This is a genomic window from Vibrio sp. 1151_11 (assembly GCF_029478525.1).
Lineage (GTDB): Bacteria > Pseudomonadota > Gammaproteobacteria > Enterobacterales > Vibrionaceae > Vibrio > Vibrio anguillarum.
Genome location: NZ_SHMN01000004.1, coordinates 115,344 through 173,014, shown reverse-complemented (window position 1 = coordinate 173,014; position 57,671 = coordinate 115,344). Strand labels below are relative to the sequence as shown.

The following is a 57,671-nucleotide window of genomic DNA, read 5'->3' as shown; positions in this document are numbered from 1 at the left end:
CCCTCTGCCACAAATTGGTATGGGCTCAACCATTACCGGCACCGATGTTTACTTACTCGATAAACTCGATGGCTTAACTCAAGAGCTCGGCTTCACCGCTTATACCGAAGGCAACAAGAGCAAGGTTGACGTGTTCTTTATCTGCGCAGCCTTGATGGTGGGTACTGCTGGTCTTCCTCACGTCATTATTCGCTTCTTCACTGTGCCTAAAGTGCGTGATGCGCGTATCTCAGCAGGTTGGGCATTGCTGTTCATCTCTTTGCTATACACCACAGCGCCAGGTGTTGCTGCTTTTGCTCGCGTGAACATGATTGAGACCATTAATGGCCCAGACATGCAAGGCGTGCCCGCAACAGACGCGCCTACTTGGTTTAAGAACTGGGAGAATACTGGCCTTGTAAGCTGGAAAGATAAGAACAATGACGGTCGTATGTTCTACTCTGGCGATGAGCGCAACGAGATGAACATTAACCGTGACATCATCGTATTGGCGTCTCCTGAATTGGCAAAACTGCCAAACTGGGTGGTTGGCTTACTCGCAGCTGGGGGTTTAGCAGCTGCGCTTTCGACAGCTGCAGGTCTTTTATTGGTTATCTCAACGTCAATTTCTCACGACTTATTGAAGAAAGGCTTCAAACCAAACATGACCGATAAACAAGAGCTGTTAGCCGCACGCTTAGCCGCCATCATTGCGATTGTGGGTGCTGGTTACCTAGGCATTAACCCACCGGGTTTTGTGGCTCAGGTGGTAGCGTTTGCCTTCGGCTTGGCAGCCGCCTCCTTCTTCCCGGCCATTATTTTGGGCATTTTCTATAAGAAGATGAATAAAGAAGGCGCTATCGCAGGTATGGTGGCAGGGATTATCTTTACCGCAACCTACATCATCTACTTCAAGTTCATTAACCCGGCAGCCAGCACGCCAGATAACTGGTTGTTTGGTATCAGTCCTGAAGGTATTGGTACGCTAGGTATGTGTTTGAACTTCGTGGTATCGATTGTGGTGAATAAATTTACCGCAGAAGTTCCAACCGAAGTGCAAGAAATGGTGGAATCTATCCGCTTCCCGAAAGGCGCGGGTCAAGCTCACGACCATTAATCTTCACCTGCGAGCGTCATGCTCGATGTTCGCTCCGCAGTGAAGTGTGATAACAACCATAAAGCCGATGCCCACGCATCGGCTTTATGCTGCATGCTTAACTGACTCGATTCAACAGCGCGCGCAGTTTGAGTGGTTTTATCGGTTTGGGAATAAAGCTAAAGCCATTGGATTTAATCGCATCCATCATCTCTTCAGTACGATCAGCACTGATGAGGACCCCTTCAAAGCTATCTCCAAGCCGCAAGCGACACTGCTGCAACACTTCTAAACCAGTGCGACCATTATCTAAGCGGTAATCCGACAAAATAACATCAGGCAACCAATTGTTTTCTAATGCTTTCAGGCTTTGCAGTAAGTCCGCTGCTACTTTGACATCACACCCCCACCTTGCGAGCAGATCGTTCATGCCGACTAAAATATCAGCTTCGTTGTCCACACACAGTACGCGCAGATGATTGAGATCAGATGAGATACCTTGCTCTATCGCCAGGGTCGGAGCCTGTTTGACAGCTTCAGCGCGCGTCAAAGAGAGCGAAAACACGCTGCCTTTTCCATGCCAAGAGCGCATCGAAATTTCATGACCCAGCACATATGCAATGCCTTTTGAAATCGCTAAACCGAGCCCCAAACCTTGGTCAGAACGGACTTGGCTACCACGGTTAAACTCTTCGAAGATTTCTTGCTGCTTATCTTGCTCGATACCAATGCCATTATCCCAAACATCAATCCTGACCTGATCTCGCACTCGGCGTACACCCAGTACCACTTTACCTTTAGGGTTGTAGCGAAACGCGTTAGTGAGAAAGTTTTGTACCACGCGACGTAATAATTTAGGGTCAGACATCACATAGAGCGAGGATGGGATCACTTTAAAATCAATCCCTTGCTGCTTAGCTAAGGCGCTAAATTCAGCGTTAAGATTCGAAAATACATCATTAATAGCAAAGCTATGAGAATGCACATCGAGCTTACCGGACTCTAAACGTGAAATATCCAGCAAATCACCAATCAGATCTTCAGCCGCGCCCAGAGCACTCTCTATATAACCCGCCAACGTTTTCACTTCCGTCTCTTTGGCCACCTCCGAGAGCGAAGAGGCAAACAGGCGCGCAGCGTTCAACGGCTGCATTAAATCGTGGCTGACAGCGGCCAAAAAGCGCGATTTTGATTGCGATTCTTGGTCTGATTTTTGAGTTGCCGCCACCAAACGTTTATTAAGGGTTTCAAGCTCTAGGGTGCGTTGGTGCACGCGCTCTTCCAAGGTTTCATTGGCCTCTTTTAATGCCTGCTCCGCCTCGCGAAAAACGGTGATGTCGCTAAAGCTCATCACAAACCCGCCGCCAGGCATCGGGTTGCCTTGCACTTCAATAACTCGTCCATCAGGGCGAATACGCGCCGAAGTATGTCTGGTTCCTTGCTCAAGGTGATACACCCGCCGCCGCACGTGATCCTCAGGGTCACCAGGGCCACACAATCCGTGTTGCGCATTGTGCCGTATCACATCCGCAATCGGCCGCCCCACTTGAATCAGCCCAGCGGGAAATTCAAACAGTTCGAGATAGCGTTGATTCCACGCCACCAGCCGCAGCTTTTTATCGACCACGGTAATTCCTTGACCAATATGCTCAATGGCCCCTTGCAATAAGCCGCGACTAAAGTCGTACAGTTCGGATGCTTCATCAACAATGGTCGCCACTTCCTCAAGCTGCATGTTGCGTCCTTGCAGCGCGGAAGTGAGCACCAATTTGGCCGAAGAAGCACCAAACACCCCCGCCAGCACTCTTTCTGTATGACGGATTAAGGTAGATGGCGCTTGTTGGTTAGGTAGTAACGTCTCTCTCTGCTGGCTCCAATATTGGCGAAAAGCAGTGCGAACGCGAGTGCGCCCCACAAAACGAGCGGCCAACATTTCAAGCTCAGCCACTGTCACGCGGCTTTGATACAAGCTGAGATTCTCACTCTCAGGCAGCGGCGTACCGACAAAAGAGGCCGATTGTAAACGCTCACTCAAACTCGGACGAGTCACCATAGAGACAACAACGTAGCAGAATGTGTTGAGTGCAACACTGAGCATCATGCCCCAATCTGAGTTTTTCAGCCCCATCTGCACCAACCAATCCGGCGGGGTGATCATCCATAACAGAACGTTAGTTTGTGCATCGCCCGCCAGCATGTCGGTTTGGCTCATTAAGGTTACTAGCCACACAGTAAAACCGACCGCCAATCCAACATAAACGCCTTTACGGTTGCCTTCACGCCAGTACATGCCACCAATCAATGAAGGGGCAAATTGGGTAATCGCCGCAAATGAGAGAAAACCGATCGCCGATAAAGAACCAATCGCATCCAACGCCTGATAAAAACCCCAAGCGCCAAGCAGTAGCAATAGAATCAACCCGCGACGGATGTTGAGCAACAACCCTGATAAATGACGGTAGTTGCGCTGAGTTAAACGCATGCGGCGCAGCAGAAGCGGCATCACCAAATCATTAGAAACCATGATAGCCAATGCGATGGTCGAGACAATCACCATGCCGCTGGCCGCTGATGTGCCACCTAAAAACGCCAGTAACGCTATCTGCTCTGCGCCCACCGACATAGGCACGCTGAGTACATAAGTATCGGCAGGGCTGCCGCTTAACAAACTTTGCCCAACCCATGCAATAGGTAGAACAAATAACCCCATCAAAGTCAGGTAAAGAGGAAATAACCAGCGCGCCGTGTGTAGATCTTGCGCGCGTTCATTTTCTACCACCATGGTATGAAACTGACGCGGTAAGCAGATGATCGCCATCATGGTTAATACGGTGTGGATCAACAGCGTTGGCCAGTTGGGCGCTTGATACGTCTGCTGGGCAATCGCACTTAGATCAACCGTTTCACGGCTTGAAGCCAGATAAATGATGAAACCGCCCACGGTTAAAAAAGCGACCAATTTAACAATCGATTCAAATGCAATCGCCATCATCATGCCGCGGTGGTGCTCGGTGTTATCAATATGCCGTGTACCAAACAGCATAGTAAATAGCGCTAAAGCCGCGACCACAAACCACGAGACGTGATAATTCTGATAACCAAATTGCGTAGCGAGGTTGGGGGCGACAATCTCAAGCCCCATAGTGATGCCGCGCAGTTGCAAGGCGATGTAAGGTAAAATGCCCACCACGGCAATCAAAGTTACGGTTACCGCTAATCCTTGCGATTTTCCGTAGCGAGCAGCAATAAAATCGGCGATGGAGGTAATATGTTCGCGCTTCGCGATCAAAATCAGCCGCGCCAACATACGCCAGCCAAGGGTAAACACTAAAATAGGCGCAATGTAGATAGGCAGAAATGACCAAGGGTTGCTAGCCGCTTGACCGACAGTGCCGTAAAAAGTCCAAGAGGTGCAATAAACCGCGATCGATAAGCTGTAGATCCACGGTCGCCATTTCGCCAGCCATTGGCTTTGCCTATCACCATACCAAGCGACGAGAAACAGCACGCCTAAGTAAGCGAGCGAAACGGGAACGACGATCCATCCTTGCATTTGATATCCTTATCGGTTCAAAAAAGCCTCTTCAAAGAAGAGGCTTCATTTAACTAAGGATAATTTTTAATCTCAATCAGTTAAGGTTAATTCTGTGCTTCAGGCGCTGATTTCATTACCTCAGTACCTGACTCATTGGATGATGTGGGTTCGACTTTAATCAACAGCGCCAAGATGCCCATTGCCGCCATCGCCCAAAATACATTAGCGCCCCAGCGTTCATAACCCCAGCCACTCAAGGTGGTCATCAAAGCAATAAATGCCCCAAGTGGAATGGCATTATACAGCGCTTGCATAGCCACCATTTTGCTTTGCGGTGCGTGCTGAATGTATTGAATCGCCGCTATATGCGCCATCGCAAACGTCACCCCATGTAGCAGTTGAATCGTCCCTAGCGCAAGCAGCGCGGTGGTCGACGCCATTAACGTCCAACGCACCACAACCCCAATCGACGCGACAACAAATAATGTGCGTAGTGACCAGCCTGAAAAAAGGCGTTTGCTGAGCGCAAATACCGCGACTTCAGCGGCAACCCCTAAACTCCATAAATAGCCAATCAGCTCTTCCGAATGCCCCGCCGCTTTCCAGTGAATCGAACTGAAACTGTAATACGCCGCGTGACTGCCCTGTATTAGCGCCGCTAAAATCAAGAATTTTATCACTGGCCACTCACGCAATAACTGCGTCAGTTTAGGTCGGACGGCATGTGCATCACCAACCGTCACGGGCATTGGGTTGGGATTGCGCAAGCTAATCAATAGTGAAACAAACACCCCAGCCAAGGCGGTGTAGAGGATCATGTCAGAACCATAACGTGCCACAAGTACGCCAACCACAGTAGAACCAGCGATAAAAGCCACCGACCCCCATAAGCGAGTGCGACCATAATCGAGCATTTTTAAGCGTGCATAATAGTTAGCCATCGCATCAGATAGCGGCACCACGGGGCCACAGCAAAGGTTAAACAACACAGTAGCTAACGCCATCAGCCAGAAACTGCCGCCCGTAAAGAAGTGAAAACCAATAAATAAAAACGCCGCCAAACTTAACCAACGCAGTGCTGGTAGAAGAAGCTCGGCCTTATGGATACGCGGCGTAATCACCAAATTAGCGACGCAACGCGTAGCAAAGCCCATACCGATTAATACGCCGATATCGGTTGCAGACACACCTTGGGTTTCAAACCACAGCGCCCAAAATGGCAAGTAAACGCCATACGCAAAGAAGAAACCAATAAAGTACTGCGATATCCAACCATATGGAGAGGGGTTAAGCATGATTCATCCTGAACAAAACGAGGGAGAGAAAACCGCCGTATTATGCAGGCAGTTTAAGATTCTAAAAAGGGAAGTTTACTGATAAATCTGTTTCCTTATTCACAACCTTGCGGGTCATATCACTCATTAGACCAAAGTCGTCTGGAGGTAGTGGCGATTTTTGTCACACTTAGATAGGAATTTCTTCTGAGTGACGATCGTTATGCCTGACAAATTCAACATGCAGTCACCGCCCTTTGACCGCTTAACACCGCCGCAGCAACAGCGACTTCGCTCATCCTTGGATGTGGCGTATTTTCGTAGCAACGATCTGCTGCAGGCCAGCGACAGGCCCAGCGTGTATCTACACGTACTGATCAAAGGCGCGGTCGAAGAACGCTCGCCAGATGGCAAAGAGATTTTTGCTCACTACGCCAACGATGACATGTTTGATGTACGCGCACTGTTTGAAGAAAAAGCCAAGCATCAGTACGTGGCGCTGGAAGACACCTTGAGCTATCTGCTGCCGAAAGCCGTCTTTCTCGAACTGTATAATGACAACGGTCAGTTCGCCGCCTACTTCGACAATAACCTCGCCAAACGCCAAGCTCTGCTTGATGTGGCACACCAGCAAAAGAATTTAGCCGAATTTATTTTAACTAAGGTGGATGACTCAATTTACCATCCACCGATGATTTTAAGCCCAGATCAACCGCTCAACCAAGTGACCAAGCAATTACGCGATAACGGAGTTGATGCGGCCTTAGTTCGTCTTGCCGAGCATGATCAACGCTTAATCGAAAACCCCAGCGCGCACCCTTATGCTATCGTCACGCGCACCAATATGCTGCATTCCGTTATGCTCGATAACCACCCGCTCGATACCCCTGTTGGGGAAATTGCTACCTTTCCTGTGCTGCACATCAACGATGGCGATTTTCTGTTTAATGCGATGATTGCCATGACGCGCAACCGCATAAAACGAGTGATGGTGTGTGATGGCCATCAAGCGGTTGGCATGCTGGACATGACACAAATTCTCAGTGCTTTCTCCACTCATTCTCACGTGCTGACGTTAAGTATTGCTCGCGCCAACTGCGTGGAAGAGTTAGCTCTCGCCTCCAACAAACAGCGGCAACTGGTTGAAAGCCTAATCAACAATGGCATTCGCACTCGTTTTATTATGGAGCTGATTTCAGCAGTCAATGAACAGATCATCGAAAAAGCCTTTCATTTGGTTGTGCCACCCGCGCTGCATGATCACTGCTGCTTGATCGTACTCGGCTCCGAAGGCCGTGGAGAGCAGATCCTCAAAACCGACCAAGATAACGCGCTGATCATCAAAGATGGCTTGCAGTGGCATCAAATGGGTGTGGTCATGGACACGCTCACCCACACCTTACAGCAGCTCGGCTATCCGCTTTGTCCGGGCAATGTGATGGTCAATAATCCCAAATGGGTCAAAAGCCAAACTGAGTGGAAAACCACGCTTAGCCAATGGGTAAAAGCGGCCAAACCCGAGCAAGTGATGGACATTGCGATCATGGCCGACGCACACGCCGTCGCGGGCAACAAACACTTATTGGCCCCTATTAAACATCACTTGAGCCATTTAATGGCCGACCAAGAATTGATTTTGATGGAGTTTACTCGCCCCGCGCTGAGCTTTTCTGTACCACTCACGCTGTTTGGCACCGTAAAACACTCCAAATCTGGCTTAGATATTAAACAAGGTGGCATTTTCCCGATTGTGCATGGCATTCGCGCCCTAAGCCTTGAACATCAAGTTCAACAAAACAACACCTTTGAACGCATCGAGGTGCTAGTAGAGCAACGGGTTTTGGAAAAAGAAACCGCCGATAATCTCAGTGAAGCGCTCAAACAGTTCTTTAAATTGCGCTTAGCTCAGCAACTGAGCAATCAACACAGCACCAATAAACTCGATTTAAAACAGCTCGACCGAACCGAGCGTGACCTGCTCAGGCACAGTTTACACGTGGTGAAAAAATTCAAGCAGTGGCTTGGCTATCACTATCAAATTCGCGAATAGTGGAGGCGAACAATTGAATTGGTTTACACGCCATTATTGGTTTCACAAGCTGAAAGACTCGCCTTATCAGCCGTTGTTTGCGACGCCGATGCAAGGGGAATATGTGTCGCTCGATTGCGAAACCACCAGCCTTGACCCGAATCGCGCCGAGTTAGTGACGATTGCCGCCACCAAAATCATCGACAACCGCATTTTAACCAGCCAGCCATTTGAAGTGCGTTTGAGCGCGCCACAATCGCTCGACTCGGGTTCAGTCAAAATCCACAAAATTCGCCATCAAGATCTGGTCGATGGCATCGACGAGCAAGAGGCCATCACTCACCTATTAGACTTTATCGGCAACCGACCTTTAGTGGGCTATCACATTCGTTATGACAAAAAAATCCTCGACCTCGCTTGCCGGCGACATTTAGGCTTTCCACTGCCCAATGCCCTCATCGAAGTAAGTCAAATCTATCATGATCAGTTAGAGAGAATGCTGCCGAACGCGTACATCGACCTCAGCTTAGAGGCGATTTGTCGCCATCTTGACTTGCCGATGCAGGATAAACACGACGCGCTGCAAGATGCCATCGCCGCGGCATTAGTGTTTGTACGCTTGACCAAAGGTGACCTGCCTCCCTTTGTTGCACCTTACTCGCGCTAGCACTTACCCCACACTCATCCTAAAGTCTAATTGTAGAAAATCGCACTCTGACTGACAGTTACCCACATACAGATTTTCCTTTCAGCGCAATTTGATCGCCAATCAACAGGGAAATTGTTCGAATTCACAAGGAGAAAAGCAATGAGTGAAGCCCACGTTTATCCGGTAAAAGAGAACATCAAAGCCAAAACACATGCGGATAATGACACTTACCTAGCGATGTACCAACAATCAGTGACCGACCCAGAAGGCTTCTGGAGTGAACACGGCAAGATTGTGGATTGGATTAAGCCTTTCACTCAAGTGAAACAAACCTCGTTTGATACTGGCCATGTAGATATTCGCTGGTTTGAAGATGGCACATTAAACGTCTCCGCCAACTGCATCGATCGCCACCTTGCCACTCGTGGTGATGAAGTGGCGATTATCTGGGAAGGTGACGATCCGGCTGACGATAAAACCCTCACCTTTAAAGAACTCCATCAACAAGTGTGTCGCTTTTCTAATGTGTTAAAAGATCAAGGAGTTCGCAAAGGAGATGTGGTCTGTCTTTACATGCCAATGGTGCCAGAAGCAGCCGTTGCGATGCTCGCTTGTACTCGAATAGGCGCAGTGCATACTGTGGTGTTTGGTGGCTTTTCACCGGAAGCCCTTTCCGGTCGCATCATTGATTCCGATTCCAAAATAGTCATCACTGCCGACGAAGGTGTACGTGGCGGTCGCGCTGTGCCCTTGAAGAAAAACGTCGATGAAGCCTTGACCCACCCTGAAGTGAAAAACATCAGCAAAGTGATCGTCTTTAAACGCACTGGTGGCCAAATTGACTGGCACGAACATCGCGATGTGTGGTGGCATGAAGCAACCGCAAAAGCTTCCGACCACTGCCCAGCCGAAGCCATGAAAGCCGAAGATCCCCTCTTCATCCTCTACACCTCGGGTTCAACGGGTAAACCCAAAGGTGTGCTGCACACAACCGGTGGCTACCTTGTTTACGCGGCGATGACCTTCAAATATGTGTTTGACTATCAGCCGGGCGAAGTGTTTTGGTGTACCGCCGATGTGGGCTGGATCACTGGCCACACCTACTTGGTTTACGGTCCTTTGGCCAATGGTGCAAAAACCGTTCTGTTTGAAGGGGTTCCCAACTACCCAGACACCAACCGCATGAGTCAAGTTGTGGATAAACACCAAGTCAACATTCTTTACACTGCGCCGACCGCTATTCGCGCCTTGATGGCGAAAGGCAATGAAGCCGTCAAAGAGACGTCACGCACCAGTTTGCGCATTATGGGTTCGGTGGGAGAACCAATTAACCCAGAAGCGTGGGAGTGGTACTACAAAACCATCGGTAACGAAAAATCACCGATTGTCGATACATGGTGGCAAACCGAAACGGGTGGCATTTTAATTACGCCACTGCCGGGCGCGACAGCACTTAAACCGGGTTCGGCCACACGGCCATTTTTTGGCGTGCAACCAGCCTTGGTCGATAACATGGGCAACATCATTGAAGGGGCTGCCGAAGGTAACTTGGTTATTTTAGATTCATGGCCGGGTCAAATGCGCACCGTTTATGGCGATCATGACCGTTTTGAACAAACCTATTTTTCAACCTTCAAAGGTATGTATTTCACCAGTGATGGCGCACGCCGCGATGAGGATGGCTACTACTGGATAACGGGCCGCGTGGATGACGTGTTAAACGTTTCTGGCCACCGCATGGGCACCGCGGAAATTGAATCAGCTTTGGTTGCTTTTGATAAAATTGCAGAAGCGGCAATTGTCGGCGTACCACACGATATTAAAGGCCAAGCGATTTATGCTTATATCACTTTAAATGATGGAGTATACCCAAGCGCTGAGCTGCACAAAGAAGTGAAAGATTGGGTGCGCAAAGAAATTGGCCCAATCGCCACTCCAGATGTACTGCACTGGACCGACTCTTTACCAAAAACACGTTCAGGCAAAATCATGCGCCGTATTTTACGCAAAATTGCGACTGGAGATACCAGCAACCTTGGTGATACTTCTACCCTCGCCGATCCAAGCGTGGTCGATAAGTTGATTGCTGAAAAAGCTGAAATCGCTTAGTTGAAGCCAACAATCCACCTATAGCCAAACGACTTGAAGTTGCAGGTAGGCGGCAAGTGAGTGCCCCCCATGAACATAGATAAGCCATGTGATTGAGGTGAGCAAACGTAGCCAACCCCGCTGCAACTTCTAATAGGAAAGGAATAAAATAGGTTAAGTTATCAAGCCGTCACAACTGTGGCGGCTTTTTCTATTCATCAAATTATTCTCACAATGATTAAATGGTTAATTCTTATTCTGTTAACTCGGTTACAAAATTAAATGGGCAAACTATCTGATAAGACCAGTAAATTGCTGCCATTTGCGCTGAATTAGCTATAATCTGGGGCAATTTCTTAAATACAGGGAATTTTTTACGAAAAATTTACTCTTATATTAAGATTATATGGGAATATTGATATTCTTTTCACGATATAGGGAGATGTCGACACAATGACTGCTAAATCTCGCATTCTGGTCTTAAATGGGCCAAATCTTAACCTGTTAGGGCTACGTGAACCTGCACATTATGGTTCTGACACCTTAGCGCACATTGTCGAGACATTACGCGAACAAGCGCAAAAAGCAGATATTGAGTTAGAACATCTTCAATCGAACCGCGAATATGAGCTGATCGAAGCCATCCATGCCGCTTACGGCAAGGTCGACTTCATCATCATTAATCCCGCCGCATTGACGCACACCAGTGTGGCACTGCGCGATGCGTTATTGGGTGTCGCCATCCCATTTATTGAAGTGCATCTATCCAACGTTCACGCACGTGAACCTTTTCGCCACCACTCCTATCTGTCGGATAAGGCGCAAGGGGTGATTTGCGGGTTAGGTGCACAAGGTTATGAATTTGCTCTTGCAGCTGCCATAAAAGCGCTACAGGCAAAATAACCCACATACGATCAACGACAAACAAACACTCTACGGCCCAACCTTAAGGGCTGACGTATTCACAAGATAAAGAGAAAGAAAAGATGGATATTCGTAAAATCAAGAAGCTTATCGAACTGGTAGAAGAATCTGGCATTTCTGAACTAGAAATCTCTGAAGGTGAAGAATCGGTACGCATCAGTCGTAACACTGCGCCAGTACAGATGGCTCAGATGCATTACGCTGCACCAGCGCCAGCACAACAAGCCGCGCCAGTCGCTGCCCCTGCGCCAACGGCTGAAGCCGCCGCGCCTGTAGCGCCAAAAGGTCACCAAGTACTTTCGCCAATGGTCGGTACTTTCTACCGCTCACCAAGTCCAGATTCAAAATCCTTCATCGAAGTCGGTCAAAGTGTTTCAGTCGGTGACACACTATGCATCGTTGAAGCGATGAAAATGATGAACCAAATCGAAGCCGATAAAGCAGGTACCGTTACGGCAATTCTACTTGAAGACGGCCAGACCGTTGAATTCGACCAACCGCTTGTTGTTATCGAATAATCGAGGTTTGCTTTATGTTAGATAAATTAGTCATCGCGAATCGAGGTGAAATTGCACTTCGTATTCTGCGCGCATGTAAAGAGCTTGGCATCAAAACTGTTGCCGTGCACTCCACTGCCGATCGTGATTTAAAACACGTACTGCTGGCCGACGAAACCATCTGTATTGGCCCAGCACGTGGTATTGACAGCTACTTAAACATTCCACGCATTATTTCTGCAGCAGAAGTAACTGGCGCAGTAGCAATTCACCCCGGTTACGGTTTTCTTTCTGAAAACGCCGACTTTGCTGAACAAGTCGAGCGTTCAGGCTTCATTTTTGTTGGCCCGAAAGCCGATACCATTCGCATGATGGGTGACAAAGTGTCAGCCATCAGCGCAATGAAAAAAGCGGGCGTTCCTTGTGTGCCGGGTTCTGACGGCCCACTGGATGGCGATGAAGTCAAAAACAAAGCTCATGCGAAACGCATTGGCTACCCTGTGATCATCAAAGCTTCTGGCGGCGGCGGCGGTCGTGGTATGCGCGTGGTTCGTAGCGAAAATGAACTGACCCAAGCGATCGCAATGACACGTGCCGAAGCCAAAGCGGCGTTCAACAATGACATGGTTTACATGGAAAAATTCCTAGAAAACCCACGTCACGTTGAAGTACAAATTATTGCGGATGGTCAAGGTGGCGCGATTCACCTTGGTGAACGTGACTGCTCAATGCAGCGTCGTCATCAAAAAGTGGTTGAAGAAGCTCCAGCTCCAGGTATCACTGAAGAGATGCGCAAATACATCGGTGAACGTTGTACTCGTGCTTGTATCGAAATCGGCTACCGTGGTGCTGGTACTTTTGAATTCTTGTACGAAAACGGTGAGTTCTACTTCATTGAAATGAATACTCGTATTCAGGTAGAGCACCCAGTAACAGAAATGGTAACTGGCGTTGACCTTATCAAAGAACAGCTTCGCGTCGCCGCAGGTCAACCACTGTCATTTACCCAAGATGACATCAAGATCCATGGCCATGCAATTGAATGCCGTATCAACGCGGAAGATCCGGTTCGTTTCCTCCCTTCACCGGGCAAAATTGAACGTTTTCATGCGCCGGGCGGTATGGGCGTTCGTTGGGAATCGCACATTTATGCTGGCTACACAGTGCCGCCACATTACGATTCAATGATCGGCAAGCTCATCACTTACGGTGAAAACCGTGACGTGGCGATTGCGCGCATGAAAAATGCGTTAAACGAAATGATCGTCGATGGCATTAAAACCAATATCACTTTGCAGCAATCGATCATGCAAGATGAGAACTTCCAACACGGTGGAGCGAACATCCACTACCTTGAGAAGAAATTGGGTTTACAGCACTAATTTTCGCGTCGCGAGAGACCAAATGCTCACTTCGGTGAGCATTTTTGTTTTCGGCAGCCGAGTCAGTTTCTGCTAAACTCTGCGCCAACTGACGACATAACAGAGCAACTGACATGCCTTGGATTCAAATTAAACTGAACGCAACTAACGCCAATGCCGAGCCAATTGGCGACATGCTGATGGAAGAGACGGGCGCAGTATCCGTCACTTTTCTTGATGCTCACGACACCCCTGTTTTTGAACCGCTTCCGGGCGAAACTCGCCTTTGGGGCGATACCGACGTGCTGGCGCTGTATGATGCCGAAGCCGATAGCGCATGGATCATTGACCAAATTCGCTCAAGCAAGCTGCTGAGTGATGACTTCGCCTACAAAGTTGAACAGCTTGAAGATAAAGACTGGGAACGTGAATGGATGGACAACTTCCACCCGATGAAATTTGGTCAACGTTTGTGGATTTGCCCAAGCTGGCGTGAAATCCCAGAACCTGACGCTGTCAACGTAATGCTCGACCCGGGCCTTGCATTCGGCACAGGGACTCACCCGACGACCGCATTATGTTTAGAGTGGCTCGAAGGGCTCGATCTGACAGGCAAAACCGTCATCGATTTTGGTTGTGGTTCAGGCATCTTAGCCATTGCGGCGATCAAATTGGGCGCAGCCAAAGTCGTCGGGATTGATATCGACCCACAAGCACTGCTTGCTTCCAACGACAACGCAGGACGCAATGGCGTAGCTGACCAACTTGAAGTGTATTTACCACAAGACCAACCTGAAGGCTTAATCGCTGACGTGGTTGTGGCCAACATTTTGGCCGGCCCACTGCGTGACCTGAATGGCGTGATCAAAGGGTTACTTAAACCCAACGGCCAACTTGCGATGTCCGGTGTTTTGGACACTCAAGCCGAAGAAGTTGCCAACCATTATCGTGACGAGCTTCACATTGACCCGATAATTGAGCTCAATGAGTGGTGCCGCATCTCGGGTCGCAAGCAAGGCTAGATAAGACTTTGCGTGCTAATAGACTGTATTTTATACGATTTACTAAAACAAATTGTAAATGCTCAAATATTAGTCTTTTCACGCAGTAAAAAAATGCGTAAAATGCGCGCCCTTGCTGGTACAGAACTGTGATGACGTTTTGAAAATCGGAAACTATCAACTTAAGAACAATCTTATCGTTGCCCCTATGGCAGGAGTGACTGACAGACCATTTCGAGAGTTGTGTCTTCGCTATGGAGCAGGCATGGCCGTCAGTGAAATGATGTCCTCTAATCCTGCTCTATGGAATACGTCAAAGTCGATGCAACGTATGGTACATGAGGGCGAATCGGGCATTCGCTCGGTACAAATTGCGGGAGCCGACCCACAGCTTATGGCCGATGCAGCCCAATTTAGTGTTGAGAACGGTGCTCAGATCATCGACATCAACATGGGTTGCCCAGCAAAAAAGGTGAATAAAAAGCTGGCGGGTTCAGCCTTACTCCAATTTCCGGAGACGATTGAACAGATCTTGAAAGCGGTGGTGAACGCCGTTGATGTCCCCGTGACATTAAAGACCCGTACTGGCTGGGACACAGACAACAAAAACTGTGTCTACATCGCTAAATTAGCCGAAGACTGCGGCATACAAGCTTTAGCCCTGCATGGCAGAACCAAAGCGTGTATGTACAAAGGCGAGGCCGAATACGACAGCATTAAAGCGGTGAAAAACGCCATCTCTATTCCGGTTATTGCTAACGGTGATATCGATAGCCCAGAGAAGGCGAAATACGTGCTGGATTACACCGGCGCTGACGCTTTAATGATTGGACGCCCTGCCCAAGGTCGCCCGTGGATTTTCCAAGAAATCCAACACTATTTGGAAAACGGCACCACGATGTCTGAACTTCCGGCTGCGGAAGTGAAAGATATTATGCTTGGTCATGTACAGGCTCTCCACAGTTTCTATGGTGAGTATTTAGGCCCTCGCATCGCTCGTAAGCATGTGGGTTGGTATCTGAAAGAACATGAGCAAGCGAGTGAGTTTCGCCGTACCTTCAACGCTATTGACGCAGCACCGCTGCAAATTGACGCGCTCGAAGGTTATTTTGATAACGTTGCATCATAATTAAGAGAAGAGCTAGACCGCATATGTTCGAACAAAACCTGACTTCAGAAGCTTTCACAGTAACAACCGTAACTTCACAAGATCAAATCACGCAAAAACCACTACGTGATTCAGTTAAAGCATCTCTTAAAAACTACCTTGCGCAGTTAAACGGCCAAGAAGTGACAGAACTATACGAGTTAGTTCTTGCTGAAGTTGAACAGCCACTACTCGACACCATCATGCAGTACACTCGCGGTAACCAAACTCGCGCAGCAACCATGATGGGCATCAACCGCGGCACTCTTCGTAAGAAGCTAAAAAAATACGGCATGAACTAATCTAGCTACTGCACAAATCTAGCAACTAGATACCATCGCTTTTAAAACCGAGCCTCTGCGCTCGGTTTTTTCATTTTCACCCAACGGATAACTAAAATATCAACGGGCTGCTTTACTTTGCATTAATGCAATAAAGAGATCTGATTGTTTGAGCGGGCTCTCTCTTCTTCTGTTGTCGCATTTACGCGACCGCAACAAACTGGTTACATTGTGCATGTGATGGAAATTTACCGACCGATCCCCAAATCACTTGTCGTGAACAGTGCATACAATGAGTAAGGCTTTATCCCCAAAAAATGGAGTGACTAAGATGAGCTCGGCGACGCAACAATCTAAACACCAAGTCAAATGGGCCTATAATGATAAAACCACTCGGAAGATTGACAAGGAGTGACGTCAATGAGCTTACTGAACTTGCGCCAGACCAAAATTAGAACGCGTTTATACCTGCTGACCACGGTCACCACACTGCTACTGTTGATCCCATTTGTCTCCATGCTCAATAGTTACCAACACGATTTAATGCAATCAAAACAGACAAAAACTCGCCACATCGTCGAAACAGGATACGGCGTATTAAGTTACTTCCACCAATTACAAATCGATGGCACCCTGTCCGAGCAACAAGCACAGACTCAAGCCAAACAAGCCATCGCGAAACTGCGCTACGATGCTGATGATTATTTTTGGATCAACGACCTTCAGCCAAGTATGATCATGCACCCAATGAAGCCCCAATTGGACGGCAAAGATCTCTCCAATGCCGCCGACCCGACCGGAAAAAAACTGTTTGTAGAATTTACTAAAGTCGCTAAACAGCAGGGTGAAGGCTTTGTCGACTATATGTGGCCCAAACCGGGTTCTAGCGTCGATGTGGGTAAAATCTCTTATGTAAAATTATTTAAACCTTGGGGATGGATCCTCGGTTCTGGAGTCTACATCGACGATGTCAATGCGTTGATTTGGCAACGCCTACAATCGATATTGCTCATTCTTAGCCTCGTTATTATTGTGATGCTGATTCTTTCAGTAGTGATAGGAAATAGCATCACTAAACCGTGTGAAGAAACCAAACAGGCACTCGAAGAAATCGCCAAAGGCGACGGTGATTTAACCAAACAGCTCTCGGTGCAAGGTAGTGATGAGCTGTCACACATAGCGCAAGCCTTCAATGAGTTCACAGAGAAGATTCGTCATACCATTACCAATATCACACCGCTCACCGACAATGTTAACCACTCGGCAAATGAGCTTACTCAACTCTCACAACATGCCTCAATCAAAGCCCTAGAGCAGCAGCAATCCGTCGATACAGTCGCATCAGCGATGAACGAACTGCATGCGAGCAATCAAGAAGTGGCTAATGCAGCGAGTAGTGCCGCGAAAGCCGCGCATACGGCCAGCAGCAAAGGCAAAGAAGGCAGCTCGGTGATTGGCAAAGCTTCTGATTTTATGGACTCCCTGTCTGCACTACTGACCACCACTGACACCACCACTAAAAACCTCGCCAAAGAGACACAAGATGTAGGAGCGATACTGGCGGTCATCCAAGGGATAGCTGAACAAACCAACTTATTGGCCCTGAATGCGGCGATTGAAGCAGCACGTGCTGGTGAACAAGGGCGAGGCTTTGCGGTCGTCGCGGATGAAGTACGGGCGCTGGCAACGCGTACTCAAACCAGCACCAACGAGATAGAGCAGATAATCAATAGATTACAGGCTCGCGCAAAAGAGCTGGGAGAATTTATGGCTCAAACGCAGCAACAATCAACCGCCACACAGCAACAAGCCGTTTTAGCGCAGCAAGTGCTCAATGAGATCGACGAGCAAGTAAAACAGATTCTCTCACTCAATGAACATATTGCTGAGGCAAGCGCCCAGCAAACCACCGCTACAGAAGAGATTAATCGCAATCTGACTCATATTGCCGAGCACAGCTCCCAGGCTGCAGCCCAAGCCGATCAAGTGTCGACAGCCAGTCAATATCTCTCAGACAGTGGCCAACAACTGAAACAGAGCATTAGCCATTTTAAAGTGTGAGCAACTCACACCTTATCGGCTGATGAGATCACTCCAATGCCGCTAAAATTGAGCAGTGGCTGGCGTTGTCGTCTATATGACCGCAGCACGCATCGTTGATTTTTTTTAGCGCTTGACGAATCGCCGTTAACTCGGCGATTTTTTGATCAATCACCACCAGCTTAGCGCTGGTGATCGATTTCACTTCCGCACAGCTGTGTTCGGTCGCTTCCAGCTTTATTTCCAGTAACTCTTTGATCTCATCCAAACTGAGCCCTAGCTCTTTGGCTTTGAGAATAAAACTCACCTGCTGCTGATTTTTTTGATTATATAAACGATAACCAGACTCACTGCGCCCCGCCGGTTTTATTAGCGCATTTTTTTCATAAAAACGCAGCGTATCGGTTGAAACTTTACAGCGTTTGGCGAGCTCTCCAATTTGAAACATCTCATTCTCCTTTAACGTTTTTATTACGTTTGATACCCAATATCGCCGTTTTTATAAAAAATTTTGCGATGCCAAACGATTGCGCGAGCTTTTTGATGATTGTTTGGTTAGAATGTGCGCCATCAAATTTCCCATTAACTCCATGATTTGAGGAAGACCGAAGCATGAATAACGCTCGTCCTATTCACCGCGCATTGATCAGCGTATCAGACAAAACCGGCATTGTTGAGTTCGCTCAAGCTCTCGCGAAGCGCGGTGTCGATATTCTTTCTACTGGTGGCACCGCTCGCTTATTAGCAGACCAAGGTATTGCTGTTACAGAAGTTTCTGACTACACCGGTTTTCCTGAGATGATGGACGGTCGCGTAAAAACATTGCACCCGAAAGTACACGGTGGCGTGCTGGGCCGCCGCGGTCAAGATGACGACATCATGCAACAACACGGTATTAAGCCGATTGATATGGTAGTCGTCAACCTTTACCCGTTTGCCGAAACCGTTGCTAAAGCAGGTTGTACCCTAGCTGATGCGGTAGAAAATATCGACATTGGTGGGCCAACTATGGTGCGTTCTGCGGCGAAAAACCACAAAGATGTGACTATAGTGGTGAATGCACATGACTACGACCGTGTCATTGCCGAGATGGATGCGAACGACCATTCGCTAACACTCGAAACACGTTTTGACCTTGCGATTGCCGCTTTTGAACACACCGCCGCTTACGATGGCATGATCGCCAACTACTTCGGCACTATGGTTCCGTCTTACGGAGCCTCTTTACTTGATGAAGAAGGAAAGAAGGCTGATGAAGAGAGCAAATTCCCGCGCACCTTCAACCAACAATTCCTGAAAAAACAAGACATGCGTTACGGTGAGAACAGTCACCAAGCGGCCGCTTTCTACATTGAAGCCAACCCAGAGGAAGCGTCAGTCTCTACTGCACGCCAACTCCAAGGTAAAGCGCTCTCTTACAACAACATCGCCGATACCGACGCCGCTCTTGAGTGTGTGAAAGAGTTCGCTGAGCCAGCGTGTGTGATTGTCAAACACGCCAACCCATGCGGCGTTGCCTTGGGCAGCGATATTCTTCAAGCCTACAACCGCGCTTACCAAACCGACCCAACTTCTGCCTTTGGTGGCATCATCGCTTTTAACCGCGAGCTAGACGCACAAACCGCAGCGGCGATTGTTGAGCGCCAGTTTGTTGAAGTGATCATCGCACCAACTGTTTCAGCGGAAGCGATTGAAGTGGTTGCGGCGAAGAAAAACGTGCGCCTGCTTGAGTGCGGTGAGTGGTCAGCGAAAACCACGGGCTTTGACGTGAAACGCGTCAATGGTGGCTTGCTGGTGCAAGATCGCGATCAAGGCATGGTTGGCCTTGATGATCTCAAAATCGTAACCAAGCGCCAGCCGAGTGAAGAAGAGATCAAAGATGCTCTTTTCTGCTGGAAAGTGGCTAAATACGTCAAATCAAACGCGATTGTTTACTCAAAAGGTGACATGACTGTTGGCGTGGGCGCAGGCCAAATGAGCCGCGTTTATTCAGCCAAAATTGCGGGCATTAAAGCGGCCGATGAAGGCTTACAAGTAGAAGGATGTGTAATGGCTTCTGATGCATTCTTCCCGTTCCGTGACGGCATTGATGCCGCAGCGCAAGCGGGCATCAAGTGTGTGATTCAGCCAGGCGGTTCGATGCGTGATGACGAAGTGATTGCCGCCGCCGATGAACACGGTATGGCGATGATCTTTACTGGTATGCGTCACTTCCGTCACTAAAAACCTTACCCCAACCCTAGCCCTCCCCTAGAAGGGGAGGGAATAGAAACCAAGTGACCTTACTTCCCTTTTAGGGGAGGGAGTATAGAACGAAGTGACCTCACCTAACTTTCAGAAAGAGGTATTGTTCTCTAACTTCCTTCCTCTTCAGGAGGAGGGAATAGAACGAGGTGACCTTACCTAACTTTTAGGAAAAGGTATTGCTCTCCAAGTTCCTTCCCTTCAAGGGGAGATATTGTCATCCAAGTTCCTCCGGGGGAGGTTAGGAGGGGGTAAATGGCAACAAACAAACTCTATACGTTAAAGGATACTCATAGATGAACATTCTGATTATAGGTGCTGGCGGTCGCGAGCACGCTCTGGGTTGGAAAGTCGCTCAAAACCCAAATGTTAAAACTGTCTTTGTTGCTCCGGGTAATGCGGGCACAGCGCTTGAGCCTAAACTTGAGAACGTCAACATTGCAGTGGAAGACATTGCTGGTTTGGTCGCTTTTGCTCAAGAAAAACGTATTGAACTGACCATTGTTGGCCCAGAAACACCCTTAGTGCTTGGCGTAGTGGATGCTTTCCGTAAGGCGGATTTACCCATCTTTGGCCCGACTCAAGCGGCAGCGCAGCTCGAAGGCTCTAAAGCGTTCACCAAAGATTTCTTAGCTCGTCATCATATTCCTACTGGGGCTTACGCTAATTTCACAGAAATTGAACCTGCTTTGGCATACGTCCGCCAGCAAGGCGCGCCGATTGTGGTCAAAGCCGATGGCCTTGCCGCTGGCAAAGGGGTCATTGTGGCGATGACACTACAAGAGGCCGAAGACGCGATTCAAGATATGCTCGCAGGCAATGCCTTTGGTCATGCAGGCAGCCGTGTGGTAATTGAAGAGTTCTTAGATGGAGAAGAAGCGAGCTTCATTGTCATGGTCGATGGTGTAAATGTTCTCCCTATGGCCACCAGCCAAGATCATAAACGCGTCGGCGATAAAGACACCGGCCCCAATACTGGCGGCATGGGTGCTTACTCGCCAGCTCCGGTGGTCACGCCAGAGATCCATGAGCGCGTGATGCAAGAGGTGATTTATCCAACGGTGCGCGGTATGGCGGCAGAAGGCAACCCTTACACAGGTTTTCTGTACGCTGGGCTAATGATTGACGCGCAAGGCACACCGAAAGTAATTGAGTACAACTGCCGCTTTGGTGACCCTGAAACTCAACCGATCATGATGCGGATGCAATCGGATTTGGTCGAACTCTGCTTTGCCGCTCTAGAAGGCAAACTCGATCAAGTGGAGTCAAAATGGGACCCACGCGCTTCTATCGGTATTGTTTTGGCCGCTGGCGGTTACCCTGCCGACTACGCGAAAGGGGACGTCATTTCTGGCTTACCAACGCAAGAAGTCGCGGGTGAGAAAATCTTCCACGCAGGCACAAGCAACCAAGCTGGAGAAGTCGTCACCAACGGTGGTCGCGTGTTATGCGCAACCGCACTTGGTAACACAGTTTCACAAGCGCAGCAGCGCGCTTACCAATTAGCCAAACAGGTCAATTGGGATGGCATGTTCTATCGCAGCGATATTGGCTACCGCGCGATAGCTCGTGAACAACAGACCACAAAATAACAACGACAAAGCTAGGTTATGATCCAATAAGGCGCTCATAGAGCGCCTTATTTTTATACTTCATGTTCATACTTGATGTTCATACGACTGTATTGCTTGGTGCTAAACCCACCAGGAAATGACGTGAATCATCATTTCAACAATTGCGGTTTTTCGATACAGCCATGATTCTCATCGGCAAGCATTAATAGCTCTTCGATATAGACACGGTTATTGCGGATTTTACCTAAAAAGGCAATGTAGTTATCCAATGATGCTAAACGACTGACCACAAAACTGGGCAGCGTTTGGTTAAATTCCATCTGCGTGTATTCATGACCCGTGCAGGTTTCAAACACTTCGCCATCCCACACCCCTTGAATCAGTTCTAACCCTTGGTTGTCTTTATTTTTGGTTTCTGAGATCAGGTATTGTGCTTGTTGCAGATAATGGGAAAGCTGCTCTTCATCGAGTGGCAGTATTTTTCCATCGACACGGTATTGTTGATAAATGGCCTCACCAGCGTCATTAAAACGTAAGTGAACCGAATAAGGTACGAGCGATTTTTTTTGTAGCTGCTCACCTTCGCGCTTGAGCTCTCTTAATGTCCCTTCATCCCAGCGATAATTGGTTTTATACCAACCATAATCACCTGATGCGACATAATCGGCGGCGCTGTTTGGAGAGGCTGAACGCTCGATATACCAATAAAAACTGGTGGCATCACCCATGGTTTGCCCACTGGTATAATTGGAATATTGTTCGAGACTAGGCGTATGGCTAGAAGAGGAGCACCCCACTAAGACTAGGGGAAATAGAATGGATAAAAGAATTTTTTTCATGGGAGAAATCTACGCCGAGAGAGTATCTCGGCGTAGTATAAATTATTTCACTGAATCTTTCAGTGCTTTACCGGCTACAAATGCTGGAACGTTAGCTGCTGCGATTTGAATCTCAGCACCTGTTTTAGGGTTACGGCCAGTACGCGCTGCACGGTGGTTTACTTTGAATGTACCAAAACCAATTAGTTGAACTTGGTCACCCTCTTTGAGAGCGCCTTCAACTGCGCCTAAAGTCGCTTCAAGAGCAGCTTTTGCTTGTGCTTTAGATAAGTCTGCTTTTTCAGCGATAAAGTCGATTAATTGGGTCTTGTTCATTAGGTTTCCCTTCTCATGTGTTATCGAATTGACCTCACTCTAAAACATAAAGCCCCCGTCTGGCAAAGGTTTGTCGCTGATCTTTTGTCTCTATGCCGCACTTTTAACCACAATATGAGCAATAACTCACAATTTGTTACTGATTGACAAAGAATATCCGCTTGTTTTTGACGCTGTAAGCCCTTATTTATAGCGTACTTATGCTTGGATACCTGATATTTCAGGTCACTTAAGCGACCTAATATATCAGTGCAATCCTACGCAGGTAGAGCCTCCAATGACCGACATTGGCATGGAGCAAGCTCAACGCAGTATTGATTTGGTATAGATTAAAACTAAGGAACAATCATGTTTTTGCTTACGGTTTATATTGCCGTTGCCATCGGTGTCTCTTTTATCTGTTCGGTTCTTGAAGCTGTGCTACTGAGCATCACACCAAGCTACCTTGCTCAGTTGCGCCAAAATGCTCATCCTTCAGCTGATAAATTAAGCAAGCTCAAAGCGGACATTGACCGTCCCTTGGCATCGATTCTCACGCTCAACACTATTGCTCACACCATCGGTGCCGCCAGCGCAGGCGCACAAGCGGCGGTCGTATTTGGTAGCGAATGGCTCGGCGTATTTTCTGCGGTGCTAACTCTAGGCATTTTGGTGTTGTCGGAAATCGTACCGAAAACCATTGGCGCAACCTATTGGCGTCAACTTGCGCCAGCTTCTGCGGTAGTTTTACGCTGGATGGTGTGGGCACTGACACCTTTTGTCTGGTTTTCAGAGCAGATCACCAAACGCTTAGCGCGTCACCATGAAGCGCCCAAAATGCGTGATGAACTCTCCGCGATGGCCATGCTGGCCAATGAAAGCGGTGAGTTTGCCGATGGCGAATCAAAAATACTCACTAACTTGTTGGCTATCCAACACGTCCCAGTGACTCAAGTGATGACACCGCGCCCGGTTTTGTTTCGTGCCAGCGCGCAACTCACTATCGACGAGTTTCTCGTGCAACATAGAGATACGCCCTTCTCGCGTCCGCTTATTTATGGCGAAAGTAAAGAGGACATCATCGGTTTTGTACATCGCTTAGAGCTATTTAAACTGCAACAAAAGGGCCAAGGCAGTAAACGTTTGGAAGAAGTCATGAGGCCGCTTCATGCGCTGCTCAACAAAATGAGCTTATTAAAGGCGTTTGATCAAATGATGCAAAAACGGCTGCAATTGGCGTTAATCGTTGATGAATACGGCACAGTACAAGGCATTCTGACCTTAGAGGATATTTTTGAATACCTACTCGGTGAAGAGATCATTGATGAAGCAGATAAAACCACCGACATGCAGCAGCTCGCTTACCAGCGCTGGGAACGTTGGAAGAAAACACACGGCGTCATTGAAAACAGGGATGAGGAATAAAAAATAAAGGAAATAGAATGGAATCTAATCCTAAATCGACAAAAATGCGGCGTAGAACATTGCGTACTAACGCTACAGCATCAGAACAAAGTGTGTGGGCAAAGTTACGATGCCAACAACTAGGCACTAAATTTCGCCGTCAGTTTGGTATTGGTCCTTATATCGTGGATTTTTATGCGCCAAGCCATCGGCTGGTGATTGAAATCGATGGTGACTCTCATTTCAGCGAGTCTTCTTATATCTACGACCAAGCAAGAACTGATTATCTAGAGCAATTTGGCATTCGTGTTTTACGGTATACAAACGAGGAAGTACGAATACAACTTGATGATGTTGTTGAGGATATTTGTCGCTACTTAAACACCCCACCCTAACCCTCCCCTCAAAGGGGAGGGAATTTAAAAGCGATCACTGTAATCAGCACCTTTCGGCACCGAAACGAACGCTTTTAGTCCCTCACCCTTTTAGGGGGGAGGTTAGGAGGGGGTGTACAGAATTTAAAAACGATCACTGAAATCAGCACATTTCAGCACCCACAACGAACATGCTTTTAGTCTCCCCCCTTCAAGGGAGACGAGGCCGCTTTTAGCCCCTCTCCTTCTGGAGGGAGGTTAGGTGGATGTACGGAATTTAAAAGCGATCACTGAAATCAGCACATTTCAGCACCCAAAACGAACATGCTTTTAGTCTCTCCCCTTCAAGGTAGACGAGAGCGCTTTTAGTCCCTCCCCCTTCTAGGGGGAGGTTAGGAGGGGGTGTACTACAAACTCACACCAATATTGCTCACGCCTTCGTCGCGTAGCTCTTGGCGTAGGTCTTTAATCAAATCAATATCTCGCTCTACGGCTTCACGAAGAGGACGGAAAATAGCCCACTGTACATCCCATTCGGCGCAGACCGCTTCATTTTGTTTTTGATTGTCGTTGGTGATCTCTTCGCCCGTTTGCGCTTCTTCTAACTGCGCCACTGTCAGCACCGACACCTGACTGATTTTTTGCATGTTTTCATACAGATAATCGCGATCAAGCAGGCCGTGAAGTAGGTGAGACAAAGCCACACACGCATCAATTGCTGGGTACACAGCGTAAACATCAAAATCTTCTGAGCTTGGAATGATCTCTTCCAACTTCTCCAATTGGTTCTCGAAATTGATTTTGGCACTTTTTACCGTGAGCAATTCCCAAACACTGTCGAGAATATCTCGATATACTCGCGTGTGAGCAAATTCAGTATTGTCGCAAAACATGGCATAGTTCGGGTACATACGTTCACACAAACACGCCATAAAAGTAATTTGTTGCCAAGGTTCAAATTTCTCAAGACGAACCTGCAGAGGGTTTTGTAGCATAATCACTCAATCGCAGCAGAAAAAGACAGCGGAAGTGTACTTGATAACCAACAGGGAAAAAAGCAAAGCCGATGAACAATTTCACTCATAAACTCTATATTCTGACCGAACACAACGATATTTATCGACAAGCGATTGAACAGGCGCAGCTGAGCAGCTTAGCCATCACTGACGATCGCAGCGAAGCGACCATTTTGCTGGCCGCGCCGCCACTGGCGGCAAAGTATTTGGACGATTTTCCACAACTGGAATGGTTGCACTCGGAATATGCAGGCGTAGACACCTTAATGTCGCCGCAACTTCGTCAAGATTATGAGCTCACCAACGTTAAAGGCATCTTCGGCCAGCAAATTGCTGAATACGTTCTGGGCAATCTGATTGCACACTTTCGCCACTTTGCTTGTTACGCGCAGCAACAAGCGGCCAAACAGTGGCAGACCCACCCTTATCAATCGATCAATGATAAAACCATGGTGATCCTCGGCACAGGCTCGATTGGCAGCCATTTAGCGAAAGTAGCCAAAGCCTTTGGTTTGCACGTGATTGGCGTCAACCGCACTGGCATTCCAGCTAAAAACGGGGGGTTTGATAAAACCTATCACATTAACGAGCTTGCTACTGCCCTCGCTCACGCGGAGGTTGTGGTCAGTACGTTACCCAACACGCCGCACACCAAAGGCTTGCTCAATCAAAGTACGTTGAGCTATTGCCACAATGCATTGCTGTTTAATGTCGGGCGCGGTAAAAACCTTGTTGAGAGTGATTTGATTGCACTGATTGAAGAGGGTCACATTCAACACGCCTACCTCGATGTATTTGAAAAAGAGCCATTAAGCGAAGATCACCCGTTCTGGACGCACCCTGCCATTAGCCTTACCCCGCACATCGCGGCAGTGAGTTTTCCTGAGCAAGTGGTGGAGATTTTCACCCGTAATTACGGCTTGTGGCGCGACGGGTTCCAACTTGAAAACAGAATTGATTTTGAAAAAGGCTATTAGGTCAAATAGCGGTTAATAATCGGCACTAAGCCTAGGGAAACCTTAACTCAATGTTACTATAGACACGCAAACCACTTGCCATTGCTGTCGAGAATACACTGCCGCATCGAACAGGGGTTAATGCGGTAAAACAGGAACGGTATCGCCTAATGACACAAGGAGCAAATCATGCCTTCAGCCATCACTTCGTGGCTACAATCACTGAACATTAATTTAGAACAACTGCTGCCGATTGCTGAAGCACTTGGGCTTATCGCGCTTATTTCTATCGTTATCCATTTAGTGTTGCACCGAGGGGTGAGCCTATGGCTACAGCGGCGCACAACCAACGCACAAGTTTTACAAAACATTCTGTTTAGCAAAAAGCTTTTCAGCCGCTTTGCCTTGTTAATTCAAGGGATTGTCATTTCAATTCAAACTCAGTTATGGCTTAGCCACGCCAGTGCGACTTACGAACTGCTGCATACATTAACCTTACTGTGGATTATTCTATTTGGCTTATTAAGCAGTTACGCCCTGCTCAATGTGGTGGAAACGCTACTTTATCGCAGCGCAACCAGCCGTAACATTCCGCTCAAAGGCATTATTCAAAGCATCAAAATCATCGCATTTGTTATCGCCGCACTGTTTGCGACGTCGATTTTAATTGGCAAATCACCAGTGCTACTGCTGAGCGGTTTAGGTGCGATGACCGCGGTCATCATGCTGGTATTTAAAGACCCGATTTTAGGATTAGTGGCGGGGATTCAGCTTTCAGCGAACCAAATGCTAAGCGTCGGTGACTGGCTCGAAATGCCCAAATATGGCGCAGACGGTAACGTCATCGACATTAGCCTGACCACAGTCAAAGTGCAAAACTGGGATAAAACCATCACCACTATTCCGACTTATGCCTTGATCTCTGATTCGTTTAAAAACTGGAAAGGGATGCAAGAATCAGGCGGCCGACGCATTAAACGCAGCGTATTAATTGATGCCAATAGCATTCACTTTCTGACGCCAGAAGAGCAAAGCTACCTACGCAAAGCACAACTTTTAGAGCCGTACTTGGCCGAGAAAGAACAAGAGCTCAACGCCTATAATCAGATGAGCCAACTCGATTTAGCCTGCCGCATCAATGGTCGCCGCTTAACCAACATTGGCAGTTTTCGTGCCTATCTAGAACGTTACTTGCGTAACCATCCCCAAATTCACCAAGGCATGACATTAATGGTGCGCCAACTAGCCCCCACGCACGATGGTGTCGCGCTGGAGATCTATTGTTTCACCAATACGGTCGTGTGGGTCGAATATGAAGGTATTCAGTCCGATATTTTTGACCACATTTATGCCGTGCTTCCTGACTTCGGCCTACGCGTTTCGCAAGCGCCAACTGGCAGTGACTTTCAAGCACTCGCAAGGTAAACATGACATTGCCTGAGTTTCCTCCCCCTAATGGGGGAGGTTTAATCGTACAGTGATCGAGAAGGGTTACAGTTTAAAGCGGTTAATTTCTTGTTGAAGCTCTTTAGATAAGCTAGAAAGCAATTCAGCTTGTTGGGAAGCTTCTTGCGCTTCTTTTGCCAGTTCATCAGACACGTCGCGTATACCTTGGGTATTACGCGTAATTTCCTCTGTGACTGACGCCTGTTCTTCTGCGGCGGTTGCAATTTGGGTTGCCATATCGCTGATCGTGCCGACCGCTTCACCAATTTTCACTAAGCTTTGCGCGGCCACGTTGGCATCTTCCACGCTACTTTCGGAAAGCTTGCTACTCTCAGTCATGATGTTCACGGCCTGAGTCGTGGTTTTCTGCAAGGTTTCAATCGTCTGTTGGATTTCTTGCGTCGAACTGTGCGTCCGTTGGCTGAGTACCCGAACTTCATCCGCTACCACCGCGAATCCACGCCCTTGCTCACCCGCCCTTGCCGCTTCAATCGCCGCATTCAGTGCCAATAAGTTGGTTTGCTCAGCAATGCCCTGAATCGCTGACAAGATCGTATTAATGTTTTGTGCGTGCTGGTTCAAGTTCTCAATGACTTCTTTGGCTACCGTCATCTCTTTCGACAACTCACTGATCGACTGTTGAGTATTTTTCACCTGCTCAACGCCGTGGTTAGAAATTTTCACCGTATCCAAAGACGTGGCCGCTGTATTATCTGCATTGCCTGCAATCTCTTGCGTTGCAGCTGCCATTTCATTAATCGCAGTGGCCACCATGTTGATTTCATCTTGTTGCACCATAATGCGTCGGGTACGCTCATGGGCTTGCGCAGCAGTGTTTTCTGCTTGCAGTGTTAACCCTTGCGACACTTCATGGAAACGCTTGATCATGCCGTGCATATTACCGACGAACTGATTAAAGTTATTCGCCAGTGCGCCTACTTCATCTTGATAACGTGGTTCAATGCGCTGCGTAAGGTCAGCATCACCGTCTGCAATTTCCGCCAATGCTTGGGAGACTCGGCCCAAATCACGCAGTAAGAACCCAACCAATGCCGAAAACACGATCACGACCAAAATTGTAATGGCGACTGATATCGAGGTTAACTGCATAAAGAGCGCGCCGATATTGGTGTACTCAACCTCTTTATCGAGCTCAATGCCGAGCACCCAGTCCGTCGAAGGAACGGCGGTAAAGAATAATAATTTTTCGACATCACCAACCATCACGGTTTGTATTTTATTCTCAGTCATTGAGCGGTCGATGACTTGCTGCGTTAGGTTAGGGCTATAAGAAGCTAACGGTTTGAGAATTAAATCTTTATTGCGGTGGGCAATAATTAACCCCGTATCACGGTTGACCAGCATAGCATTTGATTTTGCTCCTGCATCAATCGCAATGACATCTTTAATCAGTTGATCAATCAACACATCGGCACCGATAACGCCCCAAAACTGTCCGTTTTTCTTAATCGGCTCAGCGAGCGTCACCATCAAAGCACCCGTGATCGCATCAGCATAAGCGGCCGTCAGTATCGGGCCAGAGCTATTTTTCGCTTCTTGATACCATCCTCTTGTCCGAGGATCATAGCTTGCGTTATTTGCGCCTCGAGACGGGATAGAACGGTGCATGGTGCCTTGCTCAGTGCCGAAATAGAGTAAATCAAACTGTGCGCCTTGCTGAGCTTGCTGCAAAAAAGGCAGTGAATCTTCCTTCATCGTGTGAGGGATCACCGCGCTAATAACTTTGCTACGAACATCCAGCCACTGGGTAATCGAACTCGTTGCCGATTTCGAGATACCATGCACCCTTTCCTTGATGCCACTCTCCGTTTCATCTTTCAATAAATTTGCCGACAGTAGCGTCAACACCACCGCCATCACAATAACAACAAGCAAACTTGTCATTATCAACTTACCTTTTAACGATAGATTCACAACTCACCCCCATTGGTGAAATAGATTAGTTTTTTTGTAAGCATCGCCAGCAGCACAAACTTTGTACTTACACCATTTTGCACTTACACCATATTGTGGTTAAGCAACACGGAAGCGAAATCGCAAAGCGTTGTAGTGTAGCGGCTAATCAATACAAATTTTTTACACCTATTAAAAGTAAGTTACTGCTATTAACAATGCAATTAACATGACAAAACATTGCGCTCAATCTATCACCTCATAACCTAAACTGCGCAACGTAACCGCAAAAGCTTGCTTTGTTTCGGGTTCTCCATGAATCAAATGAATTTGCTTAGGCTTAGTCGCAATGCCCTCAATAAAGCGCAACAAATCGGCTTGGTCGGCATGGGCAGAATAACCCGACATACTGTGAACCTGTGCATTCACAAGTACGTCATCGCCATCGATCATCACCGAGTGATCGCCTTGCGCTATTGCTCGGCCCAGAGTGCCTTGTGCTTGGAAGCCCGCAAAGATCACATCGGTTCTTTTATCAGGCAACAGCGCTTTTAAATAGGCCATCACTCGGCCACCTTCACACATGCCAGACGCGGCCACCACAATCGCCGCTTCCCCTGTTGAGGCTAAACGGTTGACCAATGCTTGATGGCTTCGATAATCTTGAACGGTAATACACTGTTCAAACGCAAGCGGATGCCTTTGTGCATCCAAACGCTTTTTCGCCTCTTTTCCCCACAATTTTTTAAACTTTCGGTAAGATTTCGTCACCTGTTGCGCCATGGGTGAATCTAAAATAATCGGAATGTTGCCATCAATTTCACCGCTGAAGATCAATTGTTCAATATCAAACAGCAGCTCTTGTGTTCGGCCCACACTGAATGCTGGGATTAAAATGGTGCCACCGTCTTGCAAAGAACGGTTGATGATGACCTTTAAGCGCTGCGCCCGCTGCTGCACATTGTCGTGGGTTTTGTTCGCGTAGGTTGATTCAATCAGCAGATAATCAGCGCGAGGCGGAGAGACTGGGTCCGGCAATAACGGTGTGTTGCTGGGACCTAAATCCCCTGAAAACAGGACAATTTCATTATTTGGCAGTTTCACTTCAATAAACGCTGAGCCTAAAATATGGCCCGCAGGCGTAAAGCGAAAATAAGTATTGTCTAAATCACGAGAAATACGCTGCCACACGCCATAATTCACCGGCTTTATTTGTTTATTCAGCCTTTCTAATATTCTTGTACGCTGTGTTTGCCCTAAGCCAAGTTGAAGCTTTAAACCATCTTCTAACATTAACGGGAGTAATTCCGCGGTAGCGGGTGTGCAATAAATAGGCTGATGAAAACCAGCCGCTAATAACCAAGGTATACGGCCGATGTGATCAATATGCGAGTGAGTTAACAACAACGCCTGCAGATGAGTTAATGGAAAATCAATCGCCATTGGTCGGCTATCACGCCCTTGGAATAAGCCGCAATCAACCAAAATCCCTTTCTTCCCAAGCCTTAGCTCATGACAAGAGCCCGTAACGGTCTCTTTTCCACCGTGGTGAATAATATCCATATTCTTCTCCTGAATTTATGTTTGCTCGCATATTTTTAGGTTAAATAAACAACACAACATGGTTAATGTTTCGACAAAAAATATCACTCACCGTTGCAAAACGCGATGCCATCCTTATAAATTGATTGTATTAATTTCAAAATCATCAATATTAATTAATTTTCAACACCAAATACTCAGATATATATACATAAGAAGAATCGGTATACCGGGGATAATAAATGTAATTGGTATGACATATCAGAAAAATAGTCTATACTGCCCGCCCAAATAGGAATATTCCTACAAAGTAGGTATATCCTTGCAGGAAAGAATAAGAAATCAATGATAATATAATCGCGCTAGGTTATTAAATTAATAAACCAGAAAGACTAAGGCTATGACTGATATTTTTAATGAGTCAACACAACACCGTGAATCCGTTGCTGAACTCTCTGAATTAGGCGATTACAATGGACAAGATCAAACGATTGACAGTTTGGCTAATGAGATAGTGTACATTTATTGTCCAGAAGAAGATGTGGGTAAAATTCACACAGTGCTCTCTCGTCATCCAATTCACTACCAAGTAAACAACTACAACTTAGTCGATTTTAAAAATAAAACACTTTGTCATTTTAAAAGTGCGAATTTGTCTAAACGTCAACAGCTATTTTTAATAGCTGCGACCGAATTTGGTGCATGGGTTGAGCCACTGGTCAGCTATTTTGACCGAAAAGTAGGCTATACAGAAACAGAGCTACTGCACAGCGGTTACTTCTTGCACCAAAAAGCCTTTTCTATTTTATCAAACAAAAGACATAACCGAGAAAAACGTTTTATTGATCTCTTTTTTGTTTTCAGCTTATCGACTGTCGCAATACCCGTTGGGCTAATCACCGCGCTTCTCATTAAGCTAGAATCACCCGGTCCCGTTTTTTTCAAACAACGACGGACAGGACAATACAACAAAGAATTTGAAGTGATTAAGTTTCGCTCAATGCGTAATGATGCAGAAAAAAATGGCGCACAGTGGGCAACAAAAAATGATGCACGTGTGACCAAAGTGGGCAAATTCATTCGTAAAACACGAATTGATGAGCTTCCTCAATTAATCAATGTATTAAAAGGGGAAATGTCGATGGTTGGCCCACGGCCAGAACGTGAAGTATTTATTGATGAGCTTGAAAAGCAAATTCCCTACTACCGTTTTCGTCATGCGGTGAAACCGGGAGTTACAGGGCTTGCTCAAGTGAAGTACCCTTACGGTGCATCAGTAGAAGATGCCGTATGGAAACATAAATATGATGTGTACTATATTAAGCACCAGAACTGGCGCATGGAATTGAAGATTTTGTTGTTGACCGTCAAGACAGTTTTGTTTGGGATGGGAAGGTAATAAAATCACTTAGAATAAAAAAGGTTCCGTAAGGAACCTTTTTTATTTCAAACAAGATTGTTATATCAAAACTTCATTATTAGCAGGCTAATACATCATATCTTTTGAGTGTTGCGAAATACTGTTTGATGACCCATTTCTCATCAAACTTGGCTTCCATAAAACGACGACCAGCCTTACCCATTACTTGTTTCTCTGATTCACTGAGTACTAGAAATTGCTCACAACGCTGCGCTAGTGACAGAGCATTTTTCACTTCACACAGATAGCCAGTTTGACCATCGAGTACTACATCACGACAACCAGGAGCATCAGACACAATCAAAGGTTTTGCCATCGCAGCCGACTCAATCATGGTTCTTGGAATACCTTCACGGTAAGAAGGTAAAACTAAACAATCTGCTTGAGCAATAATGGGGCGCACATCATCTGTGGTGCCTAAATACTCCACTACCCCTTCCTTTTCCCACTGGGCAATTTCCTCACGACCAATCACACTTGGATTCGGCACACCACAATCACCCAGCAATTGAAAAATAGCCTGCGGGTACTGCTGACGAATTTGGCGCGCCGCCTCAACAAATTCGCCAACACCTTTATCATGTAGCATGCGGGCAATCAGCAGGAAGCGGATTTTCTTATCGGGCTGCGGTTTATCACGCGGTACAAAGTGTGTGAGGTTTACGCCTTCACCATGCAGCAACGCCGCTTTATTTGGCTTAATCAAACGATGATCTAAAAATGCGCGCCGATCATCCTCATTTAAAAACCACACCTCTTTCGGGTAGCGGAAAGCAAACTTATAAAGCTGGCGTGCCACATTTGAAACCAAGTTTTGATTAACGAAAGTGTAACCTAAACCGGTAGTAATCGCTAAAGAAGGTATACCCGCTAGCTTAGCAGCTAAAGAGCCGTAAATATTGGGCTTGATTGTATAGTGAACAATGAAATCGGGTTTTATTTCACGGTAATGGCGCAATAAGCGCAACATCAAACCTAAATCGGCAATCGGGTTAACCCCTTTTGCTTGCATGGGTAAATCGAACACTTGACAGCCCATCTCAGCCAGCTTTTCTGAAAACTTATCCTCAGGGGCGATAACATAGAGCTCCACACCACAGCTCAATAACTCTTTAATAAGAGAGTGGCGAAAATTAAATACTGACCATGCAGTATTCGCCACCATAATTAATTTCATAAATTAAATATCCAACTGACAAATAAGAAAAATTAACCCTGATAAATTTCCAGCCACTTATCCGCAACTACAGACAATGAATATCGGCTTTCAACATACTTTCGCGCATTTTCCCCAAGAGTTTTTCGCTCTTGCGGTGAAAGTGCTAAGGCTTGCTCAATAGAATTGGCTAATTTTTCACTATCGCTCGATGGAACTAAATAGCCATAATCGTCCACTACTTCACGAACACCACCACAATCCGTAGCAATAACCACCCGTTCGGTTGCCATCGCTTCGAGCAAAACCATAGGCATACCCTCCCAAGCGGATGACATTACATACAGATCTACGGCTGACATCCAATCCACTACATCGAATCGCAGACCCAAAAGGACAACATATGACTTAAGCTCTAACTGCTCAATTAACGCCTCAATCGATGTAGATAATTCCCCCTTGCCTATAATGGCTAATTTAACATTAGGCTGCCGTTTGACCAGTAGGGCAAACGCACGCAATAAATTGGGGTAATCTTTGGCTTCCGTAAACCGCCCCACCGCTAATAGCAACGTTTGATTAGCATTAAGCCCAAGTTCTTCTCGACAACGCTTACGAGCGACGGGGTTAAATGAAAATTTAACTAAATCAATACCATTATGCAATGCAACAATTCGTTCTGGTTTGGTGGCTTTTTTCGCGACAAAAGCATCGACCGCTTCTTGACTAACATTGGTGGTTAAATCGCACAATTTATCTGTTAAACGATAAGCCAGCATTCTTAATTTTCCACCCTCATTATTACTGTGTGCAGTACAAATCAGACGAGGGATTGGAGAAGTTAAACACAGCAAACGGGAAAAAATATTGGCGTGCACCATATGGCTATGCACCACATCAGGCTGGAATTGACGGAGGATGCTAATAGCTTGCCAATAGGCCTGCACAAAACTAAAAGGGGTTTTGCGCATATCTAGCTCAACCAACTTCACTGCTGAATGTTTGGGCTTATTCACATTTTCCCCTGTTAACGAGAGCAGTAAAATGGTGTGTCCGCGCTCCGCTAATTGTTCAATCAGACTACACACTTGGGTTTCCGCACCGCCCATGCCAAGGCCGGTAACCAAAAACAAAATTTTCATATACCACCACGAAAATAACTAGTAGAACTATTCTTTAAAGCACCATATGTAGAACGCAATAAAAATTCGAGCTTAGTGAGTACTAAACTTGTTAAGTAGCTAATTATCAAAAGAATAATAAAAACAAAGATAGAATTATTAAAATAATAAATAAATTCAGAAAAAAATAATAACAGTAGAATGAATGCGTCAACCAAATGTACATTGATTTATTTCCTAGCTCAGTAAACAACCTAGAAATAGCATTAGGGGAAAACCTGAAAAGTAATAATAGAACAGATATAAAAACAGGAGAAATAATCACAAGAAGGTTTAAATTAAAACTTAAAATTTTTATTGTGAATGCAAAGAAAAAAAATAAAAATATCAGAGCGAGAACACAAATCAAACTTCTACACAATCTCCCACACAAATCATTAATAAAACCAAAATAACCTGATGACGCCAAATAAAACCCAAGTAGAAATACGGATAACCAAAAAATGAAATCGCTAATGCCATTGAGATAAAAATTATCTAACCTGATAAATATCTTAGAAAGAAAGTATAAGAATACAGTTAATAACAACAGAAGCTTTGGTTTGTCTGAAATATAATAAATAGCTGGTAAACATACAAGGCAAAATATATAAAACTTAGCAAACCACCATTCATTGTTATAGCTACTAGAAATGAATGTGGCATTAAGAATAAGTTCAAAAAATGTGAGTGCGAATTTTCCTTCAGAAATAATTATCCCTAGGGGAATAAATACCAATAGAACCAACCAACATGAAATAAAAAACCAACTTATCTTAGATATAAGATAATAAATCCCCCGATTACAAGAAATAAAAAATCCATAGCCAGAAAGAATCATAAAGATCGGAACACAGATTTTTCCGAAATTAGAAAAATCAACTAAGATCATACTAATATCATTATAATTAAAGTTATTAGGCACCCTTTCAGGAAATGAAAAAAGATGATGGAATAGCATCATTGAAATTGCTACTCCTTTAATAAAGTACGTTTCAGATCTAGTAAGCAAAATTTCCTCTATTTAAAAATACGCAATCTTGGAAATAAACAAACAAAAATGAAGAAATAGCATATGAATGGAAAAATTACTGAAAGTGATGACCTTGGAAGAAACATTATCCTAGTAAACAATGCGAATAATAGTACAGTCCAAAACTCTAGGTGACTGCTATTCTGCAAGACAGACAACAGATACCCAAATAAAAACCCAACTATAGCAAATCCTAATATATTCTCTCCACCAAAAACATAAAAATCACTAAACAGAGTCCAATCTAATCCAAAGCCTAGGTTAAATAAGTCAGGATCTAGCTCTCTTGCCATATAATGCTGAAACCCGGTCATATAATATTCAACAGGAAATATCAAAGAGGCTAGCGCACTTGCACCGGGCAATAAGGACTGAAAATAGGCTAAAATTGGATAGCCTGTGAATTTCATTGATACATCGAACACCATCACTGAGATGCCTTGATTGTATAGAAAATCAGCAAGAAAAATAAAAATATTAAATTCAAATTCTTCTTCATTTGACCTAAATGAATACATTTGAATAAAATAGGATACTGACACCATAACTATTAAGCCAAGTGAAAGTAACTTAAAAATATTGACCTTTTTCTGGCCGTTATTACCCTTAATCCATAAATATAAGAGTAATGCAGTGAGAATTGGCCCTCTTGCTCCAACGAGCAAGGATCCTATAACCCCAAAAATAAAAATAGCGGCGAAGATTCTTCTCTTATAACCAAAAGCCATTGCATAACCAAAACATATTCCAAATATAGTTTGAGCCAAACTGCTTAGTGGAAAACTATAACTTTTCGTTTGCCAAAGCTTGGATGATAAGTAGCCTCCAGAAATAGCATCTCGGATTTGGAAGACCGTTTCAATCATGAACAACGGAGCTAAACATAGCGAAAATATAGAGAAATTACGCATCCATTGATGGTTAATCTTTATATCTGGTAACACTTTATTAGAGAGACGAGCTACTTTGTAACCAAGATCAAGAGAAATAACTCCAATAACTAGGTAAGTCATTAATTTTAAGGCACCTAGAGATTCCAAGTTATAATATACAAAGAAGTCCATTTCATACAAATTTATCTTATCATTAAGTAAATATGCAAAAAAACGCCCTCCAATAAACAATGAAAAGGCTATAATAAATAGAGAGTATGTGGAGTTAAGGTATAATCCAGAATAGTAGTTACTCACAACAATAAAAATTAGGATAGCAACGAAAAAATATGGCATGACACCTAATATATCGACATAGCTTACTAAGTAAGAAATCAAAACCAGTGGTATAACTAGTGCGTATACAATAACTTGATAATAATTTAAATACCGAAAGTTAGAAAACTGTCTATTCATGATCTATTAAAACTCTCAATTAGATTAATCCAGCTTCTGCTAATAGTACTTACGTCATACTTTTTTATTTCTCTTATTGTTTTTCTCTCCATTTCAAAACGCAAGCTCTCATTATTCATAAGTTGGATTAATTGACTTGAGTATTCTTCTAGATCATTATTTTGTACTAATAAACCTGTTTCTTGATTGATAATTAACTCATCTGGACCTGTGTCACAATCAAATGAAATTATAGGTAATCCATAGGAAGAAGCTTCTAGAAGAACCATAGGAAAACCTTCGAATCTTGAAGTCATTGTATAAATTGATGCAGATGAATAGTATTTTCCTACTTCTTTAGTGAAAGGCTTAATTTCAGCATTTTTTAACCTTAGCCTATATATCAAATCCTCTAACTTAGACTTATCTTCCCCATCTCCTACAATGTAAAGTTTCCATTCAGATCCAGTTTTCTCAACATTACTCCAAATTTTAAGTAATAAATCAAAACCTTTTTGTTCAGTCAAACGACCAACTGAAACCGCTATTTTCTCACGTTCAACAAAGTTATTATCCATATGAGAAAATGGGGTTGGATTAGGGATAGCAACTATTTTTGCATTACAATTAATAGCACTTTGCCAATAAGCTTTGTCTTTTTTAGTCAATGTAACAACTGCATTGGAACATTTCGCAGCTAAGATTCGAGCAAACTTCCTAGTAGGCATTCTAAAATCAGATTTATAGTTAAAATGCTCCCATGAAATATGTTCAATATCTAAACCAAATTTAGCAGGTATAGAGTAAAGTGAAAGAATCGTGTCGACATCGATTAATATATCTACTTTTTTTTCTTTCAGGAATTTCCGCAAACGCAATGCAACATTAGGTAGGATGAGTTTAAAAGGTTGCTTTTTTTTGAATAGACTCGTGCACTCAATTTTAGAATCCAACGTAAAGTGTGGTGAAGAGGTACCGGATAAGCTAATAAAAGAAACACTATAACCATACTTTACCAGCTCATTTGCAATCATAGTACTCACACGTTCCGTACCACCAGACCAACTAATATTTCCACAGAAAAAACATATTTTAGTCATTTTTTTTACTTAGTAAATTTAATAAAAGTGCAGGTAACAAAAAAATTATTATCATTTTCTTAGAGAACTCTACAGAATTCAAATTTAATATTCTTACCACTTGGTTTAGTCTAATAATGGTTTTTAAAAATTTAATTGGATTCCTTATCCATTTTCTTAATGGCATACTTTCTAAGAGTTTTTTCCTCGCTAAAAAGTGTCCCATGGTATGATCAGATAATGGTGATTTACTAAGACGATTTTCTAGATTATTTGTATAAAATACACCTACTACTTTTGGTGTATAGATGAATTTATAATTTAATGAAAGGTGGCTATAAAGCCAAATTTCAGGTACAAATTTTACACTATTACTTACTGGATACTTATTTTCCTTTAAAATTCCAGTTTTAAATAGATCTATTCTCTCACCTGACTTACCAGAACAAAACTCATCAAACCAAGATGCAACTGTAACCCTATCAATCAAAAATATACTATCGGGAAGATATGTGTTTGAGTTTACAGAAATTGCCCTTATTCCAGCAATATTTTCTTCATTGTTGAGCGTAGTAAATAATTCTTGTATCTTTGTTAAGGCATTTTTATTCAAAGCATCATCTGAATCAACACCTATGAAAAGATCATATTTGGCCAAATCTACAGCTTTGTTCCATGCAGCTTGTTTACCACTGTTTTCTTGGAAGTAGTATCCTATATCCAACTTATTTTCTTCAATAATTTTTTCGATGACATCTTTAGTATTATCAGTGGAACCGTCATCAATAATTATCCATTCAAGTATTTCATAGCTTTGAGAAACAATTGAATTATAGCAACGAAGAAGTTCATTTGCTCGGTTATATGTTGGTGTAAATAGAGTAATACCTTGCATTAAATAGACTCCGTTTTAACTCTTTTTATTAAACGCCTAAACAATAAACCTAACGAACAATAATAAAATAGTGCATTTCTATTACCTGAATCAATAATTATTTTCAGCAGTATGCTTTTATTAACTCTTTTATATGAATCGATAGCCATTTTCGAGTTTTGATGATAGATCCTGGCACATTTTGATACATGTGATAGATATAAATTCGCTAGTACAATACTCCAGTATTTACAAGGTTTCTTATAAAACTCTACTAGATACCTATCAATGCAATATTCATTATCATCTAAATCAGATATTTTTAAATTATTAGTTATACTATCTATATTTTTTCTATAAAAAACTATTTCAAGATTTGTTTTTTTTATTTTATTGGCTGAATTTATTAATTTTGGAAGAATCAATTGATCTTCAAATCTTCTTCCTTCAATAAATTTATTTTCTCTATAAAACTTTGATTTAAAGATGAACCGCCACAGATACCAATGTGACAATGTTGCAATGTCAATTTTAATATTTTCACCACTACTTTTGGTGTCTTCTTGCTTAATTGGCTCAATCTGATGTTCTGAATAAAAATTATAGTAATCAAATACAAGACAGTCATGATCTTCAGAACTACAAATGATTTCCTTTATTTTTTCATACACACCATTACACCAAATATCATCTGAGTCTAGAAATGTTATATATTCAGCGGTTGCTCGTTCGATACCTACATTTCTAGCGCTAGCGACACCACCATTATGTTTGTCTATAATTATGAAGTCATATAAACTACCAAATGATGTTATTATATCTCTAGAAGTATCTATGGAACCGTCATTAATAATGATTACCTCAAGACCATTATCAGATTGGTTAAAAACTGACTGCAGGCATTCCTTTAAATATTTTTCAGCATTATAAACAGGAATAATAAGGCTTAGGAGTTTTTGATCACTATTCATTTAATACAGATCCGTTTTTAATAATCGTGGTAGAATACCATTTTTCCTAACGATATATATCAGGCACAACAAAGTGAAAAATTCAATCATCAATATTGAAATTGAAGCACCAACCGCCCCATAGTAATATGAAAGTAATGTACATAATGGAATATGTATCAAAGAAAAAATTACAGGTAATGCTACGTATTCCTTTCTATGACCTAGCGGTAATAATAGATAATTACCTAAAACAGTTGAAGTTAAAACTAGGAAAAAAAGAGGTGCAAAAATACGGAAGACATCTGAAACCGCATTAAATTCATTACCATATATTAAAATAGCGATCTCTTCTGAAAATATATAAAGAGTGATTCCAATAATTATAGTGGCTGGAGTTTGAATTATTATTATTTTTCTAATTAATGTATATGCTTGTTCTGGTGAGTTTTTTAGAAGACTATTAATTCTTGGATAAAATGCATTTCCTAATATCAGGAACACCCCTAATATCGCTGCTTTAATTCTATCACCAGCTGTAAAAACACTAACTTGATCAATATTATTAGTAACGCTAATAATAATTGATGAACTGGCGGTATATAAATTAATTGTTAATGTAGCAATAAATATACTTGAGCCTTCATTGAGCGTTTTTTTAATCGACTTTAAATCAGTCCTTATCCACACGAGCATTTTTGAGCGATAAATTATTACAATTGCAATAATGCCTGCTGTAAAATTTATTGATGATTGGATAAGTATAGCAGCTCCAACATCATCTTCTGAACTTACTAGTAAAAAGAACAAAGGTAGAGTAATAAATTTTGCCAGAACTGTAAATATAGTAACTTTCGATAATTCCTCTATTCCTTGAAAATACCATAATGGCATAATAACCGAGCCCAAAATCATCAATGAAGTATAGACTAGTTCATTTTCAAAATTTTCTGATGGGAAAAAATAAGCCATTAATAATAGTGAGCAAAGTGACACAATGCATAATATGAATTTTGAAATAATCGTATCCCAAAACACTTTGGAAATATAATTTTTATTATTTTGATTTTCTGCTATTTTTTTTGTTGCAGTTAAATTAAAACCAAAATCTGTAAACAAAACAAAATACTGAGCCACCGCTACCACTAAGCCAAAAATTCCAAAACCTTCAACACCTAACGTTCGCGTTAGGTAAGGCAGAGTCAATAATGGTATTACGTAATTACTACCTTGAAGAACAAAAAGTGATATTACATTTTTTTTTAAACTGGCCAAGAATCGCTCACTTATAATTAATTTCTAAATTTAATAATTTTAGAAATTTGAATATGCTTTTTCGAAAAAAATTTCTTTTCTTTATAATAGTTTTTTTAGCATCAATGACACATACGTTACCCCAACTAGAAAATGTATGTACGCCAGTTAAGTCATGCCGTGTTGGTGTAATAATATTCACCAGATTTTCACTATAAGTAGTAGGTGTTATTTCAGATATTTTCAGAATATGGATTTTAGAACCATAGCCATTTATACAATTCTGTGCTACGCGAAATAAACCAAGTGCACAATCAATAATACCACCAGCATTTCTTCCGTCTTCAATACTATCAGCCACTGGCGAGTGAGGATGTTCTACATATTTATCTAAAAGCTCTGATGAATAAAACAATCGTTGTTTATATGGCTCACTTGCTGTAGAAGTAAACAGGTAATACATACCGTCTATCTGTTTTATACAGGAGTCTATATAACCATCACCTTGCATAAGAGTGCTAAACTTTACAAACTTTCCTTTAATTTCATTATATTTATATAGAGATATTTCGTTTAGGTCTGATGTTTCAGGGATACAATACAAGTTACCGTTTTCTTCGAATATAAATGGAAATGATTTATGACCTTTTACTTCATTTAGATCAGAAAACATTTCGTCATGTGATTCTCCTTTTAAAGTGACACATTTTATCTTTCCATTTCCATGTAAGTAATCGAAAATCTCATAAGCTATGAATTTTTGATTGTTACATTCAAAAATAAATGGATCGGCTTCATAATCCTTGCTCGTCATATTTAGCCATTTGATGTCACTATCTGATATGTTTTTTTCAATAACTTCACTTAAATCAAGGTTAACGATACCAATTCGCCAGACATCTTGCTCAAAGAACTTTCTATAAATTTTATTGATCATACTTAGTTATCACAGGCTGCAAAGGTAACTGCTGAAGGATCAATAATCGGATTTTCATTATCGTAATCCGTAAAGAAAAAACGAACTTCTGTACCAATATTTTTAGATATAAAGTGTTTTTTAATTTCTTGGAATTTTTCTGTTTGTGGAAATGAATAAATTCTAGGTATAATTGATGATTTATACACCTTATCTTCATACCCCTCTTCAACTAGGTAGTGAACAACTCGATCGATTACCTTCTTAAATTTGTAAGAAACAATGACCCCTCTTAAACAACCATCAATTAGAATTGCCTTGATTGTGTATTTTTTAACCGGATTTAACATAAATTTCCAATACAGAAATTCACAGTCAGTCCAAACAATAGATTGGTTATTTTTGATTAATATTTTCTCTATTTTTTCAGAAAAAGAAAACAGCATCTCTTTATTTTTGATTTCTATACATTTTCGGTCGAATAGATTAAAGTCAAATTTTGATAAAAATGACCTATACTCTGGGTAAAAACTCATTTTGGTTCTTTTCCAACCAGGAGTAGAAACGTCATTGGGATGTCCAATAATAAATGATTCTTTAGATTTTATATGTTCAGTGGCATACCGAATCATCTTCACAAAAAGATTTTTATCTCTATGATTTGGATGCGTCAAAACATCTGCTGCAAAATATCCTAACCTTTTGTTGCCATTTTTGGTCACGAATATCGGCACTAAAATCATATTCGCAACAATTTCATTTTCCAATGTTATTGTAACGCATTTGCCATGGCCAACCGGATTAGAGAGTAAAAACCAATTCAGATATCCCTCATTAAATAGACGGTTATCTTCTGAATAGTAACATTTATAAAAATCCATTAGAGAAATAATTAATACATCATTGGCATCCATTAGTGTCACTCTGAGATTTATCAATTTTATTCCTTTTTTATAAAAACTATAGAGATTAGGCGGCCATTCGATACAGCTATTTATTTTCACCATAGCTGTAGTTGTAATACCCATACCCGTATGAACTAGATGCTTTCTTCTCTACCGCATTAAAGATCACACCTTTCACTTCAATACCCGCTTGTTCAAAACGGTTTCTGGCGACATCAATCTCTTTGGCGGTATTTAGGCCAAAACGGGCCACCATTAACGTTGTACCAGCATGGGCACCCACAATGCTTGGGTCAGTCACCGCAAGTACTGGCGGGGTATCAATAATCACTAGGTCATAATTTTGTGAAGCCCATTCAACCAAAGCTTTAAAACGTTGGTGCATAAGCAGTTCTGAAGGGTTGGGTGGCACTTGGCCGCGCGTCATAATGTCTAAGTTATCTACTTGGGTGGTTTTGATCGCTTGCGCGTAATCAATTTTGCCACTGAGAAGGTCTGAAAGGCCATTTTCCCAGGTTACGCCGAAAGGTTGCTGTAAGTAGCCTTTGCGCATGTCGGCATCAATCAGCAGCACTTTTTGCCCAGTTTTGGCTACAACCGCAGCAAAGTTGGTGGAAACAAACGATTTACCAATGCCCGGAGCAGGGCCAGAAATCATCACCACGTTGTTTTTGGCTTCTAACATCGCGAAGTGCAAACTGGTGCGCAGGCCGCGTAGCGCTTCAATAGAAAGGTCCGCTGGGTTGCTTTCAGCTAGCAGCATCATCTCTTGTAGGGATTTACGCTTTTTATTGATTTTTTCTGCAAATTCCAGCTGCAGAATCGACTTAGGTACACTGGCGTAAACCGAAAGGCCAAGCTGTTCAATATCGTCTGGGTTTTCTACGCCGCGGTGCAGCGCCGCTTTCACCAATACTCCGCCAACGCTGAGCATGCCGCCAATCAGTGTCGCTAACACGACTATCAGTGATTTTTTCGGTTTCACAGTTTGAGCATAGGTGGCTGCGCTATCTAAAATGCGCACATTACCGACCGTTCCGGCTTTAATGATGTTCAGCTCTTGCACTTTGTTCAGCAATTGAATGTAAATTTGCTGGTTTACTTGTACGTCACGCGTCATGCGTAAAATTTCGCGCTGAGTTTTAGGCAGCTTTTGTACTTGCTGATTTAAGCGCTCTTTTTCACCAAGCAAGATTTGGCGTTTATCCAATAGTGATTTGTACGCTGGGTGGTCAGTGGTGAAACGCTGGCTCACTTCACTCTCTTTAAACGTGAGCTCGTTAAGCTGCGCTTCTAGTTTCACCATCACTTCTAAGGTGGATTTCGCTTCTAAGCTTAAATCAATCGAATCATTGGCTTGGCGGTAGCGGTTTAATACATCTTCCGCGCTATCTAATTCGGTTTTAATGGTTGGCAGGTGGCCTTTTAAGAAAGCTAAACTTTTTTCAGCTTCTGCTGAATTGCGCTGCACGTTCTGCAAAAAGTAGTTTTGGCTTATATCATCCAAAATGGCTTGAATTTGGCTAGGGTTTTCGCCGGTAAAAGAGAGCTCAACAATGCCGGTTTGTTTACCGCGCTCAGTCACTGATAAGTTATCTTTCAACCATTTAATCGCATCTAACTCGCTTTGTTTGCTGATGTTAAATGCAAAGCCGCTGTTGGCATCTAAATCGGTGACAAACAGTTGGTAATCATCACTTTTTGCCAGTTCGCCTACTTTACCGCTGAGTATTACACGGCCATCTTCACGCACTAACTGGTAGGTTTTTTGTTCTGCATCCTGCACCACTATTTGGTGGCCCATTTGCCATGCATAACTTGGCAGTTCAAAGCGGCTGACTTGAATGCGGTTTATTTGCCCGCGAAGGCGCGCAATGCCTTTACCAATAACGGGAAAGTAATCCGGCTCAACTAAGGTTGTTAGGTTAAATTTATGAACGGTGTCGCCTAAAATCATCCGTGATTTGATGATTTCAATTTCAGTGGTGGCGGATGATTCAGAAGAGAAGAGATCGCTCATTTCCCCGCCGACTAATGATGAAATACCGCCAGAGCCTTTTTGTTCGATTTGAATCAAAGCATCGGCTTTGTATATCGGTGTTGAGAGCAAGGCAAAGGCAATGCCAAAGATAGCAAAGAAAGTGGTCGTCGCGAGAATGATCCATTTGCCATCCAGCAGAAGGCCAAACAATTTACCGAGATCGATTTCGTCAGAAGTGGTGTCGACGCGTTGTTTAATCTGTTGTGCTGTCATTGTGTTTAAAGTCCTAACGGCCTGTTTTGGCTTATGGTGATTACAGCTTTTTGGCCCAAGCTTGCGCGGCTTGGTCAATTAACTGGTAGGCATGGTCAAATGCTTCTTTGCTTTGGCGATATGGGTCGGGGATGTCTTGCTGGCCTATCCATTGCCCAAATAACATGGCTTTGCCGCGTGCTTCAGGGGCGATCTCACTTAATGCACTAATGTGCCCCTTTTCCATCACGAGAATTAAATCATACTGGCTGCAAAGCGCTGACGTGAGCTGCTGCGATGCATGACCAGATAAATCAATGCTATGTTCGGCAGCAACTTGGCTGGCCATGGCATCGGCGGGTTTGCCCTCAAGATGGCTTTTGGCGCTAGCAATGCCAGCCGAAGCCACTTCTTTATTTGGCAATAGCTTTTGTAATACTCGCTCGCCTGTTGGTGAACGGCAGATGTTACCGACACACACCACTAATATTTTAGAAAACACGTTTTTTCTCTTATTTACTGTTCAGTTATGGCCAATTTTTCACCCGTAACGCACCTTCAGACAGCTCATTAAAGCCGCTGATGGTTGGCAACAATTGCCTGATCAAACGGTTCCAGCGCCCAACAGGCGTGGTGGTGACATACACCACATCATAAGGTTGCAGTTCAAACTCTGTGCCCATGACTAACGCCGTGGCATCTTGCATATTGAGCTGGTAAATATTGGCGATAGGGTCATCTTGGTTAGGCGCTGCGTGGCTTAACACGGTTTGCTGTTGTTGCGCGCCGCGAATCACAAAAATACCCGTGGCATCGGCTTCGTATTCATTAATGCCGCCGACTGTGCTCAAGGCTTCGGTCAGGCTCATACCTGTACGGTCAATTTTCAGCATTTGTGGCTGTTTGACTTCGCCCATCACAAACACTTTTTGCCCGTCGTTACGTGGCACATGTACGATATCGCTATCGCGCAGTAAGCGGTTTTGCGTTAAATCGCCTTTCTGGATCAAAGCATAAAGAGAAAGAAGTTCCTCTTTACCATTACGAGTCAGCGTCACATTGCGCCAATCTGCATCCGTGGTAATACCACCAGCACGGTTAATAGCATCTAATAATGTTAAGGGAATATTTGAGATGGCTTGCTGACCCGGCGTTTTAACTTCACCAGTAATGTAGGATTTTTGCGAGCGAAAAGAAGCGACGTTGACATCTACCTGAGGCGATTCAATGTACTTAGCTAACTTTTCTGAAATCACTTGGCGGATTTCCGTTACGGTTTTGTCCGCCACACTCACTTCACCAATGTAAGGGTAAAAGATGGTGCCATCCGCATGGACCCAGTTACCCGCTTCTGCCGAACTGCGGTATGAACCGGCAGGAATGGTTAACTCCGGATGATCCCAGATGGTGATATTAAGCACATCACCAGGGCCGATGTAATATTCGTAGCGAGCAATTTCTTGTTCTAATGGAGCATTGGGCTGGGTAATAGGCTGATTTTTATATTTTTTCAGCTCTTTAATAAAAGCAGGAGTGAGGGGGTAGACATTCACTTGAGAAGATAAGGATTCGTTGCTTTCTGCTTCCCATGCGGCATTTTTTTCACCCGTAGGTAGGTGTGAACCCGGAATGGTGCACCCCGTTAAAACTACTGAGGCGATAATCAAAGGCAAATACTTTTTTGACACGCGAACGTTCCTGCTATTTCAATCACAGCCATGACCAAGGTGCTTATATGAAGCCAAGGCACATGAGTAATGTGTTTATATATCAATGTGCTAGAAGTCATACATAAAAACTTTCTGGCACGCTACCGCCCTAGGGCGCTCCCTATGACGGTGTTAAATACGTTTAAGCCGATGATAATTGAAAATAGGTTATTCATTAAAATGCAGCACAGAACCCACTAATCAGGCTTTCAAATTACAATATAATCAATAAAGGAGTAATGAAAATAAAATTTGATTTATCAATTTTTTGTACTATCAAAGGCTGCGGAATGATACATAGGTTACTATTGAATGTGAAGTAAGTATTTTCCTACCCTGTAAGTATTTTCCTTATTGATTTCGCTTTATTTACTATTAAGTTAGTTAATAGCTGATTATTTTTTAATCTTAATTGAAATAGTCGATTCGCCTAGAGTGCAACTTGTTTACATTGACATCAATAATGTTTATTGTTGCGACGCCCAATCTATATTGGGCATACATCGATGTAATTAAACTTCATGGGGAATACTATGAAAAAAACAGCAATCGCACTATTAGCATCTTTTGCTTTTGGTGGCGTAGCGATGGCTGCTGTTGAAGAGACAACAGCAGCGTCAACCACTGGCGGAGCCGCTGGCGGTACAGCAGCGACAACGGCAGCAGTAGGTACAGTAACGGCAACGTCTGTAGCTATCGGTGGTGCACTTGTAGCGGGTGTAGTAGTTGCAGCAAGCAATTCAGGTACTTCTACTACCACTACAGTAACCGCAGCGCAATAAGCGCCTGCTTAATTCACAACCGCCATTGGCGGTTGTTTTTTAAATATTCAAATGACGAATTTTTATTATTAAGCCCCTATTATGAAGTTTGCTATTCACTCGTTATTTATTTGTTGCGCTTTTTTAATTACAGGCTGTACACAAAACACTCAATATTTTACTGATTCCTTAAATCTTGCTCTATTTGGTCCTGAATCATTAAGTATCTCGCAAAATAAAATTAATGAGTTGCCCTACGCTAGTATTTATGTAAAGCAAGGGGATAACCCTCAAGCATTAATGATATTAGCTTGGGCCGAAAAAGATTCTCGCCAATTTCAATCCAACCCGCTGGCTTTAAAATATTTATCCGCAAATCATGAGATGATCGTTACCTCGGCAGGGCGAATCACTAAAACCGTGAATTTGCTGGATGCGAATTTATCCAATATTCGATCGCAGCAGCCTGATCCTCTAGCGATTGGTTTGCATGATTCCAGCACCCCGCGCTACTGGGAATATGAGATCAGCTGGCAGCCGGGCTATCACACCCAATATCACGCTCAATCTCGCTTTGTTGTTCAAGGTGAGGAGCAAAAGCTATTGCCACAGGGCGCTAGAAATTTATTACATGTGGTGGAAAATGTGACGATTTTAGCGATTGACCAACATTACACGAATCACTATTGGCTTGAGCCAAGCAGTGGCGAAGTCGTCGTTAGCGAACAAACGCCAGCTCCCGGCATGGCGCGCTTTGAACTGATTGTTGCTAAACCTTTCTCAGGAGCGAATAAGTCATGATTCTATGGCCTAACTTAATACGCTACGTTTGGCTAGAAAAACGCACGTTACTGAGCGCACCAGTGCCAAAACCTACATTAATAAAACCCACATTAATGAAGCATTTTCTGCTGGGCGTATTATGCGCACTATCACCGGCTGCCTATAGTGCACCAGCTAGTGTGGTTGAAGTGAGAAGCGCAGAGAAACCTGCCCTCTCCCTCTCTTTTGCATCGGTACCAAGAGTGGATGAGTTAGTCATCAATGCGCTGAATGCCAGTGCGCAGTTACCTGCCGATATCGATTGGCTAAGCAGCGCCTTGTTTGATGTGACCAGCCCGTATCAAAAAAAGCAGCAGGTTCTGCTTGCGATCACCCATCAAGAAAGTTTGGCCGCATCGACTCACAAAAAGCGCTGGCGTCAGCTGAAAGAGCAGCTACGTGCGAATGCTTTTGCACAGCGTATTTTTACTCCGCTTGATCCCGACATCACGCGCATCACTACCAGTCAGAACCCGAAATTACAAGGTCAATGGCTGCTGTCACTCAATACGTTACCCACCACAGTATCAGTTTTGGGGAATGTTAAACAAGCTGGTGACATGGCTTGGAAACCACGCACCGATGCAGGTCATTATGTTCGCTCGGCAGGCCTTGCTGAGGCGGATATCTCGCAAGTATGGGTGATTCAACCCGATGGTCACGCCTCACTGCATGATATCGCCTATTGGAATCACGACTTTCAAGATATCGCGCCCGGAGCGACACTTTACGTGCCTTTCCCTATCGAAACGACGTCACTTTATCCTCAATATTCACTACACAATGTGAACGACATTGTCGTTGAACTGCTGCGAAATCAATTGCCATGATGAAACTGAGTTATCTTTCGTCTTCGACGATTCAACCACCTCGCGTCACTTGTATGGCGTGCTGCATTGCACTTAGTTTGGCGTTACCGAGCCAAGCTGACGAATTCAGCTACCCGACGCTGGTGCATTCTCAAACTGATTTTGGTGGTACAGGCTTAATACAGATGCCCAGTGCCCGCATGATGCCAGAAGGTCAATTCAGTTTAAGCGTCACAAACAACGATGATTACATTCATTACGTCAGTTCACTCCAACTCTTCCCATGGCTAGAAGCGACGATTCGTTACACGCAAGTGCATGAGCTACTTTACAGCGGCGATACCAGCTTTAGCGGTGATACGAAATACACTGATAAATCGATTGATGCCAAACTGCGTTTGCTAGAAGAGGGATATTGGCTGCCGGAAGTGTCGGTAGGGTTACGTGATGTTGGCGGTACAGGTTTGTTTGATGGCGAATTCATTGCAGCCAGTAAACGTTTTGGTCCATTGGATGTCACACTCGGCGTTGGCTGGGGTTATTTGGGTAACAACGCGAACTTAACGGGTGATAAATCCTCAACACCAGATTGCGGTCGCGATGGTAGTTACAGTGGTAAAGGCGGCCAATTTGATATTGGACGGATGTTCACGGGTTGTACGTCGCTGTTTGGTGGGGTTGAATACCAAACACCTTGGCAACCACTGCGTCTAAAAGTGGAATACGATGGCAATGATTACCGCAGTGATTTTCCCGTCACCCGTGGTGATGCAGTAATGCCCGTTTCAACACCGTGGAACTTTGGTGTGGTATACGCTCTTGCTGATTGGGCCGATTTACGCCTTAGCTATGAACGCGGTAATACCTTTACCGCAGGCATTACCTTGGGTACGAACTTGGCGACCATGCAACCGGTGTGGGTTGATGAACCCAAACCCAGTTATGCTCCGCAAACGAAATCACATGAGTTAGACGATGCTGAATGGCAAACGCTGCTTCATGACCTTGATGTAATCGCTGGTTATAAACAAGCGACTTTGTACCAAGATGATGCCACCCTCACGATTGAAGCTGAACAATATAAGTATCGCGATCGCAAAGAAGCGCATGAACGCGCCGCATTGCTGCTGGCGAATCAAGGCATTGATGCACAGACGTATCGCATCATCGAGACGGCCAATAATCAGCCTCTCACTGAAACCAGAATAAAAGCGAATGCGTTTGCCCGCGTTGCTGACCGTGATTACCCTAACGCTCACATCACCGATGCCAGTGCGCGTGGTAACCCTGTCGCGATCAATGGCGAAGTAAAAGCGCAGCAGTATGATGCGTGGCAATTTGGTTTAGCGCCTGTGTTGCAGCAGTCTTTTGGTGGCTCTGAAGACTTTTATTTATACGCGCTTGGTGTTAGTGCTAATGCTAGCGTACAAACACGAGATCATTGGCTACTCTCTGGCAGCCTTTATGGCAACCTTGCCGATAACTACGACAAATACAAGTACACCGTACCGCCAGATGGTACTGATTTGAAACGGGTTCGTACCTTGTCTCGACAATATTATGAAGATGCCGTTCGCCTTGATAGCCTGCAACTAACCTACTTTGATACTTTCGGCCAAAGTTGGTTTGGTCAAAGCTACGCAGGGTATCTCGAAACCATGTTTGCTGGTGTCGGCGGCGAAATACTCTATCGTCCATTAGGCAAAAATTGGGCGGTTGGGATTGACGGAAACTATGTAAAACAGCGCGACCCTGACACCGCTTTCGGTCTGTATAAAGAAGAAGTGCATTCTGATCCACAAACGGGTCGAAACTATCGAGTACAAACTGGCACAGTAACAGGCCATGCAACGCTCTATTGGCAGCCTAAGTTTTGGTCATTGATCGACAATACGTTACTTAAGGTCAGTGCGGGGCGTTACTTAACCGACGATATCGGTATGTCGGTCGATTTTTCTAAACAGTTTGATAGTGGTGTGATTGCCGGTGCGTTTATTTCTAAAACGAACCTTTCTGCAGAAGAGTTTGGTGAAGGCAGTTTTACCAAGGGATTTTATGTTTCAATTCCTATGGACTTGATGACCATTCGGCCGAGTACACAGCGCGTGACCGTATCTTGGTTACCGATTCAACGTGATGGTGGGCAAATGCTGAACCGACAATATCGCTTGTACGATATGACGGATGCACGCTCCCCTTGGTATGGTCGCCCTATCTCAAGCAACTAGCTTAGACTATCGTTACTAATAAAAAGAGAGCTCATTTATGGGCTCTCTTTTTAATGCCTACCTAAAGAATATCCCTACTTTTCAACAAGAAACAGCTAACCCACTATTGATTAAAACACCCACTATAACTATTTTTTATGTGACACATGGCAATGTAATCCATTGCATCTATACTTTATTAGGTAAACACATTTGATCTAGATGCGCATCAAGATCTCGGTATTGTTGGCTTTGAATAGGAGGTTCTTATGTTCCTTCAGCCTGTTATCGGATCTCATTTCTGTCGGTTATCTCGTTACTCAATGTTAGTACTTGCTTTCATTTTAGTGGGTTGCGCAGGCTCTAACGGGCGAACCATGAAAGCGCAAAATCCCCCAGCGATTAATTATGAATTCACCGGTATTCCATTGCTGTATTTTGGTTACGGATCGAGTGTGCCCTTAACTCCAAATTTAAGCTTAACTGCAGCTCATGTGGCAAAAATGAATTATGCCAAAGTGGTGGCTTACCATCCCACTTGTGATGTGGCTTTGATCGAGTCAGACAACCAACATGTTGTACTTCCAGAATTAGGGCTAGTTTATCAAGGAGAAAAAATAGAGGCGTTTGGTGTGAGTGGCAGTGGTGATGTGGTGATGGGAAAAGGGACGTACCATTTGGACTTAAACTTCGTCAATAGCCGTTACTTCAGCCAATGCCCAGCCAGCATTACAGATGCCCCAATACGTTCGGGCATGAGTGGCGGTGGTGCATTCAATGCACAAGGCGAATTGGTCGGTATATTAGCGGCTATTGCCAATAAAGCAGATACGAGGCTTGTGAACGGAGAAGAATTAGATATCGAACGCTTAAGCATTTTTGTTTCGATCAATTTCATCCAACCGTGGTTGAAAGCACAAGTGAACACTTACCACCACGGAGAATATCAATGGCCAAATGTAGAAACGAACGAAACAAGGTTAGCGCGGCAGCAGTAAACTCAATAAGCAGAATAGATAGCCGATAGAGATTATCTGTTCGGCTATATTTTCTAGGCTTCATCGCTTATTCTGTTTTCAGTCTTCTTCTCTTCAGATTTAGCCAATTTTTTCCACACCAAATCACAAATACCATCACTAGGGGTAAAACCTGTCGGTGCTTCAAGCAGCAGCTCACGGATCCGCTCGTGGTCAAAGTTATGGCAAGCGATGTCGAGTTCTTCCAAAAGATGCATATATTGAGGTAACGGTAAGTTTACTTCTGTCGCAGTCATAATTCGCTCATGCGCCGTATTCTCAACATTGTCACCAATCAAAAGCTCTTCATACAGCTTCTCTCCAGGGCGTAGGCCTGTATAACTAATTTCAATATCACCGTATGGGTTAGATTCGTCTTTCACTTCCAACCCAGAAAGCTGAATAAGATTTTTGGCAAGATCTGAAATACGCACAGATTCCCCCATATCGAGAACGAAGACATCACCACCTTTGCCCATCGCTCCTGCTTGGATCACTAACTGTGCGGCTTCTGGAATAGTCATAAAATAACGCGTTATTTCAGGATCAGTAACAGTTAAAGGGCCGCCTGTTGCTATCTGTTTTTTAAACAGTGGCACCACGGAACCAGAAGAACCCAACACATTACCAAAACGCACCATACAAAAACGGGTACCTTTAGGCTTCTCATTTTCTTGCTCTGCCAAAGCTTGTAAACCTAATTCAGCCATACGCTTAGTCGTACCCATTACATTAGTCGGCCTAACCGCTTTGTCTGTAGAGATAAGTACAAAAGACTCAACTTGAGCTTCTACTGCAGCTTTTGCGGTGTAGTAAGTACCAAACACATTGTTTCTTACCCCTTCAACGACATTGAACTCAACCAAAGGAACATGCTTATAGGCGGCGGCATGGTAAATGGTTTGAATGCTAAAGCTTTTCATCACCATTGATAAACGATTAATACGCTGAACAGAACCAAGCAGAGGTACGATTTCAATATTTAGTTTTTTGCGGACAATAAGTTGACTAAGCTCTCGATCAATTTGGTATAGCGCAAATTCAGAAAGCTCAAAAAGAATCAACTTTTTCGGCTGGCTGAGGATAATTTGTCGACACAGCTCTGAGCCAATCGAGCCCCCAGCCCCGGTGACCATAACGACTTTATCTTTAATGTTTGCTTCCATTAACGAGCGCTGTGGTGTAACCGGATCTCGCCCAAGTAAGTCCTCAATCGCAACGTCTTTTAGCTCATCAATACTCGCCTTACCTTCAACAATATCTTTCATATCTGGTACGGTAAGTACTTCCGCTGAAAGGTGAACCAGGGACTCCAGTATTTTCTTTCTTCGAGCACGTGAAGCACTTGGTACTGCAAGTAGTATCTGCTTTACATTATGTTTAGCAACTAGCCTATCTGCATGACCAACATTATGTACACACAACCCCATAATCACGGTGTTTTCAAGGGTTTTATCTTCATCAATAAACCCTACTACTTTATGAGTTTCCGAATTTCTGAGCGCTAGTGCAAGCTGCCTTCCCGCTGAGCCCGCCCCATAAATCAGCACTGGCTTGTTTCCTTGACCATTAAGTTGAGCAACGAGCACACGAACAATAAGCCGTGAGCCCCCACACAAAAGGCAGAGAAAGGTTCCGTAAATAATGGGTAAAGAACGCGGAATAGGCGCACTAAAATAAAATGCAAGAACAGCTACAGAAGCCGCTGAAATCACCGTGCCAATACTGACCACCGCTAACGCATGAAAAGTAAGATAACGCAATACCGCACGGTAGAGCCCAAGCCGTGTGAAAGAAAGGATGGTGATGATAGCAACACAACCCAGAAGGTAAGGAACCGTTGGTGATTTGATCAAAGCAATTTCACCAATTCTTACCCAATAAGCGGCATAAAAAGAGAAGACGATAAAAAGAAGGTCAATAATGACGCTGATAATGCGCTTATTAACCCGCGATAAGTTCCAGATAAAGTTCAGCCTAGCCATATTATTTCTCTATATAAACCAACGCCAGTATTATACTGGCGTTAATTTTAAAAGTCTGTTGTAGATAAATTGAAAACTGCCCTACTTTACAGCATCACCGCTACCACTCCCCATTGCAGTCATAATGATGTATTTGAAGTAATCTTTAATGGTAAGCGAATCAATCATTTGTTTGTCTATTTTTGCCAATAACCGTGGTGTAGACATATCGATATTCTGCACTTGCGCAAGGCCAGTGATACCTGGTAGAACATCATATACTCCTAACGCATCACGTTCTTTAATCAATTCCTCTTGATTAAACAAGTTAGGACGTGGGCCCACTAAGCTCATTTCACCTTTTAGAACATTGATCAACTGTGGCAACTCATCGATTTTAGTTTTACGAAGAAAAGCGCCAAGTTTTGTAATCGATGTATTACTCGCTAAGTGGCTTGCTACAGACTTGGTTTCTACCGACATAGTACGAAACTTAATCAACTTGAATGGCTTTTTATTACGCCCCACACGTTCTTGCACAAAAACTGGAGAGCCGGTGTCAAACAAACCAATAATGATAACAATCAATAAGACTGGCCACAAAAATAGCAAGCCAAAGAAGGCAGCTAGGAAATCTAAAAGACGAATCATATTTTACCACTGTTCTTTTTTGACTGAAGAAAGGCTTCTGCCGTTTTTTTAAAGCCTTCCTCTAACGTTTGGGGAGGTGTCCAACCTAAGATTTCTTTAGTATGAGAGATATCAACCTGCAATGAACCTATCAACCTATCCACGACATTTGATTTATTAAATAATTTACCGACTAACTTGTAGCACCAGATAGGTACTGGCAGTTGCCATCTAGGCTTATCTAGCGCCCTTGCCATTTCACGGATCATTTGAGAAGTCGATACATCACAGTCATCCGAAACAAGAAATGTCTGATTAGCCGCTTTAGGATGATCAATACAGGTGATGATTAAATCAACAAGATTTGTAACCGATACGAAACTACGTTTATTTTGAGTAATGCAAGCAAATGGCAGAGGAACGCCTTTAGAGACCAGATTCATTAATGACGCAAAATTTGCTTTTACTCCAGGTCCATAAACTAAAGTAGGCCTAATGATAACCACTTCCAACCCGGTTTCCTGTGAAAGCAATCGTAAGTGTTGCTCTGCTTCAAACTTACTTAAACCATAAGGATCAGAAGGCGCAGCTAAAACATCAGACTTAAACGGTGACCCACTATCAGTAGTCTCGCCGTTAACTTTGATTGAACTCACAAACACAAAGCGTTTTACACCGGCTTCTGCCGCTTGACGAGCTAACACAAGCGTCCCTTCTGTATTTGCTCGACGATATATATCAATTTCCGATACGCCTTTCATTTGATGTACGATCGCCGCACAATGCACAACACATTCGACACCTTTTAAGGCTAGTGACCAGTCAGTTGAACTGGATAGATCTGCAAGGAAAATAGTGTTATCGCTTTCACCACTTAATGAACGTCTTTGCTTAATGCATACATCACCTCGGCTCTCAGCAAATTCAACAAAAGCACTGCCAACAAAGCCTGAGCTGCCTGTAACTAAAAGTTTCAATCTTCCTCCTGATTTGAAACGGTTGCAAAACGAGTACCGCAATACATATTCGCAGCGACTGATTTTACTTATAAAAGTTTTAAGTGCCTTTAACGTCTGTTAACTGAAAGGTTGAATTTTTCTTGAAAGTCTTCAAACCGAACAGTTTGATGCCCTGTGTTGCGGACAGCCCTCAATAAAACTATAGACTGATAATCATACACTTATAGTTAAACAAATAACTGAAACAGTAGGATCAATAACAATGCTTAAGCCGAGATCATAACGTTGTTGTGTGTTAAACGTCCAAAAAACTGGCAATTAAGCCAACAGAAAAAACTAAAGCATCAACAATATATAGCATAATACACTACCAGTAAGATCCTCAAATGCTATATTTAAGTCAAGGGCATTCTGTTCTACCCCCTAAAATAAATATAGCGATCGATAGTCGGTTACCAGCAAACTACCCATTCTGACATTTTTGCCAATCTTTATCACTCTCTGATGAGACATTGAATATCTTCAGGCAATTCTTTACACGTTACTTATAATTGCTTTCGTTTTCGATAAAAGAGAACAATAGTAATGCGACAGACATGAGCGAAGACACGATCAACCAATGCGAATACCGAAAATCAGATGATACGGCAAAAACGGATACGCCAAGAAGGTGGAGTAATCCTGATAAGGAAACAGCTAAGGCGAACGTTGAAAGTATCCTATTGCTAAGGCTATTTTGTTTCAGGATAACAACAAAACTAATGCCAAACACTACTAATGCTAGTAGCGCATAAACTATAGGCAAGAAAATTATGGAGTTGAGAGACAACGACCTTACTTCCTCGAACACTGTCGAGTCGACCTTATCTCTCGCAGCAACTCCTAACTCGTTTGAATAGATTGCGTCGAAAACAGGAGCCCATAACGCTCCAAAAGACCTAGTTGTAAGTGCAAGAAAGAAATCTGCTCGGTGCTTAAAATA

The 57,671-nt window shown here is 43.9% G+C and carries 48 protein-coding genes (2 of these 48 cut by a window edge); 24 read left to right on the top strand and 24 right to left on the bottom strand.

Translation table 11 applies throughout. The features are described from left to right. Positions 1-1,096: the 3' portion of a sodium:solute symporter family protein gene (locus EXZ60_RS05105; protein ID WP_017048884.1), read on the top strand. Its footprint begins 608 nt before the window's first position; the window shows 1,096 of its 1,704 coding nt (coding positions 609-1,704); the start codon falls outside the window, past its left edge; the stop codon is at positions 1,094-1,096. Between the two features lie 97 nt (positions 1,097-1,193). Here the strand turns inward: EXZ60_RS05105 and EXZ60_RS05100 are convergent, their stop codons facing one another. Both EXZ60_RS05100 and EXZ60_RS05095 read right to left on the bottom strand, forming a co-directional pair. After that, positions 1,194-4,628, bottom strand: coding sequence for a PAS-domain containing protein (locus tag EXZ60_RS05100; protein ID WP_277435416.1), 3,435 nt, complete (start codon positions 4,626-4,628; stop codon positions 1,194-1,196). A gap of 86 nt (positions 4,629-4,714) precedes the next feature. Further along, on the bottom strand, positions 4,715-5,905 hold the full coding sequence (locus tag EXZ60_RS05095) for a 3-phenylpropionate MFS transporter (RefSeq protein WP_277435415.1): 1,191 nt from the start codon (positions 5,903-5,905) through the stop codon (positions 4,715-4,717). A 202-nt stretch (positions 5,906-6,107) separates the two neighbouring features. Between EXZ60_RS05095 and EXZ60_RS05090 the strand changes: the two genes are divergently transcribed. The 10 genes from EXZ60_RS05090 (at position 6,108) to EXZ60_RS05045 (ending at position 17,922) form a co-directional block, all read left to right on the top strand. After that, entirely contained in the window at positions 6,108-7,934 is a 1,827-nt protein-coding gene (locus EXZ60_RS05090) for a DUF294 nucleotidyltransferase-like domain-containing protein (RefSeq protein ID WP_277435421.1), read from the top strand. Between the two features lie 13 nt (positions 7,935-7,947). Then, entirely contained in the window at positions 7,948-8,580 is a 633-nt protein-coding gene (locus EXZ60_RS05085; RefSeq protein WP_026027882.1) for a 3'-5' exonuclease, read from the top strand. Between the two features lie 141 nt (positions 8,581-8,721). Next, positions 8,722-10,671 (top strand): acetate--CoA ligase, encoded by a 1,950-nt coding sequence (gene acs / locus EXZ60_RS05080; protein ID WP_277435414.1) that lies wholly within the window; start codon positions 8,722-8,724, stop codon positions 10,669-10,671. A 432-nt stretch (positions 10,672-11,103) separates the two neighbouring features. Next, complete coding sequence (gene aroQ, locus EXZ60_RS05075) at positions 11,104-11,553, top strand: type II 3-dehydroquinate dehydratase (protein WP_013855811.1); 450 nt, start codon at positions 11,104-11,106, stop codon at positions 11,551-11,553. Between the two features lie 83 nt (positions 11,554-11,636). Beyond that, entirely contained in the window at positions 11,637-12,092 is a 456-nt protein-coding gene (accB, locus tag EXZ60_RS05070; RefSeq protein WP_010320342.1) for an acetyl-CoA carboxylase biotin carboxyl carrier protein, read from the top strand. Between the two features lie 14 nt (positions 12,093-12,106). Then, positions 12,107-13,453 carry an acetyl-CoA carboxylase biotin carboxylase subunit gene (accC, locus tag EXZ60_RS05065; protein WP_277435413.1) on the top strand — a complete coding sequence of 449 codons (1,347 nt, stop codon included), beginning with the start codon at positions 12,107-12,109 and terminating at the stop codon, positions 13,451-13,453. 113 nt (positions 13,454-13,566) lie between these two features. Further along, positions 13,567-14,454 (top strand): 50S ribosomal protein L11 methyltransferase, encoded by an 888-nt coding sequence (gene prmA, locus EXZ60_RS05060; RefSeq protein ID WP_013855808.1) that lies wholly within the window; start codon positions 13,567-13,569, stop codon positions 14,452-14,454. A 139-nt stretch (positions 14,455-14,593) separates the two neighbouring features. Continuing rightward, the gene (gene dusB / locus EXZ60_RS05055) at positions 14,594-15,562 is read left to right on the top strand and encodes a tRNA dihydrouridine synthase DusB (protein ID WP_010320339.1); all 969 of its coding nucleotides are present in this window, start codon (positions 14,594-14,596) and stop codon (positions 15,560-15,562) included. A gap of 23 nt (positions 15,563-15,585) precedes the next feature. Beyond that, positions 15,586-15,882: a DNA-binding transcriptional regulator Fis gene (gene fis / locus EXZ60_RS05050; RefSeq protein WP_010320338.1), complete on the top strand. Its 297-nt coding sequence runs from the start codon at positions 15,586-15,588 to the stop codon at positions 15,880-15,882. A gap of 399 nt (positions 15,883-16,281) precedes the next feature. After that, entirely contained in the window at positions 16,282-17,922 is a 1,641-nt protein-coding gene (locus EXZ60_RS05045) for a methyl-accepting chemotaxis protein (protein ID WP_277435412.1), read from the top strand. A 28-nt stretch (positions 17,923-17,950) separates the two neighbouring features. Here EXZ60_RS05045 and zntR read toward each other — a convergent pair whose 3' ends face one another. Next, positions 17,951-18,349, bottom strand: a complete 399-nt coding sequence (zntR, locus tag EXZ60_RS05040) for a Zn(2+)-responsive transcriptional regulator (RefSeq protein WP_017046798.1) — start codon at positions 18,347-18,349, stop codon at positions 17,951-17,953. Between the two features lie 164 nt (positions 18,350-18,513). On the opposite strand from zntR, the gene purH reads away from it, so the two are divergent. Both purH and purD read left to right on the top strand, forming a co-directional pair. Beyond that, the gene (purH, locus tag EXZ60_RS05035) at positions 18,514-20,124 is read left to right on the top strand and encodes a bifunctional phosphoribosylaminoimidazolecarboxamide formyltransferase/IMP cyclohydrolase (protein WP_277435411.1); all 1,611 of its coding nucleotides are present in this window, start codon (positions 18,514-18,516) and stop codon (positions 20,122-20,124) included. 317 nt (positions 20,125-20,441) lie between these two features. Continuing rightward, positions 20,442-21,737: a phosphoribosylamine--glycine ligase gene (gene purD, locus EXZ60_RS05030; protein ID WP_194565849.1), complete on the top strand. Its 1,296-nt coding sequence runs from the start codon at positions 20,442-20,444 to the stop codon at positions 21,735-21,737. Between the two features lie 131 nt (positions 21,738-21,868). On the opposite strand, the gene EXZ60_RS05025 is transcribed toward purD, so the two are convergent. Both EXZ60_RS05025 and hupA read right to left on the bottom strand, forming a co-directional pair. Continuing rightward, a complete protein-coding gene (locus EXZ60_RS05025) occupies positions 21,869-22,558 on the bottom strand; it encodes a DUF1481 domain-containing protein (protein ID WP_277435410.1) in 690 nt (229 codons plus the stop codon). Between the two features lie 42 nt (positions 22,559-22,600). Then, complete coding sequence (gene hupA, locus EXZ60_RS05020) at positions 22,601-22,873, bottom strand: nucleoid-associated protein HU-alpha (RefSeq protein WP_010320328.1); 273 nt, start codon at positions 22,871-22,873, stop codon at positions 22,601-22,603. Positions 22,874-23,221: 348 nt separating this feature from the next. Here hupA and EXZ60_RS05015 point away from each other — a divergent pair, with 348 nt between their 5' ends. Together EXZ60_RS05015 and EXZ60_RS05010 are read left to right on the top strand one after the other, a co-directional pair. Next, positions 23,222-24,277 (top strand): hemolysin family protein, encoded by a 1,056-nt coding sequence (locus EXZ60_RS05015; protein ID WP_017046803.1) that lies wholly within the window; start codon positions 23,222-23,224, stop codon positions 24,275-24,277. Positions 24,278-24,294: 17 nt separating this feature from the next. Continuing rightward, a complete protein-coding gene (locus EXZ60_RS05010; RefSeq protein WP_017042616.1) occupies positions 24,295-24,651 on the top strand; it encodes an endonuclease domain-containing protein in 357 nt (118 codons plus the stop codon). A gap of 386 nt (positions 24,652-25,037) precedes the next feature. On the opposite strand, the gene EXZ60_RS05005 is transcribed toward EXZ60_RS05010, so the two are convergent. Then, complete coding sequence (locus tag EXZ60_RS05005; RefSeq protein ID WP_026028258.1) at positions 25,038-25,625, bottom strand: DUF416 family protein; 588 nt, start codon at positions 25,623-25,625, stop codon at positions 25,038-25,040. Between the two features lie 71 nt (positions 25,626-25,696). Between EXZ60_RS05005 and EXZ60_RS05000 the strand changes: the two genes are divergently transcribed. Both EXZ60_RS05000 and EXZ60_RS04995 read left to right on the top strand, forming a co-directional pair. Continuing rightward, positions 25,697-26,623, top strand: a complete 927-nt coding sequence (locus EXZ60_RS05000; RefSeq protein ID WP_277435409.1) for a D-2-hydroxyacid dehydrogenase — start codon at positions 25,697-25,699, stop codon at positions 26,621-26,623. A gap of 168 nt (positions 26,624-26,791) precedes the next feature. After that, a complete protein-coding gene (locus tag EXZ60_RS04995) occupies positions 26,792-28,027 on the top strand; it encodes a mechanosensitive ion channel family protein (protein ID WP_013855795.1) in 1,236 nt (411 codons plus the stop codon). 66 nt (positions 28,028-28,093) lie between these two features. Here EXZ60_RS04995 and EXZ60_RS04990 read toward each other — a convergent pair whose 3' ends face one another. Next, entirely contained in the window at positions 28,094-29,983 is a 1,890-nt protein-coding gene (locus tag EXZ60_RS04990; protein WP_258428280.1) for a methyl-accepting chemotaxis protein, read from the bottom strand. A gap of 225 nt (positions 29,984-30,208) precedes the next feature. Beyond that, positions 30,209-31,525 (bottom strand): MBL fold metallo-hydrolase, encoded by a 1,317-nt coding sequence (locus EXZ60_RS04985; protein WP_277435408.1) that lies wholly within the window; start codon positions 31,523-31,525, stop codon positions 30,209-30,211. Positions 31,526-31,904: 379 nt separating this feature from the next. On the opposite strand from EXZ60_RS04985, the gene EXZ60_RS04980 reads away from it, so the two are divergent. Beyond that, on the top strand, positions 31,905-32,903 hold the full coding sequence (locus EXZ60_RS04980; protein ID WP_277435407.1) for a sugar transferase: 999 nt from the start codon (positions 31,905-31,907) through the stop codon (positions 32,901-32,903). 79 nt (positions 32,904-32,982) lie between these two features. Here the strand turns inward: EXZ60_RS04980 and EXZ60_RS04975 are convergent, their stop codons facing one another. Together EXZ60_RS04975 and EXZ60_RS04970 are read right to left on the bottom strand one after the other, a co-directional pair. After that, positions 32,983-34,101: a glycosyltransferase family 4 protein gene (locus EXZ60_RS04975; protein ID WP_277435406.1), complete on the bottom strand. Its 1,119-nt coding sequence runs from the start codon at positions 34,099-34,101 to the stop codon at positions 32,983-32,985. Between the two features lie 32 nt (positions 34,102-34,133). Continuing rightward, complete coding sequence (locus tag EXZ60_RS04970; RefSeq protein WP_277435405.1) at positions 34,134-35,222, bottom strand: glycosyltransferase; 1,089 nt, start codon at positions 35,220-35,222, stop codon at positions 34,134-34,136. 197 nt (positions 35,223-35,419) lie between these two features. Between EXZ60_RS04970 and EXZ60_RS04965 the strand changes: the two genes are divergently transcribed. Continuing rightward, positions 35,420-35,656 carry a hypothetical protein gene (locus tag EXZ60_RS04965; protein WP_277435404.1) on the top strand — a complete coding sequence of 79 codons (237 nt, stop codon included), beginning with the start codon at positions 35,420-35,422 and terminating at the stop codon, positions 35,654-35,656. 604 nt (positions 35,657-36,260) lie between these two features. Here the strand turns inward: EXZ60_RS04965 and wzy are convergent. From wzy to EXZ60_RS04915, 10 genes are all read right to left on the bottom strand, one after another. Beyond that, positions 36,261-37,622, bottom strand: coding sequence for an O-antigen polysaccharide polymerase Wzy (gene wzy / locus EXZ60_RS04960; RefSeq protein WP_277435403.1), 1,362 nt, complete (start codon positions 37,620-37,622; stop codon positions 36,261-36,263). After that, positions 37,619-38,701 (bottom strand): glycosyltransferase family 4 protein, encoded by a 1,083-nt coding sequence (locus tag EXZ60_RS04955; protein WP_277435402.1) that lies wholly within the window; start codon positions 38,699-38,701, stop codon positions 37,619-37,621. The genes wzy and EXZ60_RS04955 overlap by 4 nt, the downstream gene beginning before the upstream one ends. Beyond that, on the bottom strand, positions 38,694-39,575 hold the full coding sequence (locus EXZ60_RS04950) for a glycosyltransferase family 2 protein (protein WP_277435401.1): 882 nt from the start codon (positions 39,573-39,575) through the stop codon (positions 38,694-38,696). Before EXZ60_RS04950 ends, EXZ60_RS04955 begins: the two co-directional genes overlap by 8 nt. Next, a complete protein-coding gene (locus EXZ60_RS04945) occupies positions 39,575-40,525 on the bottom strand; it encodes a glycosyltransferase (protein WP_277435400.1) in 951 nt (316 codons plus the stop codon). Before EXZ60_RS04945 ends, EXZ60_RS04950 begins: the two co-directional genes overlap by 1 nt. Then, positions 40,526-41,779, bottom strand: coding sequence for a flippase (locus EXZ60_RS04940; RefSeq protein ID WP_277435399.1), 1,254 nt, complete (start codon positions 41,777-41,779; stop codon positions 40,526-40,528). Positions 41,780-41,786: 7 nt separating this feature from the next. Continuing rightward, entirely contained in the window at positions 41,787-42,695 is a 909-nt protein-coding gene (locus tag EXZ60_RS04935; RefSeq protein ID WP_277435398.1) for a hypothetical protein, read from the bottom strand. A 2-nt stretch (positions 42,696-42,697) separates the two neighbouring features. Continuing rightward, entirely contained in the window at positions 42,698-43,588 is an 891-nt protein-coding gene (locus EXZ60_RS04930) for a GNAT family N-acetyltransferase (protein WP_277435397.1), read from the bottom strand. A 76-nt stretch (positions 43,589-43,664) separates the two neighbouring features. Next, positions 43,665-45,833 carry a polysaccharide biosynthesis tyrosine autokinase gene (locus EXZ60_RS04925; RefSeq protein ID WP_277435396.1) on the bottom strand — a complete coding sequence of 723 codons (2,169 nt, stop codon included), beginning with the start codon at positions 45,831-45,833 and terminating at the stop codon, positions 43,665-43,667. 40 nt (positions 45,834-45,873) lie between these two features. After that, on the bottom strand, positions 45,874-46,314 hold the full coding sequence (locus EXZ60_RS04920) for a low molecular weight phosphotyrosine protein phosphatase (protein ID WP_277435395.1): 441 nt from the start codon (positions 46,312-46,314) through the stop codon (positions 45,874-45,876). A gap of 25 nt (positions 46,315-46,339) precedes the next feature. Further along, positions 46,340-47,500 carry a polysaccharide export protein gene (locus EXZ60_RS04915; RefSeq protein WP_277435394.1) on the bottom strand — a complete coding sequence of 387 codons (1,161 nt, stop codon included), beginning with the start codon at positions 47,498-47,500 and terminating at the stop codon, positions 46,340-46,342. A 554-nt stretch (positions 47,501-48,054) separates the two neighbouring features. Between EXZ60_RS04915 and EXZ60_RS04910 the strand changes: the two genes are divergently transcribed. The 5 genes from EXZ60_RS04910 to EXZ60_RS04890 all read left to right on the top strand — a co-directional run bounded on the left by EXZ60_RS04910 (position 48,055) and on the right by EXZ60_RS04890 (position 53,118). Beyond that, the gene (locus EXZ60_RS04910; protein ID WP_064626008.1) at positions 48,055-48,303 is read left to right on the top strand and encodes a hypothetical protein; all 249 of its coding nucleotides are present in this window, start codon (positions 48,055-48,057) and stop codon (positions 48,301-48,303) included. Positions 48,304-48,384: 81 nt separating this feature from the next. After that, positions 48,385-49,083 carry a YjbF family lipoprotein gene (locus EXZ60_RS04905; protein ID WP_277435393.1) on the top strand — a complete coding sequence of 233 codons (699 nt, stop codon included), beginning with the start codon at positions 48,385-48,387 and terminating at the stop codon, positions 49,081-49,083. After that, positions 49,080-49,934: a capsule biosynthesis GfcC family protein gene (locus EXZ60_RS04900; RefSeq protein WP_277435392.1), complete on the top strand. Its 855-nt coding sequence runs from the start codon at positions 49,080-49,082 to the stop codon at positions 49,932-49,934. Before EXZ60_RS04905 ends, EXZ60_RS04900 begins: the two co-directional genes overlap by 4 nt. Next, a complete protein-coding gene (locus tag EXZ60_RS04895) occupies positions 49,931-52,141 on the top strand; it encodes a YjbH domain-containing protein (protein ID WP_277435391.1) in 2,211 nt (736 codons plus the stop codon). Before EXZ60_RS04900 ends, EXZ60_RS04895 begins: the two co-directional genes overlap by 4 nt. Before the next feature lie 248 nt (positions 52,142-52,389). Further along, positions 52,390-53,118 carry a serine protease gene (locus EXZ60_RS04890; protein WP_277435390.1) on the top strand — a complete coding sequence of 243 codons (729 nt, stop codon included), beginning with the start codon at positions 52,390-52,392 and terminating at the stop codon, positions 53,116-53,118. Between the two features lie 53 nt (positions 53,119-53,171). Here EXZ60_RS04890 and EXZ60_RS04885 read toward each other — a convergent pair whose 3' ends face one another. From EXZ60_RS04885 to EXZ60_RS04870, 4 genes are all read right to left on the bottom strand, one after another. Beyond that, a complete protein-coding gene (locus EXZ60_RS04885) occupies positions 53,172-55,121 on the bottom strand; it encodes a nucleoside-diphosphate sugar epimerase/dehydratase (protein ID WP_017045888.1) in 1,950 nt (649 codons plus the stop codon). Between the two features lie 81 nt (positions 55,122-55,202). After that, positions 55,203-55,751: a sugar transferase gene (locus EXZ60_RS04880; RefSeq protein ID WP_017045889.1), complete on the bottom strand. Its 549-nt coding sequence runs from the start codon at positions 55,749-55,751 to the stop codon at positions 55,203-55,205. Continuing rightward, the gene (locus EXZ60_RS04875; protein ID WP_017045890.1) at positions 55,748-56,707 is read right to left on the bottom strand and encodes an SDR family oxidoreductase; all 960 of its coding nucleotides are present in this window, start codon (positions 56,705-56,707) and stop codon (positions 55,748-55,750) included. The genes EXZ60_RS04880 and EXZ60_RS04875 overlap by 4 nt, the downstream gene beginning before the upstream one ends. A 523-nt stretch (positions 56,708-57,230) precedes the next feature. Beyond that, on the bottom strand, positions 57,231-57,671 hold the 3' end of the coding sequence (locus tag EXZ60_RS04870) for a hypothetical protein (protein WP_277435389.1). Its footprint extends 1,059 nt past the window's final position; only the last 441 of its 1,500 coding nucleotides appear in the window; the start codon falls outside the window, past its right edge — the gene reads right to left on this strand; the stop codon is at positions 57,231-57,233.

What these genes read in the sequence shown, in the direction of transcription:
- accC (WP_277435413.1), top strand. Translation starts at nt 12,107, where the DNA reads ATGTTAGATAAATTAGTCATCGCGAATCGAGGTGAAATTGCACTTCGT.
- EXZ60_RS04965 (WP_277435404.1), top strand. Translation starts at nt 35,420, where the DNA reads ATGTACATTGATTTATTTCCTAGCTCAGTAAACAACCTAGAAATAGCA.
- zntR (WP_017046798.1), bottom strand. Translation starts at nt 18,349, where the DNA reads ATGTTTCAAATTGGAGAGCTCGCCAAACGCTGTAAAGTTTCAACCGAT.
- EXZ60_RS04970 (WP_277435405.1), bottom strand. Translation starts at nt 35,222, where the DNA reads ATGAAAATTTTGTTTTTGGTTACCGGCCTTGGCATGGGCGGTGCGGAA.
- accB (WP_010320342.1), top strand. Translation starts at nt 11,637, where the DNA reads ATGGATATTCGTAAAATCAAGAAGCTTATCGAACTGGTAGAAGAATCT.
- acs (WP_277435414.1), top strand. Translation starts at nt 8,722, where the DNA reads ATGAGTGAAGCCCACGTTTATCCGGTAAAAGAGAACATCAAAGCCAAA.
- EXZ60_RS05015 (WP_017046803.1), top strand. Translation starts at nt 23,222, where the DNA reads ATGTTTTTGCTTACGGTTTATATTGCCGTTGCCATCGGTGTCTCTTTT.
- EXZ60_RS04955 (WP_277435402.1), bottom strand. Translation starts at nt 38,701, where the DNA reads ATGACTAAAATATGTTTTTTCTGTGGAAATATTAGTTGGTCTGGTGGT.
- EXZ60_RS04950 (WP_277435401.1), bottom strand. Translation starts at nt 39,575, where the DNA reads ATGCAAGGTATTACTCTATTTACACCAACATATAACCGAGCAAATGAA.
- EXZ60_RS05090 (WP_277435421.1), top strand. Translation starts at nt 6,108, where the DNA reads ATGCCTGACAAATTCAACATGCAGTCACCGCCCTTTGACCGCTTAACA.
- EXZ60_RS05045 (WP_277435412.1), top strand. Translation starts at nt 16,282, where the DNA reads ATGAGCTTACTGAACTTGCGCCAGACCAAAATTAGAACGCGTTTATAC.
- EXZ60_RS04995 (WP_013855795.1), top strand. Translation starts at nt 26,792, where the DNA reads ATGCCTTCAGCCATCACTTCGTGGCTACAATCACTGAACATTAATTTA.
- wzy (WP_277435403.1), bottom strand. Translation starts at nt 37,622, where the DNA reads ATGAATAGACAGTTTTCTAACTTTCGGTATTTAAATTATTATCAAGTT.
- EXZ60_RS04925 (WP_277435396.1), bottom strand. Translation starts at nt 45,833, where the DNA reads ATGACAGCACAACAGATTAAACAACGCGTCGACACCACTTCTGACGAA.
- EXZ60_RS04900 (WP_277435392.1), top strand. Translation starts at nt 49,080, where the DNA reads ATGATTCTATGGCCTAACTTAATACGCTACGTTTGGCTAGAAAAACGC.
- EXZ60_RS05100 (WP_277435416.1), bottom strand. Translation starts at nt 4,628, where the DNA reads ATGCAAGGATGGATCGTCGTTCCCGTTTCGCTCGCTTACTTAGGCGTG.
- EXZ60_RS05095 (WP_277435415.1), bottom strand. Translation starts at nt 5,905, where the DNA reads ATGCTTAACCCCTCTCCATATGGTTGGATATCGCAGTACTTTATTGGT.
- hupA (WP_010320328.1), bottom strand. Translation starts at nt 22,873, where the DNA reads ATGAACAAGACCCAATTAATCGACTTTATCGCTGAAAAAGCAGACTTA.
- EXZ60_RS05010 (WP_017042616.1), top strand. Translation starts at nt 24,295, where the DNA reads ATGGAATCTAATCCTAAATCGACAAAAATGCGGCGTAGAACATTGCGT.
- aroQ (WP_013855811.1), top strand. Translation starts at nt 11,104, where the DNA reads ATGACTGCTAAATCTCGCATTCTGGTCTTAAATGGGCCAAATCTTAAC.
- prmA (WP_013855808.1), top strand. Translation starts at nt 13,567, where the DNA reads ATGCCTTGGATTCAAATTAAACTGAACGCAACTAACGCCAATGCCGAG.
- EXZ60_RS04880 (WP_017045889.1), bottom strand. Translation starts at nt 55,751, where the DNA reads ATGATTCGTCTTTTAGATTTCCTAGCTGCCTTCTTTGGCTTGCTATTT.
- fis (WP_010320338.1), top strand. Translation starts at nt 15,586, where the DNA reads ATGTTCGAACAAAACCTGACTTCAGAAGCTTTCACAGTAACAACCGTA.
- purD (WP_194565849.1), top strand. Translation starts at nt 20,442, where the DNA reads ATGAACATTCTGATTATAGGTGCTGGCGGTCGCGAGCACGCTCTGGGT.
- EXZ60_RS04930 (WP_277435397.1), bottom strand. Translation starts at nt 43,588, where the DNA reads ATGGATGCCAATGATGTATTAATTATTTCTCTAATGGATTTTTATAAA.
- EXZ60_RS05000 (WP_277435409.1), top strand. Translation starts at nt 25,697, where the DNA reads ATGAACAATTTCACTCATAAACTCTATATTCTGACCGAACACAACGAT.
- purH (WP_277435411.1), top strand. Translation starts at nt 18,514, where the DNA reads ATGAATAACGCTCGTCCTATTCACCGCGCATTGATCAGCGTATCAGAC.
- EXZ60_RS04905 (WP_277435393.1), top strand. Translation starts at nt 48,385, where the DNA reads ATGAAGTTTGCTATTCACTCGTTATTTATTTGTTGCGCTTTTTTAATT.
- EXZ60_RS04890 (WP_277435390.1), top strand. Translation starts at nt 52,390, where the DNA reads ATGTTCCTTCAGCCTGTTATCGGATCTCATTTCTGTCGGTTATCTCGT.
- EXZ60_RS05005 (WP_026028258.1), bottom strand. Translation starts at nt 25,625, where the DNA reads ATGCTACAAAACCCTCTGCAGGTTCGTCTTGAGAAATTTGAACCTTGG.
- EXZ60_RS05025 (WP_277435410.1), bottom strand. Translation starts at nt 22,558, where the DNA reads ATGAAAAAAATTCTTTTATCCATTCTATTTCCCCTAGTCTTAGTGGGG.
- EXZ60_RS04975 (WP_277435406.1), bottom strand. Translation starts at nt 34,101, where the DNA reads ATGAAATTAATTATGGTGGCGAATACTGCATGGTCAGTATTTAATTTT.
- EXZ60_RS04980 (WP_277435407.1), top strand. Translation starts at nt 31,905, where the DNA reads ATGACTGATATTTTTAATGAGTCAACACAACACCGTGAATCCGTTGCT.
- EXZ60_RS04945 (WP_277435400.1), bottom strand. Translation starts at nt 40,525, where the DNA reads ATGAATAGTGATCAAAAACTCCTAAGCCTTATTATTCCTGTTTATAAT.
- EXZ60_RS04935 (WP_277435398.1), bottom strand. Translation starts at nt 42,695, where the DNA reads ATGATCAATAAAATTTATAGAAAGTTCTTTGAGCAAGATGTCTGGCGA.
- EXZ60_RS04910 (WP_064626008.1), top strand. Translation starts at nt 48,055, where the DNA reads ATGAAAAAAACAGCAATCGCACTATTAGCATCTTTTGCTTTTGGTGGC.
- EXZ60_RS04985 (WP_277435408.1), bottom strand. Translation starts at nt 31,525, where the DNA reads ATGGATATTATTCACCACGGTGGAAAAGAGACCGTTACGGGCTCTTGT.
- EXZ60_RS04895 (WP_277435391.1), top strand. Translation starts at nt 49,931, where the DNA reads ATGATGAAACTGAGTTATCTTTCGTCTTCGACGATTCAACCACCTCGC.
- EXZ60_RS04885 (WP_017045888.1), bottom strand. Translation starts at nt 55,121, where the DNA reads ATGGCTAGGCTGAACTTTATCTGGAACTTATCGCGGGTTAATAAGCGC.